Origin of the sequence: Streptomyces sp. Y20, assembly GCF_043195475.1 — a bacterium.
Taxonomy (GTDB): Bacteria; Actinomycetota; Actinomycetes; order Streptomycetales; family Streptomycetaceae; genus Streptomyces.
In genome coordinates this window covers 1-56454 of the sequence record NZ_JBIDDP010000016.1, presented here as the reverse complement: position 1 = coordinate 56454, position 56454 = coordinate 1, and the positions used below count along the sequence as shown (strand labels likewise).

General features: G+C 68.9%; 49 protein-coding genes and 7 pseudogenes. 30 read left to right on the top strand and 26 right to left on the bottom strand.

What is annotated here, in order from left to right:
• The first annotated feature begins 26 nt into the window (after positions 1–26).
• A complete protein-coding gene (locus tag ACGFT1_RS30760; protein WP_373912257.1) occupies positions 27–851 on the top strand; it encodes a hypothetical protein in 825 nt (274 codons plus the stop codon).
• 370 nt (positions 852–1221) lie between these two features.
• On the top strand, positions 1222–1779 hold the full coding sequence (locus tag ACGFT1_RS30755; protein WP_373912256.1) for a hypothetical protein: 558 nt from the start codon (positions 1222–1224) through the stop codon (positions 1777–1779).
• Positions 1780–2889: 1110 nt separating this feature from the next.
• On the opposite strand, the gene ACGFT1_RS30750 is transcribed toward ACGFT1_RS30755, so the two are convergent.
• Entirely contained in the window at positions 2890–3993 is a 1104-nt protein-coding gene (locus tag ACGFT1_RS30750; protein WP_373912255.1) for a hypothetical protein, read from the bottom strand.
• 257 nt (positions 3994–4250) lie between these two features.
• On the opposite strand from ACGFT1_RS30750, the gene ACGFT1_RS30745 reads away from it, so the two are divergent.
• Together ACGFT1_RS30745 and ACGFT1_RS30740 are read left to right on the top strand one after the other, a co-directional pair.
• On the top strand, positions 4251–4760 hold the full coding sequence (locus ACGFT1_RS30745) for a hypothetical protein (protein ID WP_373912254.1): 510 nt from the start codon (positions 4251–4253) through the stop codon (positions 4758–4760).
• Positions 4761–5531: 771 nt separating this feature from the next.
• Entirely contained in the window at positions 5532–6095 is a 564-nt protein-coding gene (locus tag ACGFT1_RS30740) for a cysteine hydrolase family protein (RefSeq protein WP_373912253.1), read from the top strand.
• 66 nt (positions 6096–6161) lie between these two features.
• Here ACGFT1_RS30740 and ACGFT1_RS30735 read toward each other — a convergent pair.
• Positions 6162–6602 (bottom strand): annotated as a pseudogene (locus ACGFT1_RS30735) (ATP-binding protein); the annotation flags it as partial.
• Positions 6603–6933: 331 nt separating this feature from the next.
• On the opposite strand from ACGFT1_RS30735, the pseudogene mobF reads away from it, so the two are divergent.
• Both mobF and ACGFT1_RS30725 read left to right on the top strand, forming a co-directional pair.
• Positions 6934–8454, top strand: a pseudogene (gene mobF, locus ACGFT1_RS30730) (MobF family relaxase); the annotation flags it as partial.
• Positions 8455–8852: 398 nt separating this feature from the next.
• Positions 8853–9035, top strand: a complete 183-nt coding sequence (locus ACGFT1_RS30725) for a hypothetical protein (RefSeq protein WP_373912382.1) — start codon at positions 8853–8855, stop codon at positions 9033–9035.
• Positions 9036–9640: 605 nt separating this feature from the next.
• Here ACGFT1_RS30725 and ACGFT1_RS30720 read toward each other — a convergent pair.
• The 6 genes from ACGFT1_RS30720 to ACGFT1_RS30695 form a co-directional block, all read right to left on the bottom strand.
• Entirely contained in the window at positions 9641–13828 is a 4188-nt protein-coding gene (locus tag ACGFT1_RS30720) for a tetratricopeptide repeat protein (protein WP_373912252.1), read from the bottom strand.
• 53 nt (positions 13829–13881) lie between these two features.
• Complete coding sequence (locus ACGFT1_RS30715) at positions 13882–14337, bottom strand: hypothetical protein (protein ID WP_373912251.1); 456 nt, start codon at positions 14335–14337, stop codon at positions 13882–13884.
• A 189-nt stretch (positions 14338–14526) separates the two neighbouring features.
• Complete coding sequence (locus ACGFT1_RS30710) at positions 14527–15087, bottom strand: SigE family RNA polymerase sigma factor (RefSeq protein WP_373912250.1); 561 nt, start codon at positions 15085–15087, stop codon at positions 14527–14529.
• Positions 15088–15348: 261 nt separating this feature from the next.
• Positions 15349–15798, bottom strand: coding sequence for a hypothetical protein (locus ACGFT1_RS30705; RefSeq protein ID WP_373912249.1), 450 nt, complete (start codon positions 15796–15798; stop codon positions 15349–15351).
• A 101-nt stretch (positions 15799–15899) separates the two neighbouring features.
• A complete protein-coding gene (locus tag ACGFT1_RS30700; protein ID WP_373912248.1) occupies positions 15900–16901 on the bottom strand; it encodes a peptidoglycan-binding protein in 1002 nt (333 codons plus the stop codon).
• Positions 16902–16909: 8 nt separating this feature from the next.
• Complete coding sequence (locus tag ACGFT1_RS30695) at positions 16910–17056, bottom strand: hypothetical protein (RefSeq protein ID WP_373912247.1); 147 nt, start codon at positions 17054–17056, stop codon at positions 16910–16912.
• A 323-nt stretch (positions 17057–17379) separates the two neighbouring features.
• Here ACGFT1_RS30695 and ACGFT1_RS30690 point away from each other — a divergent pair, with 323 nt between their 5' ends.
• From ACGFT1_RS30690 to casA, 3 genes are all read left to right on the top strand, one after another.
• Complete coding sequence (locus ACGFT1_RS30690) at positions 17380–19536, top strand: hypothetical protein (protein ID WP_373912246.1); 2157 nt, start codon at positions 17380–17382, stop codon at positions 19534–19536.
• A 117-nt stretch (positions 19537–19653) separates the two neighbouring features.
• On the top strand, positions 19654–19887 hold the full coding sequence (locus tag ACGFT1_RS30685) for a hypothetical protein (protein WP_393734362.1): 234 nt from the start codon (positions 19654–19656) through the stop codon (positions 19885–19887).
• Positions 19888–20415: 528 nt separating this feature from the next.
• Positions 20416–21540: a type I-E CRISPR-associated protein Cse1/CasA gene (casA, locus tag ACGFT1_RS30680; protein ID WP_373912244.1), complete on the top strand. Its 1125-nt coding sequence runs from the start codon at positions 20416–20418 to the stop codon at positions 21538–21540.
• 427 nt (positions 21541–21967) lie between these two features.
• Here the strand turns inward: casA and ACGFT1_RS30675 are convergent, their stop codons facing one another.
• From ACGFT1_RS30675 to ACGFT1_RS30650, 6 genes and pseudogenes are all read right to left on the bottom strand, one after another.
• Positions 21968–22996, bottom strand: a complete 1029-nt coding sequence (locus tag ACGFT1_RS30675) for a helix-turn-helix domain-containing protein (RefSeq protein WP_373912243.1) — start codon at positions 22994–22996, stop codon at positions 21968–21970.
• 177 nt (positions 22997–23173) lie between these two features.
• Positions 23174–23902 carry a hypothetical protein gene (locus ACGFT1_RS30670; protein WP_373912242.1) on the bottom strand — a complete coding sequence of 243 codons (729 nt, stop codon included), beginning with the start codon at positions 23900–23902 and terminating at the stop codon, positions 23174–23176.
• A gap of 93 nt (positions 23903–23995) precedes the next feature.
• Positions 23996–24157, bottom strand: coding sequence for a hypothetical protein (locus tag ACGFT1_RS30665; protein ID WP_373912241.1), 162 nt, complete (start codon positions 24155–24157; stop codon positions 23996–23998).
• A gap of 405 nt (positions 24158–24562) precedes the next feature.
• A complete protein-coding gene (locus ACGFT1_RS30660; RefSeq protein ID WP_373912240.1) occupies positions 24563–24874 on the bottom strand; it encodes a response regulator transcription factor in 312 nt (103 codons plus the stop codon).
• Positions 24875–25009: 135 nt separating this feature from the next.
• Positions 25010–25495: an SDR family NAD(P)-dependent oxidoreductase gene (locus ACGFT1_RS30655; RefSeq protein WP_373912239.1), complete on the bottom strand. Its 486-nt coding sequence runs from the start codon at positions 25493–25495 to the stop codon at positions 25010–25012.
• Between the two features lie 22 nt (positions 25496–25517).
• Positions 25518–26210 (bottom strand): annotated as a pseudogene (locus ACGFT1_RS30650) (TauD/TfdA dioxygenase family protein).
• A gap of 111 nt (positions 26211–26321) precedes the next feature.
• Here ACGFT1_RS30650 and ACGFT1_RS30645 point away from each other — a divergent pair.
• Positions 26322–26930, top strand: a pseudogene (locus ACGFT1_RS30645) (hypothetical protein); the annotation flags it as partial.
• A gap of 343 nt (positions 26931–27273) precedes the next feature.
• On the opposite strand, the gene ACGFT1_RS30640 reads toward ACGFT1_RS30645, so the two are convergent.
• The 3 genes and pseudogenes from ACGFT1_RS30640 to ACGFT1_RS30630 form a co-directional block, all read right to left on the bottom strand.
• Positions 27274–27648, bottom strand: coding sequence for a hypothetical protein (locus tag ACGFT1_RS30640; protein ID WP_373912238.1), 375 nt, complete (start codon positions 27646–27648; stop codon positions 27274–27276).
• A gap of 6 nt (positions 27649–27654) precedes the next feature.
• Complete coding sequence (locus ACGFT1_RS30635) at positions 27655–28140, bottom strand: hypothetical protein (protein WP_373912237.1); 486 nt, start codon at positions 28138–28140, stop codon at positions 27655–27657.
• Positions 28141–28589: 449 nt separating this feature from the next.
• A pseudogene (locus ACGFT1_RS30630) lies at positions 28590–28806 on the bottom strand (IS701 family transposase); the annotation flags it as partial.
• A gap of 81 nt (positions 28807–28887) precedes the next feature.
• On the opposite strand from ACGFT1_RS30630, the gene ACGFT1_RS30625 reads away from it, so the two are divergent.
• Positions 28888–29097 carry a hypothetical protein gene (locus ACGFT1_RS30625; protein ID WP_373912236.1) on the top strand — a complete coding sequence of 70 codons (210 nt, stop codon included), beginning with the start codon at positions 28888–28890 and terminating at the stop codon, positions 29095–29097.
• A gap of 627 nt (positions 29098–29724) precedes the next feature.
• Here ACGFT1_RS30625 and ACGFT1_RS30620 read toward each other — a convergent pair.
• Positions 29725–30474: an SDR family NAD(P)-dependent oxidoreductase gene (locus ACGFT1_RS30620; RefSeq protein WP_373912235.1), complete on the bottom strand. Its 750-nt coding sequence runs from the start codon at positions 30472–30474 to the stop codon at positions 29725–29727.
• A 123-nt stretch (positions 30475–30597) separates the two neighbouring features.
• Here ACGFT1_RS30620 and ACGFT1_RS30615 point away from each other — a divergent pair, with 123 nt between their 5' ends.
• Positions 30598–31032, top strand: a complete 435-nt coding sequence (locus ACGFT1_RS30615; protein WP_373912234.1) for an Rrf2 family transcriptional regulator — start codon at positions 30598–30600, stop codon at positions 31030–31032.
• Between the two features lie 185 nt (positions 31033–31217).
• Positions 31218–32027 (top strand): annotated as a pseudogene (locus ACGFT1_RS30610) (IS5 family transposase).
• Positions 32028–32124: 97 nt separating this feature from the next.
• Here the strand turns inward: ACGFT1_RS30610 and ACGFT1_RS30605 are convergent.
• Positions 32125–33078: an AraC family transcriptional regulator gene (locus ACGFT1_RS30605; protein WP_373912233.1), complete on the bottom strand. Its 954-nt coding sequence runs from the start codon at positions 33076–33078 to the stop codon at positions 32125–32127.
• A gap of 280 nt (positions 33079–33358) precedes the next feature.
• On the opposite strand from ACGFT1_RS30605, the gene ACGFT1_RS30600 reads away from it, so the two are divergent.
• From ACGFT1_RS30600 to ACGFT1_RS30580, 5 genes are all read left to right on the top strand, one after another.
• Positions 33359–34384 (top strand): ankyrin repeat domain-containing protein, encoded by a 1026-nt coding sequence (locus ACGFT1_RS30600; protein ID WP_373912232.1) that lies wholly within the window; start codon positions 33359–33361, stop codon positions 34382–34384.
• 98 nt (positions 34385–34482) lie between these two features.
• The gene (locus ACGFT1_RS30595) at positions 34483–35613 is read left to right on the top strand and encodes an epoxide hydrolase family protein (protein WP_373912231.1); all 1131 of its coding nucleotides are present in this window, start codon (positions 34483–34485) and stop codon (positions 35611–35613) included.
• Positions 35614–35821: 208 nt separating this feature from the next.
• On the top strand, positions 35822–36004 hold the full coding sequence (locus ACGFT1_RS30590) for a hypothetical protein (protein WP_373912230.1): 183 nt from the start codon (positions 35822–35824) through the stop codon (positions 36002–36004).
• Between the two features lie 112 nt (positions 36005–36116).
• Positions 36117–36743, top strand: coding sequence for an NAD(P)H-dependent oxidoreductase (locus ACGFT1_RS30585; RefSeq protein WP_373912229.1), 627 nt, complete (start codon positions 36117–36119; stop codon positions 36741–36743).
• A 381-nt stretch (positions 36744–37124) separates the two neighbouring features.
• The gene (locus ACGFT1_RS30580) at positions 37125–37325 is read left to right on the top strand and encodes a hypothetical protein (RefSeq protein ID WP_373912228.1); all 201 of its coding nucleotides are present in this window, start codon (positions 37125–37127) and stop codon (positions 37323–37325) included.
• An 82-nt stretch (positions 37326–37407) separates the two neighbouring features.
• Here ACGFT1_RS30580 and ACGFT1_RS30575 read toward each other — a convergent pair whose 3' ends face one another.
• From ACGFT1_RS30575 to ACGFT1_RS30565, 3 genes are all read right to left on the bottom strand, one after another.
• Positions 37408–37809, bottom strand: coding sequence for a hypothetical protein (locus ACGFT1_RS30575; protein ID WP_373912227.1), 402 nt, complete (start codon positions 37807–37809; stop codon positions 37408–37410).
• A 193-nt stretch (positions 37810–38002) separates the two neighbouring features.
• Complete coding sequence (locus tag ACGFT1_RS30570) at positions 38003–38266, bottom strand: hypothetical protein (RefSeq protein ID WP_373912226.1); 264 nt, start codon at positions 38264–38266, stop codon at positions 38003–38005.
• 317 nt (positions 38267–38583) lie between these two features.
• Positions 38584–39183: a CHAP domain-containing protein gene (locus tag ACGFT1_RS30565; protein ID WP_373912225.1), complete on the bottom strand. Its 600-nt coding sequence runs from the start codon at positions 39181–39183 to the stop codon at positions 38584–38586.
• Between the two features lie 279 nt (positions 39184–39462).
• Here ACGFT1_RS30565 and ACGFT1_RS30560 point away from each other — a divergent pair, with 279 nt between their 5' ends.
• Positions 39463–43287, top strand: coding sequence for a helix-turn-helix domain-containing protein (locus tag ACGFT1_RS30560; protein WP_373912378.1), 3825 nt, complete (start codon positions 39463–39465; stop codon positions 43285–43287).
• Positions 43288–43306: 19 nt separating this feature from the next.
• Here the strand turns inward: ACGFT1_RS30560 and ACGFT1_RS30555 are convergent, their stop codons facing one another.
• Positions 43307–43561 carry a hypothetical protein gene (locus ACGFT1_RS30555; RefSeq protein WP_373912224.1) on the bottom strand — a complete coding sequence of 85 codons (255 nt, stop codon included), beginning with the start codon at positions 43559–43561 and terminating at the stop codon, positions 43307–43309.
• Positions 43562–43884: 323 nt separating this feature from the next.
• Here ACGFT1_RS30555 and ACGFT1_RS30550 point away from each other — a divergent pair, with 323 nt between their 5' ends.
• The 4 genes from ACGFT1_RS30550 to ACGFT1_RS30535 all read left to right on the top strand — a co-directional run bounded on the left by ACGFT1_RS30550 (position 43885) and on the right by ACGFT1_RS30535 (position 46133).
• Positions 43885–44082, top strand: coding sequence for a toxin-antitoxin system HicB family antitoxin (locus ACGFT1_RS30550; protein ID WP_229900791.1), 198 nt, complete (start codon positions 43885–43887; stop codon positions 44080–44082).
• Positions 44079–44375, top strand: coding sequence for a hypothetical protein (locus ACGFT1_RS30545; protein WP_373912223.1), 297 nt, complete (start codon positions 44079–44081; stop codon positions 44373–44375). The genes ACGFT1_RS30550 and ACGFT1_RS30545 overlap by 4 nt, the downstream gene beginning before the upstream one ends.
• A gap of 540 nt (positions 44376–44915) precedes the next feature.
• Entirely contained in the window at positions 44916–45080 is a 165-nt protein-coding gene (locus ACGFT1_RS30540; protein WP_373912222.1) for a hypothetical protein, read from the top strand.
• A gap of 252 nt (positions 45081–45332) precedes the next feature.
• Positions 45333–46133, top strand: coding sequence for a GNAT family N-acetyltransferase (locus ACGFT1_RS30535; RefSeq protein ID WP_373912221.1), 801 nt, complete (start codon positions 45333–45335; stop codon positions 46131–46133).
• Between the two features lie 16 nt (positions 46134–46149).
• Here ACGFT1_RS30535 and ACGFT1_RS30530 read toward each other — a convergent pair whose 3' ends face one another.
• Positions 46150–46563 carry a hypothetical protein gene (locus ACGFT1_RS30530; protein ID WP_373912220.1) on the bottom strand — a complete coding sequence of 138 codons (414 nt, stop codon included), beginning with the start codon at positions 46561–46563 and terminating at the stop codon, positions 46150–46152.
• Positions 46564–46654: 91 nt separating this feature from the next.
• Here ACGFT1_RS30530 and ACGFT1_RS30525 point away from each other — a divergent pair, with 91 nt between their 5' ends.
• The 3 genes and pseudogenes from ACGFT1_RS30525 to ACGFT1_RS30515 form a co-directional block, all read left to right on the top strand.
• Positions 46655–47566, top strand: coding sequence for a DUF6192 family protein (locus ACGFT1_RS30525; RefSeq protein ID WP_373912219.1), 912 nt, complete (start codon positions 46655–46657; stop codon positions 47564–47566).
• A gap of 2 nt (positions 47567–47568) precedes the next feature.
• Entirely contained in the window at positions 47569–47979 is a 411-nt protein-coding gene (locus tag ACGFT1_RS30520) for a RacP protein (protein WP_373912218.1), read from the top strand.
• A gap of 74 nt (positions 47980–48053) precedes the next feature.
• A pseudogene (locus ACGFT1_RS30515) lies at positions 48054–48863 on the top strand (IS5 family transposase); the annotation flags it as partial.
• 367 nt (positions 48864–49230) lie between these two features.
• Here the strand turns inward: ACGFT1_RS30515 and ACGFT1_RS30510 are convergent.
• Positions 49231–49926, bottom strand: coding sequence for an alpha/beta fold hydrolase (locus ACGFT1_RS30510; protein ID WP_373912217.1), 696 nt, complete (start codon positions 49924–49926; stop codon positions 49231–49233).
• 354 nt (positions 49927–50280) lie between these two features.
• Positions 50281–51831: an MFS transporter gene (locus ACGFT1_RS30505; RefSeq protein WP_373912216.1), complete on the bottom strand. Its 1551-nt coding sequence runs from the start codon at positions 51829–51831 to the stop codon at positions 50281–50283.
• A 126-nt stretch (positions 51832–51957) separates the two neighbouring features.
• Here ACGFT1_RS30505 and ACGFT1_RS30500 point away from each other — a divergent pair, with 126 nt between their 5' ends.
• The 4 genes from ACGFT1_RS30500 (at position 51958) to ACGFT1_RS30485 (ending at position 56178) form a co-directional block, all read left to right on the top strand.
• A complete protein-coding gene (locus tag ACGFT1_RS30500) occupies positions 51958–52980 on the top strand; it encodes an Lrp/AsnC family transcriptional regulator (RefSeq protein ID WP_373912215.1) in 1023 nt (340 codons plus the stop codon).
• A 333-nt stretch (positions 52981–53313) separates the two neighbouring features.
• A complete protein-coding gene (locus ACGFT1_RS30495; protein ID WP_373912214.1) occupies positions 53314–54288 on the top strand; it encodes a tyrosine-type recombinase/integrase in 975 nt (324 codons plus the stop codon).
• 83 nt (positions 54289–54371) lie between these two features.
• Positions 54372–54674, top strand: a complete 303-nt coding sequence (locus ACGFT1_RS30490; protein WP_373912213.1) for a helix-turn-helix domain-containing protein — start codon at positions 54372–54374, stop codon at positions 54672–54674.
• 421 nt (positions 54675–55095) lie between these two features.
• Complete coding sequence (locus ACGFT1_RS30485; RefSeq protein WP_373912212.1) at positions 55096–56178, top strand: hypothetical protein; 1083 nt, start codon at positions 55096–55098, stop codon at positions 56176–56178.
• Positions 56179–56454 lie beyond the last annotated feature (276 nt).

Here is a 56454-nt window from a genome sequence, read left to right as displayed (position 1 = left end):
GCCCTTGCCTTCTACCGTGGACGGTCATGAGTACGCAGGCATTCCGGGGCGCCTACCTTCTGCCGCTGCTCCACGCGGTCGAGCAGGCCCGCGATGATGGCGCCTACCGGCAGCTTCCCGCACCCGACCCGGCCAGCAGCCTGGCCACCGACGACGCCCCGCTGGGCCCGTACGCGGCCGCGCATTTGATTCGCGCCTCCTACACCGCCGGCCTGGCCCATGCCGACGCGCTGCGCCGTTTGACGGCGGCCGGCGAAGTGGATCCGACCAGGCCCTGGACGCTGCTACGCGGCGCCCTGGAGAACTTCGCCACCGCCCTGTGGCTCCTCGACGGCCCAGGCCGGGCCGAACGCCGACGCCGCGCGCTGTCGCTGTGGGACGAGGACATGCGCAACCGCCAGCAGCACGAGACGGACACCGGCCACCAGCCCTCCGGCGGCGGTATGAGCGGCGCGCAGCGCCGCGCCGGGATACGGGGTATTGCCGATGGTCTCGGCCTGCCCCCGCTCACCCGGCCCGGGACCCACCAGATCGTGCTGGCTGCCGCGTCCACCGCCGGCCTGACCGCGGTCAAGGTGGGCGCCGCCTGGCGGGCGGCCCCCGGGTTCGCGCACGGCCGCTACTGGCCCAACCTGCGCGCTTCCCAGCCGCGTGCGGCCATACCGGGAGCCGACGGCGTCCACACCGTCGCCCTCGTCATCGACGAGGACCAGCACCGGGTCGGCTCACTGTGGACGACCACATGTTCACCGCCCCCGCCCTGCCGGGCACGTTCCGGTTGCAGCTGTTCACCGCTCCCGGAGCGCGCCCGGTCGCGGTGTCGACCCAGATCGCCGGCGCGGAGGGCATGAGCCTGATGAACGGGGTCGAGAGGTTCGCGGGCGCGGTGTGGGAGCGGCACTGCCCCGACCAAGACCTGCCGCCGGTGTGGGTGGAGCGTCAGCTCTGGCCGCAGGAGTCCGTGCGGGAGACCCCCTTTCGGCGCGTGGTGTTCGCCGGCGCCGACCGCTACCGGCCGCACGGCCCGCACTGGTCGGTGATCACCCACGAGGAGCTGCAGGACCTGGTCGGCGCGACCGCCGCCACCGACCGCGGCGACGGCTACGTGCCGCACCCGGCCGAGCCAGAACCGTGGCTGGTGTTCACCGAGTTCGCAGTGACCCGTCTCGCCCGGCCGCGTCCGTTCCGCGAGCCGGCGTGCATGCCGGCCGGGGTGCCCTGGTGGCGGCGCTGGACGCGGCAGGTGCTGCCGCATCCAGCGCCGCCCGTACCTGCTGCTGGTACCACGGCGGCGACTGGCATGCGGTCAACGCGATGGCACTGGAGGTCCTCGAGCGGGCCTGCGCGCAGTGCATGGAGCCCGACGACATGGAGGAGTTCGCCATCGCCCACGCGGCCGCGGCCACCCGGTGGCAGACCGAGGCGCTGGCCTCCCTGTTCAACATCGCCAACGCGATCCAGCCGGCCAGCCAGACCGGTTACATCAACGGCCAGCACCGGGCCCAGGCCATGCTGGAGGCAGGCGTCCGGGCGCACCGTCGTCCTGCACCACGTCGACGAGACGTAGCCCCCTGCGCCGCCCGGCGTCCACTCGCACCACCGCTCGTCGACGTCAACAGCCACGCCGGGCGCCAGCCAGCATCGGCGAGATCGTTGCGGCCCTGGGACCTTGCAGGCCCGGCCGGCACGCCTCGGCACGGGGCGGCGGCGACGGGGGCGGGGGCGGGGGCGCACACGGTCGACGTCGTGCGCCCTGCCCCGCCGGCCCGCCGGCCGTAGCGTCACGACCAGACCCCCGGCTGCTCGCCGGCTGCGCCCAGCGGAAGGGACCGGGTGTGGAGCGACGCAGTGTCCTGGCGGCGGGAGTTGCCTTGGGGGCCGGCATCCTCGCCGACCCGGTGGCAGCGTGGGCGGCTCCGATGCCGCGGTTGTCCGCCGGCGACGTCGCCGCGGGCCGCCGCTTGTTCACCGCCGGCGCCTACGCCCGGCTCGACGAGGTGCTGCCGCTGCTCCTGGCCGGCGCCGCGCACACCATCGAGCAGGGCCCGGCCGGCGCCGCCCGGGCCGCCGACGTGTGGGTGCTGGCCTCCCCGCGCGCGGTCAAGCAGGACCGCACCGAGACCGCCGGCGCCTACGCGAGCCGGGCCGGCGCCGCAGCCCGCCGCTCCGGCAACCCGGTGGTGCTCGCTGCCGCGGCCCGCGCGCGCCGCGACCCCGCTGCGCCGCACCGGCCGCACCGCCGCGGCTCTGCACCTGCTGACGGAGGCGCGCATCCACCTGACGGCCGGCTCCCGGCCCACCACGGCCGACCTGGAAGCAGCGGGCATGGCGGCGCCCACCGCCGCATACACCGCCGCCCAGGCCCACCAGTCCGCCGCGGCAGTCGACTTCGCAGCCCAGGCCGAACAGACCAGCCGCCCGCCTCACCCGCCACCCGTACACCGCCGGCCGCCCCCGGGAGCCGACCGCCGGGCAGTGCGCCCTGTACCGGATCGGGATCCACCGCCACCTCGGCGACCTCGACATCGCCCGCCGCCTGCGCCCCGCCCAGCTGGCCACCGCTGAACGACGCGCCCGCGCCGCCACCGACACCGCCCGCGCTCTCCTCGACGCCGGCGATGCGGCCGGCGCCTTCGCCCAGCTGCGCCTGGTCGAGCTCGCCGCACCTTTGGAGGCCCGCCGGCCCTCGGTCCGCACGCTGACCGCACGGGTCGTCGAGCTGCGGCCCGACCTGCCGGGCCTGAGCGACTACGCGCACCGCACCGCGGCGCCCCCCATCTCACCTGGAGGGCCTGACGGGAACCGCCCGGCCGCGCCGCAGCAGCGCGGCCGGAGGCCGTCACGATGCACTGGCCGCACCAGTTCCGCGCCACCGCGGCCCCCGCCCGCCTACCGCGGGAGGTACGCGGCGAGCTCGGCGTGAAGGTCCCGGCCGGCCCCGGCCGCGGACCGCGCCTGCTCGAGCTCCTTCAGCTCGTCGTCGGTGAGGCTGTCGACCCAGGCCGCCATCCGCCGGTGCTCGGCCTCCTCCTCGTCGTGCAACTGCCGGTCGAACTCGTCGGCTTCGTCCTCCTCCGGGATCCAGTAGCGCACAGCCGCGTCCCGCGCACGCCGCTCCTCGGCCTCATCGGCGATCTCCTCGACGATGCCGCACGGGTATCCCGCCCGCGCCTGCGACTCGAGCCCGGTCAGGATCCGCGCGCGGGCGGCGAGCAGCGCCAGCGTGGTCTCCTCGCCGGCGCCGCACGCCGCGGCGAACGCGGCCAGCAGCCCCTCGCCGGACAGCCGCAGGCCCTTGAGCATGTTGTGCAGGGCGCTGCGCGAGAGGAGGCCCGCGGCCGCGGGCGAGGCGGCCAGCTGACGCAGGCTCGGCCCGCCGGCAACCGCCCGGACCTTCTCCATGGCCCGGGCCAGTCCCGCCCGGGTGGTGATCTGGTACCCGGGTACGTACGCAGCCGGCTTCCCAACAGGCCTGGGGCGCACGGCGGCCTCGGCCGCCGCCCGCACCCGTCCAGCCTCCTCCTCGTCGGCGCCCGCGCCACGGGCGAACGCGCGGACGGTGCGCAGGGTGGGAAGCCGGCCGTCCAGGGTCCGGCGCAGGGTGCACACCGAGATCGGCATCCTCCGGGCGCCGGCCCGCCGGGCGAGGGACTCGAAGGTGCGCTGCCCCCTTGCCGCCCGCAGCCAGTCCCGCAGCCGCGCCAGCTCCACCAGCCCGGCCGACCGGCGGCTCACCCGCGGCTGCCGGCGGCCAGAGCAGATGGCGGCGAGGAGCCGGCCCGCGCGGGCGCCGACGAGCAGCAGGCCCGCGGCCGCCGTGAGCACGCTCAACACCGCGGGGATCGGGCGCTCGAGGACGGCGAGCACCGTCACCGCGGCGATCGCGGTGATGACGACGGCCGCCTCGCCCGCACCGAGCCTGCCGGAGGCAGGCGCGGCCACAACGGCCGGCTGGACGCCGGCAGGCTCGGCGGAGGTCGGGACAGCGGACATGACGGGACGGCCGGGAGCGAGCACGACCGGCGCGGTGAGCCGATGGTGGCAGCGCCCGCCCCGCTCCCGCGACCTCCACCAGAGCATGCCCGCACCCGACGTACCTTCCGCCTCCGCCACGACGCCACAAGCCACTCCCCAGAAGAGAGCAATACCTGTCCATAGCCCAGCGCTACCCCTGCGCCGCGAGCACGGTCGGCATCCCGGGACCGGCGGCGATACTGCGGTGAGGCGATCCGAGCAGCGCGGAGGAACAGGTGACCCAAGACGAGATCCGGCACCCGGCGCTGACCGGCGAACCCTGGCCGGTGATCGGCGTACGGGCACGCCGCGAGGACCGCAGCCCGACGGCGGCGTCCTGGCGGCCGGCCCCGCACGCCGCGCTCGAGGACGTCCTGCTGCCCTGCACATGGCCGGAGCTGGAGCGCCTCGCGCAGATCGCCACCGGCCTGACCCGGGCCCGCGTGTACGTAACCGACCTCGGCGCCGCCGAGCCGGACCGGCGCCTCGTGCTGTGCCTGCGAGGAGCCCCCGGCGCCGTACAGGTGGAAGGCCCCCTGACCCCCGTCGCCGAGGTACTGACCGCCCGGACCCGCGCCGCCACACTGCGCGTCGCCGCGCTACACCGCGAGGCTGGCCGACCGGAAGAGGCGCAGCTGTGGCGCGCCCGGGCTCGCCGGATCCTCAAGGACGGTCGCGCCGCGCGCCGCGGCCGGAGCGTGCGGGCCACCTCGGCCGGGCTGCCCACCCTCGGCAGGCGCCCCTGAGCCGTGGCCCGGAAACCGGCTGCGTAGCCGATGCTCGCCCGCCCCCACGAGGACACAGACCCCCACAACCCACACAACGAGCCGCGCCCCGAAAGGTCATGCCCCACCCCTACCTGCGCAGCCGGCCCCGTCCACCCGACACCCTCACACGCCCTGCTGCGCTCCTCGTCCGCAGCATCCGGCCCGGCCGCCCCGTCCGTGCCGGCCATCTGCGCGAGGACATACCAGAGGCGATCAGCGCTCCCGGGCGACCAGGGCGTACACAACCGCCCCGTGGCGGGGTCGAGTTCACCGCACCACTGCGCGTACCGAGAGGCGGCGTCGCCGGCCAGGGCCGGGTCGAGGTCCGCGGGATGCCCCAGCACCGCCAGCCGCGCCGTGACCTCCTCGAGCGGCCCCCACACCAGCCGCCGACGCCCCTGCAGCACCCGCTCGAGACGGGTCGTCCCCTCACCCGCCGAGACCGCGTCCGCCGGCGCCCCGCGGGTCCGCGGTCCGGCGAGACGGACCAGGACGTCCCGGCCCGCCTCGTCCGCCACCTGGACCCGCCCGGCCAGCGGCGGCCGCGCCCGCCCCGAACCCGCCGGCTCGGCCTCGGCCAGCGTTTGGACAGTACTTGGTGATCACAGGGCAAGAAAATGTCGATGAGAACCGACACCGGTCATGGGCGCACTGTGGCGCGACGCTGCTGAGGATCTCCGAAACCTCCACCGCGGCTCGGTTGATCCACCAGACTTGCTCTTGTTTCCCAACGGAGAAGGGACGGCAAGCATGGCAAGCAGCGCACTTCTGGTGATGGACGTCCAACGGGACGTCGTGGCCATCGCCGACGACGGTTCCGGATATCTGCCGCGCTTGCGCAGCGCGATCGACGGTGCCCGGGCTGCCGGCATTCCCGTGATCTACGTGGTGATGGGGTTACGGCCGGGCGATCCGGAAGTCAGCCCTCGCAACAGGGTGATGACAAACGCCGTGCGGGCTGGCCTGTTCACCGAGGGGGCCCCTGGCACCGAGATCCATGACGACGTCGCGCCCCAGCAGGGCGACGTGGTGGTTACCAAGAGGCGGGGGAGCGCGTTCTCGGGCAGCGACCTCGACTTGGTACTCAGGGCTCGCGATATCGACACTCTTGTTCTCACCGGCATCGCCACCAGCGCTGTAGTGCTGTCCACTCTGTGGCACGCCATCGACCTGGACTTCGGCCTCACCGTCCTGGCGGATGCCTGCCTCGACACCGACCCCGAGGTGCACACGATGCTCACCGAAAAGCTGTTCCCGCAGTGGGCAGATGTCGTCGCCGTCGAGGACTGGCTCAAAGCCATCGCGCCGCAATAACGGGAGGCCGTCCGGACCCTTGCGTGCGGGGCAAGACGGGCATGGCCTCCCGCCGGGCGGGTGAGGTCAGCCGGCGGCGTTCTGTGTTGCTGCCCGGGCCTGGGTGAGGGCCAGGCGGTAGCAGTCGGTGCCGGTCTGGATGAGGTTGCCGCCGAAGGTGAGCCGGTCGACGATCACGGCGCACAGACGCGGGTCAGTGGAGGTCTTGGTCCAGCCGCTGAAACTCTCGTTCGAGGCGATGGCGACACTGTTCCTCTCCTGACGCTCCGTCAGAACCTGGAACAGCAGTTCAGCGCCCCTGCGGTCGAGCTCCATGTAGCCCAGCTCATCGATGCACAAAAGATCGACTCGTCCGTAGCGGGCGATGGTCTTGGTCAGTACCTTCTCGTCCGCGGCCTCGACCAGTTCGTTGACGAGTTTGGTGGCGAGTGTGTAGCGGACCCTGTAGCCGGCCATCGCGGCTTCGGTTCCCAGTGCGATCAGCAGGTGTGACTTGCCGGTGTCAGAACTCACCGCAAAGCCAGGAAGTCGTGTATCGGCCGCGTGGCGCAGTATTCACACGGCGCGGTCAGCTCTCGTAGCGGGCGCGCATCATGTCCGCCCATTTCTGGGCCCGCGCCATGGCGGACTGTGCACGCGTCGGTGGCTTACCGTCTCGGGCTGACCGGGCGGCCCGCCTGGCGGGCCCGGCGGTAAAGACTTGGTGATGGCCTCCCGCCCGGCGGGAAGGACCCCGGATCGCGCTTTTCCGCAGGTCAACACCGGGGTTCCATGGGCCGGTGATCAGCAAAGCGGAGGTTCGCCCGGAGACGGGTGGCGCTATCTCTTCCGTGGCGTGATGGTCGGCGACGGCCGCCGCTCCGCGGGCAGGCCGCTGCGCGCTGCCCAGGACGAAGCCGGTGTCCCACCCGGTGTCTGGAAGGGCCGGGGCTTGGCAGCGGTCGGCCTCACGGCCGGGGACCGAGCGGCAGGCGGCACTGCTCCAGGGGGAAGGCCGGCACCCGGACGCCGACCGAATCGAGCGCGAGCGCCTGGAGGCGGGCGACGATCCGGCGACGGCGCGGCGGGCGACCGTGCTGGGCAGGCGCATCGAGCACAACCGCTCGCCGAAGACCGAGAAGGCCAAGGGGCGGACGCCCTGGCTGACCATGGACCTGGTGTTCCGGCCTCCGTCGACGGCACACATCGCGTGGTCGCTCGGAGATGACGAGACCCGGCTGGTGCTGGAGCTGTGCCAGGACATCGCCAGGGACAAGACGCTGGCGTGGTTTGAGGATTCGGTCGCGAAGATCCGTTGGAAGAGCGGCGGCCAGATCCGCAAGCCGATCAGGGAGGGGCTGATCATAGCGGTGTTCCGGCACTACGAGTCGAAGCTGCCTAGTCGAAGCCGCTGCTCCACGATCACGCGGTGGTGTCGATCCGTGCCCGGCGGCCGGACGACAAGGGGACGTGGGGCAACCTGTCGGCGGACTCGCTGATGGCCCACATCGATGCCGTTGACACCCTCTACACCTTGTACTTCATGGAGGAGGTGTCCGCCCGGCTCGGGTGGGCGTGGGAGCCACGCGAGGTGACGCCCGGCCGCCGACCTGTCATGGAGATCGCGGGCATCGACCAGCGGCTCATCGGCTGGCAGTCCACGCGCCGCCAGCAGATCGAGGACGCGCTGCCCGTCCTCACTGCCAAGTACGAGGAACGCCGACGGCACGCGCCGGGGGAGCGGGCCGCCTACGCACTGGCCTGCCGGGCCGCCGACCAGACCCGCCCGCCCAAGCGCACCGAGCTGCTGTCGTTGACCGAGCTGCGGACGCGATGGCGGGTCTCAGCGATCCGGGCGTTCGGCGCCTGCACCGTCTACCGGCTCGCCGAGCGGGCGCGGGCGGCGGCCGCAGCGGTGTGGGCGCGGGTGCGGCCGGTGGTCGACATAGCGCTGGCGGCCGTCGACGTCGTCGCCGTGGTGTACGTGATGCGCGGAGCGTTCAAGCGCCACCACCTGCTCGCCGAAGCCCGTCGACAGCTCTCCTACGTTCTGCGCGGCCGGCCTCACGAGCCGGGCCTGGACGACCAGATCGTGCAGGCGGTCGTCGACGACTACACCCGCCCCGTTGGGCGCGGCCGGAGGATGACCGCCGATCTGCGCGCCCTGTACCCGAGCGACACCGAGGACCAAGCCGTGCTGCGCCCGCTGACCCGCAAGCGGTCCGCGCCTCCGTACGAGCGGGCCCGCCTCGCTGCCGGTGCCCTGGCCGCCCGGGTCCGCGCCACACGGAGAGCGGAGCGCCTGGGATCCCGCCCGCGCCCGTACGCCGTCTCACGTCCCGCCGGCCTGGACGGGCGCGGACGCGTTCGTCGCGGAGATGCCCGGCTGGTTCCGCCTCGACCGCACCGAGGGCCAGGAGCACGCCCTGTACGTCGCGGCGGAGAAGGACACCCTGCGCCAGCAGCTCACGGGCTGGCTCGCCGACGCGGGTATCCCGGTCCTGGTGGTCCGCGGCTTCGGCTCGCAGTCGTACGCCGACGTCGTCCACGACCGGGTCACTGCCGATCCGCGCGGCGGGGTTCTGCTCGTGGTCGGCGATTTCGACTGCTCGGGCGAGGACATCGAGCGGGACTGGGTGGCGCGCACGGGCTGTTGGAGGCACACCGAGCGGGTGCTGCTGACCTACGAGCAGGTACGCGCCTACGAGCTGCCCGCGACGGAGGGCAAGCGCGGCGATCCGAGGTGGCTGGCCTTCGCCCGCCGCCCCCCGCCGCCCGGTGCAGTGGGAGGTGGAGGCGCTGGAGCCGGCCGAACTCCGGCGCTTGGTCCTCGCCGCCGTCGCCCCGTATATCGACCGCGACCTCCTCGCCCGGCAGATCGCCCGCGAGGAAGCGCAACGCCGCGCCATGGCCGCCTTCCTGGACGGCTGGGACGCGGCGGGCGGGGGAGCACCGGCGTAGCGCTGGACGTGCGCCCGCAAGCTCAGCCGGGTGTGGGCGCGGGTGCCGGGTGCCGGGTGCAGGGAAGCGAGCGGTGAGCGCCGGCCTTTCTCCACCGCGCGGACGTTAGGAACAGTTCGGGTGTCTCAAGGCATGGGTTGTCTCAACGGAAGGCTGTCGCCAGATCGCGCTATCAGCCGGGGTCTTGTTCGTAGCTGTCTCAGGAAGCGACGGCAATCGTTACCCACTTGAGACCTTTGAGGTGAGGTGGGCTGGTCCCGACCACTGGCAGCAGACGGTGGGGCAAGCTGATCGGATCGTGGCGGCGGGGCAGGAAGTTCACGGTCCGCGGCGCTTGGCCGCTGGTGCAGATAGTGCGGACGGGGCAGGGTTTGCATTGTGCGGGTTGAAGCGGACGACGGTGTAGCGGTCCATCGCCGGGAGTTCCAGCCAGTTGCCGCTGCTCTTCCCCCTCGGGCAGATGACGGTGCAGCGGTCGAAGTCGAAGGCGAAGTCCTCAAGGGTGAAGCTGGGGGCCTGTCTGCGCCAGGCGGGGCTGGGGCGGGAGCGGGCCGAGCGCGCGGATGCGGCGGGCGCGCGCGGCGGGTCCGCTGAGGACCGCCGTCTCACTTGCGCAACAGGTCCAGCACGTGCGCACGCGTATCGTGCGCAGAGCGCAGCGCGGCATCTGCCGGACGGGGCAGTCGCCGGTACATGGCGATGGCCGCGTCGACCGCGTCCAGCGCCTCGGGAAGTTCTCGCTGGGCTTTGGCTCTCACCTGGGCGAACAGCAAGAGGGCATCGGCGGTCCCGGCCGCGACGGCGGGGTCGCCGGACACCTGTCGGTAGACGGCGACGGCGGCCGTCGACGCGGACAGGGCTTCCGTCGCCCGGCCCAGCGCGGACAGGTAGTGGCCGAGGTCGGCGAGGGCATCGGCGTATCCGGGGATGAACTCGTGGCTGTGGTGGGCGAGTCCTGAGTACACGGACACCTGTTCCCGGAGGATCGCCATGCTCTCGTCCTGCCGTCCCACGTCCCACAGCCGGGCGGAGAGGTTGCCCAGGATCTGGACCAGACGGGGTGAATGAGCGGCCGGGTCCTGCCGGGCGAGCCGCCGGTAGACGTCGACCGCTTCCCTGATCCGGGTCAGTCCTTCCTCGTGCCGGCCGACCTCCAGCAGCCGGATGCCGAGATTGTTGAGTGTGCTGGCGAAGTCGCCCGCGAAGACGGCGGGGTCCTGGTCAGCCAGCTGTCGGTACATCGATACGGCGTCCTCAGTCGCGGCCAGCGCGTCGTGCGGCAAGCCGAGCTGAAGCAGTGCCTTGCGGAGGTTGTTCACCAGGGTGGCGAGAGGCTGGCGGAAGGCCGCCGGTTCTCCGACAGCCGCGCGTGCGCAGACCACCGTGGCCTCCCGGGCTGCGCTGACGGCTTCCGTGAACCGGCGCAGCGCGAAGAGGTCGACGGCCACGTTGTGCAGGGAGTGGGCGAGACCAGGTTCGTGCACGGCCGGATCGCGTTCGGCCAGCCGGCGGCGAATCGCCGTGGCCTCCAGAGTGACCAGGAGGCCGTCTTCTCTCTTCTCGGTCTCTCCGAGGCGGATTCCGAGGTCGTGCAGCGCCTGGGCAAGGGCGTGCTCATACCTGCCTGGATGGGCGTCAGCAAGACGGCGCCACAGTGCGACGGCGTCCCCGAGCGCTGCCACGGCCTCGGCGGATCTACCCATCTGTGCCAACTGGATGGCGAGTTCGTCGAGCGCTTCGGCGAGGTCTGCCTCGTGGTCTGCGCCGAGCATCTGCAGCATCATGCGGCGCACGTCGACCAGTGTCTGAAGAGGGGCCAGGGACTTCCCTACTTCTCCGGCCCTCCACAACTGCGTGTTCAACGCGCCCAGTGTTTTGGCAAGTTGGTCTCCATAGGCAGCCAGATCGATGTTGGCCAAATGCCCGTACACGGCGACCGCCTCCGCGTATGCGTCTGCGGCCTCGGCCGTGCGCCCCAGGTCAGCGAGAATCCTGCCGAGCCCGGCCAGCGACGAGGCGAGATCTGCGCTTCCACGGGGCGATTCCCGAAGCATCCGCTTGCGCATGGCCACGACCTCTCCCGCCGGATCGAGCGCCTCCCGCACTCGGCCTGTTTCGACCAATCGGGCAGTGAGGTTGTCCAGAGCCATGGCGAGGCTTTCCTCATACCGGGCCGGACTCACTGCGGTCAGGCGGCGGAAAAGCGTGACGGCCTCACGACATGCGTCCAGTGCTTCCACTCCATGCCCCGCCTCCGCCTGGGACACACTGAGGTTGACGAGTGACAGGGCGAGGTCGGGTTCGAAAGCAGCCGGATTGCCCATGGCCAGTCGGCGCCAGACCGCGACGGCTTCCGCCGCAGGTCCCAGGGCGGCCGAGGCCCGATCTGCGACGCTGAGGTGTCCCGCGAGATTGCTCAGGGCATTAGCGAGTTCCGGCTCGAAGGCTGCCGGGTTCGTCGCAGCCAGTCGCCGCAGGACGGCTGCGGCTTCCTCCGCACAGAGTAACCCGTCCTGGCTGTGGCGCAGGTTGAGATGGATGGCACCGAGGTTTGACAGCGCTTCGGCCAGTCTTGGTTCGAAGCGTGCCGGATTCTTCCCGGCCAGCCGCCGCACGAGAGCCCCGGCCTCCTCTGCGGGGGCTAGGGCCTTGTCCGGCCGGCCCAGCCCGACGGACCAAACGTGACTGAGGTTGGTCAGTGCCGTGGCCAGCCGGGGATCGAAGGCCGTCGGATTCGTCTCGGCCAGGCCCTGGCAGACCGCCACGGCCTCCTCGCTGACGGCGGGGGCCTCGGCGAGCCGGCCGGCTTCGCCCAGACACCAGGAAAGATTGGTAAGCGCAGTGACGAAGTCCGGCGCGTGTGCGGTTGGATCCTCTTTGACCAGATGCCGCCAGAGGGCGACAGCCTCCTGGGCGACGGTCACGGCTTCCTCGGGTCTTCCCATGTCCCGCAGTGCGCCGCCGAGGTTGGTGAGTGCCAGGGCAAGGTCTTGTGTATGTGCGGCCTGATTGTCATTGGCCAGGTTCCGCAACAGGGCAACAGCTTCCTCCGCGCGAGGCAGAGCTTCCTCTCTACGGCCCACCGCGCTCAGCCGCGCGCTCAGGTTGGAGCACGCGCCGGCGAAGCGGGCGGCGAATTCGGCAGGATCGGCCCGGGCGAGCTGCTCGTACATCGATGCTGCGGCCTCTGTCGCCTCCAGAGCCCCCTGATGCATGCCGGCGTTCGCCAGCCGGTTGCCCAGATAGTGGTGGACGGCTGCGTGCCAGGCTGGATCGTCGCTGAGCGCAAGCCGACTCTGTGTGAGGCGAGCGGTCAGCACGGCGATGCCCGCGTCGAGGTCGGGATCCGAACCGTCGGGGAAGTGGTCCTCGATGGCCTCCAGGAGCGCGGGCTCGATGTCGTTGTGGCGGGCCAGGCGGGCGAGAGCGGTGCTGCCCGCGGCGACGGCGAGTTCGGGGGCGGCGCGCAACAGCGGGTAGAGGTGCTGAGGGCCGAGGTGCGGCCAGCGGTCCGCCGCGGCGACGAGGAAGGTGATCGTGCGACCCGTCCACCACGGGGTGGGGTTCCCGCGGTCCTGCGGAAGCAATTGCGCGAGGGTGGGAGCGGCCCAGGCCTGGGCGGGATACTCGGCCTGATGGCCCGGGAGGGTGAGGGCGATGAAGTCCTCGGCGAGGCGGTCGGGGGTCAGCGGTTCCAGGACGGTGTCGCCGGTCGGCGGATAGCACACGGCGTGGTCGTCGAGCACTCGCTCAGCGGGCGTTCCCAGTTCGAGGGTATCCAGCGCGGCCGTGCCTGCAGGGCGGGCGAGGGAGCCGGTGAGGGCGGCAGTGAAGACAGCCTGGTTCATCGTCTCCGGAGGTGTCGCGTACGGCTGGCCACCGAAGTCGCGTTTGTGGTCGCCGTCGCCGAACAGGCGCCGCCAGTGAAGGTGTTCGCGGTCCAGGAGGTACATGGTCAGTCCGGCCATGTCGCGAGGGGGCCGACGACCGGCGACGTGAGCGTCGACGGCCACCAGCGCGGCGATGTGCACGGCCAGGATCAGTCCGAACTCCTGATCATCCAGCGGTCCTGGAGGGCTGATGTCCGCGGCGGACAGGGCGGATATGCCGTACCGGGTCGCGAAGCTGTCGCGGGCCACATCGAACATTTCCAGGCGCTCTTCGGGCTGGTCGTCGTCGTGCGGCAGCGGGGGCAGGAACTGCGAGGAGGTGCCGGCCTGGTGATTGGCCAGGGCGGCACGGATCGCGGGCCACGCGTCGTCGTTGCGCGCCAGCATCAGGATGCGGGTACGGACGGCGGACTGGTGGAAAAGAGCGTTACTGAAGAGCCAGGTCAGATGGGTCAGGGGCCAGCGGTCGGCATAATCGATGATCACCAACAGGCCGGCGGTGCCGTCGAGGCGCAGGTCCTGGCTCCCTGGTGGTGGCAGGACGGTGCCGGGACCGTGGGTGGCGGTGACGACCTTCCACCCGCCCGCGAGTGAGTCCTGGGCAAGCTGAGCGGCCAGACGCGTCTTTCCCTGGCCTCCCGGCCCGTGCAGCCAGCGTGCCGCCAGCCGGGGGCCGTCCTGGAGCCAGCTGCGCAGGCCGGCGAGTTCGTCCCGACGCCCGGTGAAGGTCACCACGGCGAAGCGGGCGTTGAGCATCCGGCTGGGTAACTCCCGCAGAAACTCCGGGTCCGGCTGTGCCACCGGCCGCCAGTTCTCCAGTACGTACAGCGGAACCCCGTCGCCGAACACATGTATGTCGGCGCCGATCGCCCCGTAGGCGAAGCCGTTCTCGGCCCGTATCACTTGCCGCATGGTGGAATCCCGTGGCGGCTGTCCGGCCTCCGAGGACGAGGAAGTCACCGGCTGCCGCCTGCAGCAGGGCCGGCGGGGGGTGTGGGCGGCAGTTCCCCGTCGCTGGTGTGGTAGTGGACGTTGACGCTGCTGCCGGGCCCCAGAGCACCGAAGGCCGAGCCGCCGTCTCGCGCCGTCACATGCTGTATCCACTGCTGCTGAACGGGTGGCAACTGCTGCTGGATGTCGTCGATCAGGGCTCGGAGTTCGCCTTCGCTCTCTGGACGATCGCTCAGGAGGTCGAACAGGTCGTCCTGCCACCTTGCGATCTGGCTGTCACGGACCGCGTCGGCCGAGTCGGCAGGCCCAGCGGCCCGGACGCGTACGGCGCTGCGGTCCAACCGGGCCCGGGTGTCACGTTCCGAGTCACCGCGCCGACCGAACAGCGCCACGGCCCTGTTACGGGCGGATTCCCAGGCGCTGGTGGCCATGGCGGCCACGAGGGTGGTGGCGCCAGTCATTGCCAGTGCTGTCACCGGATCCGACATTGAGCCTCCTGATTCGCGGGTGCAAGGTCTTGCCTACCGTAGGGGCTCTGTCGCCCGGAGAGGCGGCCGCGCGGTTGCAGTCGGCGGTACGGAGCACCTGCGGGGAGCGGACCCGCGGCGCATGGATCCACCGCGGTGCTTGTCGCCGAGGCCTCGGTGGGCTCACGCGGCGCTGGAATCGGTCGGCCGCTGCGCGCCCTGGGCCGACCGGACACGCTCGTGGTCATGGCGGTGCAGCTCCTGGCGGAGTTGGGCGAGTGTTCGGTGCAGTGTGCTCTTGACGGTTCCAGGTGCCATGCCGAGAGCGGTGGCCGTCTCGTCGGTGGACATCTGTTCCCAATGCCGCAGCACGACGACGCTGCGCTGCTGCGGCGTCAGCGTTTTCATGATGCCGATCAGCAGGTCGCGGTCGGCGTGCTGTTCGGTGGAGTCCTCGATGCCCATCTCCGGCAGTTGCTCGGTGGGCAGTTCCTGAAGCTTCCGGGCTCGCCACCACTCGGTGCGCATGTTGATCATGACGCGGCGCAGATAGGCGTCTGCAAGCTGCTTGTCCGCTATGCCCTCCCAGTGGTGGTACGTACGCATGAAGGCGGTCTGCAGAAGGTCCTGGGCGTCGAGCGGATCGGGGACCAGGCGCCTGGCGGTGCGCAGCAACGCGTCGTGCCGCACGCGCACGTACTCTTCGAATTCCAGCACCTCGCCAACGGGCTTACGAGCGTTCATGATCTACTCCTGTTCTGTGGCATGAGCATCCGGGACGTGCCGCGGGGCCGGCGTGGGAAGTCACCGGGCGGGCCGAGAGGCGCCCGCCTGGCGCCCAATGCGGCTCGCCGTCGCCCGGGCGCGAACAGCGGTCGTCTTTGATCACGATGGGCCGATGGCCGGGGCGCTGCGGCAGTTACCCCATAGCAGCGCGGCACTCTGCCGTAGTACCCGAGGCGCCCCATGCCTGCCATGGGGCACCTCGGGGGGTGCGGCGGGCGACTACCAGATGGTGGCCCACCCGGGCGCGCACTTGTCGAAGACCAGGCGGCCCGCGCCGGTCTTGTGGCCCTGGCATTCCTGGACCTGGATGTCGCGGACCGATGAGGCGAAGTTGTAGCCGTCGGAGCCGAGTGCCTTGGAGCTACCGGTCACATCGCGTTCGTAGTGGTGGCCTCCGTCGGCGTATGTGGCCCAGATCTGGAGGATGGCCAGCTTGTGGTCGGACTTGGTGTCCCACAGCTTGCCGGTCAGCTGCACGCGGCCGTCCCCGCGCTTGGAGATGCTCCCGGATGCGTGGGCTCCGCTGACATCCCCCCTCGTGTGCTGGGCGGTCCAGGCCGACTGGATGGAAACGTCGGCCGGCTGGGCATGGGCGGTGGCGGTGCCTGACAGCAGTCCGCTGATCAGGAGGGCCATCGCGGCAAGAGCGGTTTTGGGGATGAGGCGCATGAGCGTTCTCCTCTCGTCTTGGGCCTGTTGCGGCAGGCCGTGAAGGTGACTCAGGTGTGTGGATGTCGATGACGGCTTCACCGTCAGATCGCCCGGCAGGTTCAGAGGCTGTTTGCGTTGAGAGCCTTCTGGAGCTGGGTGGTGGTGGCGGTGTCCCAGGTGTCCTGGGGGGTGAGGCCGAGGCGCTTGTTGAGGGCGGTGACGGTGTCGGGTCCGGTGACGCCGTCGGCGGTGACCTGCAGGTAGGTCTGCAGGGCCGTGACGGTCAGCGGACCGAAGGCGCCGTCGACGTCCAGCCCGGCCGCCGTCCTGCTGTTGAGGGCGCGTTGCAGGGCGGCGCAGGTGGCGGCCCCGAACTGGCCGTCCACGGCGAGCGGTGCGGGGGCCGCGACGAGGGCCTTGGGCTTGATGACACCGCTGCGGCCGGCGAGGGCGGCCTTCATCACGGCGGCGGTGTGGGGCCCGTACTCTCCGTCCACGGTCAGCTTGTGCTTCGACTGGAAGGTGCGGAGGGCCTTGTCGGTGGCGGCGCCGAACTGGCCGTCTACGGTGAGGCCGGCCTTCTGCACGGTGTTCAGGTTCTTCTGCAGGGTCTTGACCGCCTGGCCGGTGGAGCCCTTGCGCAGGATGCCGTCGTGGCTCGGCATGGGGGCCGCGCCGTCGTAGGCGGGGCGGCCGTAGCCGACCACGCAGGCCCGGCCGCGGACCCGGCGGCGGAAGGCGTCGGAGGTGTTGCCCTCCAGGGTGGTGATGGTGCCGTTGGAGTGGACAGCCTCGACCAGGCCGACGTGGTCGATGCCGCTGATGGAGCGGCCGCCGGAGAAGTCGAAGAAGACGACGTCGCCGGGGCGGATGCCGCCCAGACCGTAGTGCCAGCGGCCGTGGCTCTGGAAGGCGCGGGCGTGGGCGGTGGTGAGGGCGAACTTGCCCATGACGGCCTTGAGGTTGTCGGAGTGGGCGGCCTCGTAGCTGATGGACATGTCGCACCACGGGCCGGAGAAGCCGTACCACGAGGTGATGAGGTTGTGGTTGGAGCCGGGCGGGTGCTCGGTGGTGCCGAGCAGCTTGCGGGCGGCGGCGATCATTCCGTTTGCGGTTCCCATGGCAGGTGTCAGAGCTCCATGTCGTCGGGGAGTGCGTCGAGGTCGGAGGTGACCTCGGTGGCGGGGTCCTGGCTGACGCCGGTCTGGTCGGGGTCGATGTCGAAGACCCCAGCGCCGCCCTGCGGGTACGGCGGCGTCTGTTCGCTCTCGCTCATGAACGCTGGCTCCTTCATTGCTTCATTCGGGTGGTGGGCCGCCTGGCCACGTGTGTGTGCCGGAGGTCCGTTGAGCCGTCCGACAACTGACCGCTGGGCCTGGGCGACCGCCCTGCATCACCGAGTTCAGCGGGTCGGGAATTGAATGGGCAGCCGGTTTCGCCGCCCTGAACAATGGCCGCGCTGCAGGTCACGGGCACGGCGTTGGCGCGGTGGCCAAAGGAGGCGCCTTCGGATTGCGCTCCTGCCACGAGGTTGCGTACCTTGTCCGGCCTCGCGCCGCGTCCACGGGGGAAGCGGGCGGCCAGAGGGGTGAGCTGTCGATGGCGGGACGTCCGGAGAGCCCACTCGATCCCAGCACCGGGCCGGTGGCGCGGTTCGCGGCCGAGTTACGCAAACTCCGGGCGGAGGCCGGAAGCCCGACCTACCGGGTGATGGCGCAGCGCGCGGGTCAGGGGACCAGCACCCTGTCGCAGGCCGCCAGCGGCGAGCGGTTGCCGACCCTGCCCGTCGTGCTGGCCTATGTGAGGGCGTGCGGCGGTCATCCGGAGGAGTGGGAGGAGCGCTGGCGACAGGCGGCCGCTGAAGTAGCGGCGGAACCCCGAACCGAGGATGAGGATGCCGAGCCTCCGTACCGGGGTCTCGCCCGCTTCGAGCCGGGCGACGCTGGCCTGTTCTTCGGCCGGGACCAGCTCACCGACCGCCTGCTCGAACTGACCCGCTCCCGCCGGTTCACCGCCTTGTTCGGCCCGTCGGGCAGCGGCAAGTCCTCCCTGCTGCGGGCCGGCCTCATCCCCCGCCTGCGCACCGCCAACCAGTCCGGTCCGCAGCCGGCCGCATTACGCGTCCTCACCCCCGGCGAACACCCGCTGCGAACCCACGAGCAGCGGCTGACCCCGAAAGACGTCGACGGCGACACGTGGCTGATCGTGGACCAGTTCGAAGAGCTCTATACCCTCTGCCACGACCCGGCCGAGCGCCCCGAGTTCATCGACCGCCTCCTGACCGCCACCGATCCAGGGAGCAGACTGCGCGTCGTCATAGCCGTACGCGCCGACTTCCTGGGCCGCTGCGCCGAACACTCCCAACTGACCGCGGCTCTGCAGGATGGCACCGTGCTCGCCGGGCCGATGAGCCGCGACGAACTGCGCGAGGCCATCGTCAGACCAGCACAGGCCGCCGGGCTGATCGTGGAACGCGGACTGACGACGCGCATTCTCAACGAGGTCGAAGGGGAACCCGGGGCCCTGCCGCTGATGTCCCACGTCCTGCGCGAGACCTGGCGGCGCCGCCGCGGCCGGGCGCTGACCGAGGAGGCGTACGAGGCCGCGGGCGGCGTCCACGGTGCCATCGCCCAGACCGCCGAGGACGTCTACGCCGGGCTCTCCGCCGAGCTCGCCCAGCTCGCCCGCCTCGTCCTGCTGCGGCTGATAGCCCCCGGCGAGGGAGCACAGGACACCCGCCGCCCCGTCGACCGCTCCGAGCTCGACTTCGTACCCGGTCCGACGAGCGCCGCGCACGCCCCTGTGGCGGCGGCGGACGTGTCCTTGGTCCTGGACCGGCTGGCCCGCGCTCGTCTGATCACCCTCGACCAGGACACCGTCGACCTCGCCCACGAGGCGCTGATCACCGCCTGGCCGCGGCTGTCGGGCTGGATCGACGAAAAACGCGAACAGCTGCGGGTGCACCGGCGGCTGACCGAGGCGGCCCGCACCTGGGACGAACTCGGCCGCGACCCGGGAGCCCTGTACCGCGGCACCCGGCTCGCGGCGGCCCGGGAGCAGCTCTCCGGGGCCTCGCTCACCCCGTTGGAACGGGCGTTCCTCAACGCGAGCAGCGCCGCGCGCCAGGGTGAGCGCCGCCGCAGGCGCGGACTCGTCGGCGCCTTCGCGGTGCTGGTCGTGCTCGCGCTCGTCGCCGGGGCCGTGGCCTGGCAGCAGAACCGCACCAGCGACCGCCGCCGCGTGGAGGCAGAGGCCCGCCGCACAGCCGCGGTCGCCGACAGCATGCGGTTCTCCGACCCGGTCACCGCGATGCGTCTCAGCGTGGCCGCATGGCGGCTGGCCGACGCGACGGAGACACGGTCGGCGCTGATCGGAGCGGTGGCACAACGGGAGTTGGACGTGTTCGCGGTGCCGGGGGCCGACGCTGGCTTCGACGGCTCCGACAACGCGACGCGCCGGCTGACGGCGGACGGCAGATCGGTGGTATCCGTCACGGCGGACCGCGTCCGGATCTGGGACCTGCGCACACGACGGCTCACGCTCTCCGCGCCCGGCCCCGGAAAGCTGATGGCCGACGGAACTTCGGCCGTGGTCGGCCCCGACGGCCGCACCCTCGCGCTGCCGACGATGGAGGACGGCATCAAGCTGTGGGACGTACGGTCCGCACGGGTGACGAGGACCCTCGCCAACGTCGAGGCGATGGACCCCGACCACACAGGCCTGCCGCCGGCCGGATCGTCCCACACGGCGTCCTGACGCGGCGCGAGGTGCCCCGTGGCCCGCCGGTAGAAGCGCAGCGCGGCGAGCTTGTTCTCCCACGCCTCCTCACCCGGCTCCCACACCATCCCGGCCTCCGGCGCGTCCAGCAGCGTCTTGCGCCGCTGTGACGGAGCAGTCCGCACGATCCTCAAGCACACCCTGCCCGTTCCCGCCGCTTGGGTCGCCGACCGGCGCCGCGAACACCACGCCCCTGCTGCCTGGCACAAGCACGCCCTGCTCGCCGACCTCGTCCTGCTCCCGTCCGCTGACCCGGCCGCGGCCACGCAATTCGGCCGCCACAGCCTGCGTCTGGACCCCTCACTCGGTCTGGTCCACCAGGCCGACTGAGCCGGCCCGCTGCACAGCCCACCGGTGGCAGCAGGGCGCCGCACCCGTTCTCGCCCCTCGAGAGGCGCATAGACCCAAAGCAAGTCAGCCGAAGGCTGAACGAGTTGAGAATCCTCAATTTTGAATTGAACAGGTCAAAAAAGGTGAACCACCAGTAAGTAAACGATAGATCGGTGGTGTGGGCGGGTGTTCGCATCGGTCTAATATGTAAATGCGAAGGCGCGGTCAGTCCGTCGCTGTTTCGCCCTCCTGCGCTGCTGCGCTGTCGAGCACTACACCCCAGGTGCCCGCGCACGGCCGCTGACGGCCCCGTCGGCGTGGCTTGACTAGGCCCAACGCCCCTACCTGGCTCGCTCCTTGAAGCTTGTTGCCCGTACGCGTCCCACCTTCACGCCTCCGCGATCTGATACCAGGCAGACCAGCCGAGCGCTCCCTATTTTCGCTAAATGCTTCTCTCAGCTGCCCTGGTCCAGCATGCATTTGGAGTTTCCTCGTGACCGCGCCGTCCTACCTCACTGACAAAGAGGGATGGATTCCCATCCTTTCCACGGCGGGTGCCAGGAAAGCCTGGGCTTGCGCGAGGTGATGCTGCGCGCTCACGACATCGAAGACCTCGCCCTGCCATTACCCCCGGCGGCCTCCGCCGCGCTTCGCGTGCTCACCGCGATCACTGCCCGAGTGACAAAGCTCGATGATCCGCAGATGAGCGCGGGGGAGTGGTCCGCCCGCCGCCGAAATCTACTGAAAGAGCCCACCGGCTTCGACACCGCTGCCGTCCACACCTACTTCAACCAGTACACCTGGGACGTGTTCCATCCCGTCCGGCCCTTCCTGCAAGACCCCAGGCTGGCCGTGCAGTGCGAGGAGCGGGCCGGAGTCAACCAGCTGGTCTACGGCCGCCCGGAGGGCAACAACCTGGCCTGGCTCAGCCCCCACAGTGACACCGACCCGCAGCCGGTACCCACCAAGCACGCCCTGTGGCACCTGCTCATCCACCACATCTACGGCGCCGCCGGCAAATTGCCCGTGCGCACCGTCAACGGACAGCGCATCAGCAAGGCCAAGGCCGGGCCCTTACGCTCCACCCTCTCCTTCCACCCGCTGGGCCGCACCCTGTACGAAACCCTTCTGGCCGGCCTGCCCAAGCCGACCGAGGACTGGCGCGGCGCCGGGGACTACTGCCCCTGGGAGGAACCGCACCTGCCCGACCCGCTGGCCACCCTGCCGCCCGTGACCTGGCCCGGACGGCTGCTGACCGGCCGCTCCCGCCACGCCGTCCTCCTCATCCCCGCCCCCGACGGCCGTCACGTCACCGATGCCTATCTCAGCTGGTCAACCCAGGAGAGACTGCCGGCCGCCGATCCGTTCCTGATCCACCACATCGACACCAGCAAGCCCATCACCGAACGGCACACGCCCCGTCGCGCGGACGCCGACCGCGCCCTGTGGCGCGACCTGGACGCCTTGCTGCTCGCCGGTGACCAAGAGCCCAGCGTCCAACGCCCCGAGGCATTCACCACCCTCAACGACCTGCCGCCCGAGCTGCGTGCCCAACTCCGCGTCCGGGTCCACGGCTTCGACCAGGATGGCGAAACCGAAAACCGCACCTGGTACACGGCCCTGACCCCGCTGATCTGGCCCTGGACGCAGTAGCACGACCCGCGCACGGCCGAGTGGATCGCCGAATGCCGCAAGGAGCACAGGAGACGACGGCGGAGTCCATGACACCGGGGAGCGCGATCATGGCGGCGGCCGTCACGGCCGGACTGCCGTCCACGTCGGCGATCACACTCGTATAGCTGGCGGCGTGCAGCGAGTTGTCGTGCGGGCCCGCCTGCCACCGGGCCGCGGGAAGATGGCCGCCGCGCCGCTGGGACAGCATCGTGACCGCACCGGCCAGCGCACTGAACGGCAGCTGCTGCTCAAGATCCCGGCGCCGTGCGGTGGTGATCTCCAAGGCGGAGGCGTCGGCCCACGGAAGCGTCACCAGGGCGCGCAGGCGCAGCTGCGGCGGTGGCACCTGGCTCGTCCACCGACGCGCGCGCCGGGTCTGCTCGAGACCGAAGCGCACGGCGGGCTTTCACCGCCATCCACCCGTCTGCGAACGCACCAGACGGCCAGCACCCCACCTGCCGCCCTCCAGGTCCACCCGCACGGCGTCGGCGGCCACCACCCACGCCCGCCCGTCCTCGCCCGCTCCCGCCGGTATGGGGTAGCCGACCGCCGCCAGCGGATCCCCGCCGACATCGTTCCGGCCAGCGGTGACCACTGCCTTCCACACGGGCGCGGCGACCACGACCGGCGGGTGCGGAGGAGCCACACACAGCACCCATCCCGGCTCCCCATCTCGGGCGTGGCCCAGATCCTGCACCGCAGCCACCCCGTGACGGTACGCCTCACCCACCGGAGCTCCCAGGCCCGCGCCGGCAAGTTCCTCGTACGCCTCGCGCATCTCCCGTTCCCACTCGGGCAGGCCCTGCCCCACGCGCACGGCGGCCGGACCCGGTGAGTGGGCGACGGCGTCGCGCAGGAGCTTCGACAGCGTCTCGGCGGTGGGCATACCGGAGGCGGCGACACCCGCGGAGAGCAGACGCTGGATCTCGGAGCGCGCGAGCCAGTGGGTCCCGTCAGCCTCACGCATGGGCACCGCGACCGTGTCGGTGCGCGGCGCACCCGGCTTGCCGACCGGCGCCGCGACGACGAACAGGGTGCCCGCCTGCTGCGCCGGGATGTCGATGTAGAGCACGCAGGCGCCCTGCTGGTCGTCGGACCACTCCACGCTGACCCCGCGCGGAGCAGGGGTGACGTGCGCGCGGATCAACTTGCGGATCCGGTCGCGGTCGACCGAGGCGCGGTCGACCGGGATGATCCGGTCGAGGATCTCCACGTCGTCCACCACGCGTGTGCCGATGCCCAGCACGAGGACACCACCACCCCCGTTGGCGAAGGCGCAAACGTCCTTGGCGAGTTCCTCCACCGCGCGCGGGTCGCGCGGGTCGTACGGCACGGACTTGGCGTCCAGCCACTGACCCTCCGGCTGCTCCAGCAGCAGATCGGGCTTCTGCGCGCGCAGCGCAGCACGGACGGCTTCGAGATCCATCGTCGACATCCCGGAAGTATCCTGGTCAGAACCTGCCCACCCGACCGATTCTCCAACTCCGCACGGCCGAGAGCACCAGGCCCCCGGCCCCGGCCGCTGCGTCCGGTGCTTCTCCTGCGCCCGGCGTAACGAGGACCGATGTCCGCCTGTACGCCCGGCACGCCGTGGCTAATCGTCCCTCGATCGTCAATCTTCTTCCTCCTCCTCGTCGGCGCCGTCGACGGAAACAGGATGAAGCGACACCCCGACCGCTATGCGCGCCTGCCGGAACTCCTCGTCCACTGCGCCCTGCAGCCTGTACATGTTGCGGAGCAGCGGAACCGGCCAGCCGGCTTCACGCAAAACCGCATCCTCAATCACCCCGGCCGTAGCTGCCCAGGCTCGAAGACCGCGCAGCGCGGCCTCCGCCGCTGCGGCGGTCATATTCGCCGTATACACCAGCCACCCATCCCCGGCGAGTTCCTCGCTGAGGGAACACTCGGGGCTTCCCATGGATGCCCCGAGTGGCTTGTCCGTCCCAACGACCAGGAAACGGCCGCCATCCATGCGGGCAAGAACCAGCACAACCCGGGACTCGTCCGCCTGAGCTTGCACTTCGCCGGCCGCCGCAATCACCCGGCCCCACAGGTCCGCTGCCGACACCTCGTCGAGGTTCACCGTCTCGCTCTGGCCGCCCTGTGGCATACGGTCTGCGGGCATGCGCGCGTTCACCCCGTCGACCTTGAGCTGCCGAAGGACGGACCGCTCCACCTGCCGCGCGGCCTCCCGGGAGGGCAGCAGCACAGCGCGGTACAGGTGCCAGCCCTGGCTCCGGTGCTGATCGATCCGCGCGGCATCCAAGCCAGCGATCCCCACCTTCCCGACCCCGGTGGCGCTATGCGTGACCACGTAAACGTGCGTGGGTGTCTCGATCATGCGGTCATCTCCGTCCGGACCGACCCACACAGCCCGGCATGGTCGGCCAGGTGGATGTCCAACGTGCCAGAACTACCCAGGGGCGCACCCCTCTCAGCGGTCGTCCACCAGTTCGTGGGCGGCTACCTGGCCCGGACCACGCCGCTGACGGTCACCGGAGAGCGCCACGATCCGGTGTACCGGCAGCGCGACGGCCGGGTGGCCGCCGGTGGGGGAGAAGCCCACCCGGCCGGTATCGGCCTCGAAGTACGTCACGTGCCGTACAGGCGGTGCAGCCCCGTGTCCGGCCGCCTCCCGCACTCGACGTCCACCCACAGCGTCCAGTCCCGCAACCAGTGGATAGGCAGCTCCGCCAGTTCCGCCGCCGCGGCGCCAGGATGCCCGTCGTCCGGGACCCAGGCGTACGCGCCGCGGCCGCCAACTGCCGCCCCTGTCGCCGTACCTTCCCGTCAGCGGCCACCGCATCGCAAGCCCCGCTAACCGACGTCGCCTCGCCGGCAGCAGGGGCCGCCGCACGCCAGCCGGCCAGTGCCGCCTCCGACCGCGCCAGCATCCCCGCCCAGGCCTGCCGCAGCTGCCGGGCACCCGCATCGAGCACGATAAAATGGAATCGCCGAAAGCGGACCCGTTGGGCACGTCAGTGCAGTACTTCGACGTCTCTTACGAACCATTGCCTAACACGATACGATGATGATGTGCGTAGGCAAATAGGGCCGCTTCCGTCCGTGAGTTGACTCTTATTTTGGCCATGATCTTGGTGAGGTGGGCCTTGGTCGTGCGCTCGGCAATGCCCAGTTCGGTCCCGATCTCGCGGTTGGAAGCCCCGTGGGACAGCACCAAAAGGACTTCACGCTCACGAGGTGTGAGATCACGGATGGCTGATGGGTTCCCTGGCGCCGGCGGCTGGAACTGCAACGCCGTGTCCAGTTGTACGTGATCTTCCCTTGCTTCTGTTGAAAACTCCTCAAGCACAGCTACCCGGCCCCTCTCTGTGCCTATGTAGGTGTCCCGATCAGGACCCAGCCCTGGGGACCTTGCGTGCGTCCGCGCGTTCAACGTGAGTTGATGGCGCCATGAGCAATCTGGCCAGATCGGCAGCGGCTGGATTCAGATGTCGCGTGCACCACCTTCTGACTGGTTTACATGAAACCGGTAAATGATTGATGAACGGCTTCGTTGCGACTTCACCCATTGGTCGAAGGGGCACCGCAAGAAAGTCCCAGACCGACAATCCTGGCGTGTTCCTTGCCGTCCGCGGATCCACAATTCGAGGGCGTCGGCGAGGTCCGCCACCGTGCCGAACCACCCGAGCGGAGCTGGCCCAGGACGTGCCGGCATGGCTCCGGCTCGTACAGCCGGTACCGCTAGACGACCTCGCGGTGCGCCGTGTGCGGCGAGGATGCGCTCGCAGCCCGCCCGGATCTCGGCCGGACGGGTCAGGCCGATCCGTACGGCTTCGATGCCGTCCCCGCCCTGTCCGGCGGCCGCGCAGGCCGCCCGTTCATCGCCCCGGTATAGGGCGACGACGTGGTAACCGAGGGCGCTGAGCCGCCTGGACAGCTCCAGTCCGATGCCGCGGGTGCCGCCGCTCACCACGGCCGTACGGACGTCCGTCTCAGAACGGCCGGTCACCGGCGATGGCCGCACGGTCCACGACACAGCGGTGGGGGCAGCAATCGGACTCGGTGTAGTGCTGCACTGCGCGGTTGTCCCAGAACACCACGTCTCCCGGCCGCCAGCGGAAACGAACCTGGTACTCGGGGTATTGGATCTGCCGGAACAGGTAGCGCAGCAGTTCCTCGCTCTCCGCGGGCTCCAGCCCCTCGATGTGTGTGGTGAAAATGGAAGTGACGAAGAGGCTCTTGCGTCCTGTCCGGGGGTGGGTTCGTACCACCGGATGGGCGACCGGTGGGAACAACTCCTGAAAGTGACCGCGCTGTTCGTCCGTCAGCAGGTCGCGTTAGTTCGCCGACGGTGTGAAGTCGTGCACCGCCCGCAGGCCCTCCAGACGGCTCTTCACCTCCTCGGGCAGGTTGTCGTAGGCGGTGTCGGTGTCGGCGAAGAGCGTGTCGCCCCCGGCCACGGGCATCTCCACCATCCGCAGGACCGCACCGAGCGGCGGGTGGGGGATCCAGTGGAAGTCGTGATGCCAGACGTTCTCGAAGCCGGGGTTGGCAGCCCCCTTCTCCAGACGGACGACGTCCTGGGAGGCACCCTTGGGCAGGAACGGATGCTGGTCGATCTCGCCCCAGTTGACGGCGGAGGCCCGCTGCTGGTCGTGGGTGAGTTCCTGCCGGCGGAAGAACAGGACCTATTCCACTCCAGCAGGGCGCGGTCCAGTTCCTCGAAGAGCTCTGGGGTCAGCCGTCCGGACAGGTCCAGCCCCTCGATCTCCGCACCCAGCAGTGGGCCGTAGGGGCGCGACGGCATCCAGGAGACCGTGCCAGCACGCCGCCGCCCTGCTCAACTCCGAGATAGCAGCCTGGGCGACGCCGCAGAAGTACATCCCTGAATCCAGCCCGCGCAGTTCGTCACCTCCACCGACACAACCTTCGTGTCTAGCAATGACGGAGGCGGCGGCACCATCGCGCTGATCGCGATGTGCGTGGACTCGGAGATGCGCGCCGCGTCCGCCCAGGCCGCGCGCGCCGACGGATGGCTCGACCCGCCCATTCCGGCGATCCTCAATGAGACTGCCAATTTGTACAAGATCAGCGACCTGCAATTCGACCGTCAGGGCCAGAGGGTCTGACGTGGCGCAGGCATGGACGCCATGTGGTCCGCCTCGACCGTCAAGGTCATCGGCAGCGGTGTCGACGTCCCCGACTTCGCCGACAAACTCAGCCGTCTGATCGGCGACCACGACGCCACGGGGGTATGCACGCCGCCCTCCTCGACCTGCGCCCCTGGTACCAGGAACCCGGCGCCAGAACGGTCCCCGGTTTTCGGCCGCGCGTCGAAGGTAATCACCGCCCGTGCTATCGCGAAGCGCGCCCCGATGCAGTCCGAATTCGGACCGGCGGCATGAGCCCGTCCCGCCTGTGCCTGGTGCCCCTCCGCTCCCGCGACGCTAGGTAATTCTCCGCCCCGGCATCGGCATCACCCACCGCCCGCCGGACAGGCGCACAGCGGATACGACATCGCCTCCGGCGCCTGCTCCCAGGGGTTGCCGTATTGCTCCCTCTCGCGGCTGTGCCAGGAAACCGCGCCGCCCACTGCCGACTGTGGACGCCGCCCCGGCTGCTTGTTGAAGGCGGCATCCATGGCAGTGATCTGTTGAGGTGTGCCCCCAGCAGTCGGACGAGGCCGTCCATGCCGGTCAGCCGGCGGCTTGTGGGAGGTTGCGTGCGTGTCGCCGGAGGCCAAGGTGTTCAGCCCAGTTTGTCCGCCGACCGACCGCCACCGGGTGGGTGGGTGTCCCACCAAAGCTTGAGTTGGAGCGTCAGCCCGTTGCCCGCGGCTCGGACATCCTCCCAGGCAGGCGGGTCCTGGAAGAAGCCGTGCGACAGGTGATCCTTGCACTCCAGGCGCACCTTCCAGTGCTCACCGCGTGGGCCGATGTCCGTGATACCACGAGTGCGGCCGTGCCCGTACAGTTCCACTTCCAAGACGTACGAGCCCTTGTAGGGGGTTGCCTCAAGGCCGGTGACCTCGACCCAGTCATGCTCGCCGAAAACTTCAGACCCGAAGTCGTGCAGTCCCATGAGGAAGGGAGTGAGAAGGTCGATGATGTGAGTGGTCTTCATGACTTATCAGCACTTCTTTGATGCCACGCCGATCTTGCCGGGGTTAATGTATGCAGTGACGATACCCTGCGGGTTGATGTGGGGGTTCCTGCCCATCTTGCCGGGGTTTGTAACGACCTTGAACCGGCTCTTCGGAGGGCACTGCTTGAGGATGTCGTCGTAGATCCTTGCTCCTGGCATGTCGACGGTGATCGACCCGGACTGGATGGTGTTCGCTATCTTACGGTCAAACGCTTTGGACCAGCGGCCCTTCTTCGTCAGGTGCCGGTAACCCCACGTGGAAGAGCCGCAGCGTAGGACGACGACGGCCTTCGGGCCGATTTTGGGCCCCCGGGTGTAGGTGCGGACAACCTTCGACTGGGCCGCGTGGGCGCACGGGTCCTTCTTGAGCTGTGCCGCGGTTGACAGTCCGGCATGGCCGATGTCGCGGGCCGACCCGGGGGCGGCGGCGCTGGTAACCCCGATGACGGCAAGGGCAGTTGCGGTGAGCATGTGTCGCGCTGTAGCAAGCATGTCTTTCTCTCACTTTAGGGAAACGTGCGAAACCAGGAGGGTTTCGACGAGCTTATGCACCACAACACTTCGACCGCTATTGCCCTTTCGGGCACCACTCGCTGATTTGAGCCACTCCGCTACGGCGATTGCCAACGGCTAGTGCTCCAGCAGGATTTCGCTGTCTGAGCTGGTCTTTTCGGGGGTGGCGGGAGTGTAGCGGGGCTTCGGTCGTGCGGGGGCGGTCTCACGGGGACCGCCCCTCGATCGTGAGACAACGCCGCAGGTAGTGACAGCGGCGGGCGACTGCTTGGCGTTGGCGGCGCCAGTTCGACCAGCTCAGCGCGCGGTGTCGTCCGCGGTGTCCGCTCAGGTGCGGGGGCCGTGCACGACAAGCTGCCAGGAGTCGCCGAACCTCCGCCACTGTGAGACCGACGGCCCCGGGTGTCTCACCTGTTCCGCCCCCTTTTCCCAGGGTTGGTGTGCCGTAGCGGCCAGGAAAGCGTGAGCGAGCATGGCCAAAGTGATGTGCTGATACCAGCCCACGTAGCGGCGGACCTCGTACTGATCCAGGCCGCACTCGTTCTTCGCGGCCTGGAAACACTTCTCGATCGCCCAGCGCGCCCCGGCGACCCGCACCGACTCCTGGAGGGTGTGCTGAAGGGGTGCTAGAGGTTGTCCCGTAACTGCTGGTGAGGGGTGAGATAATCTTGCCGTGGCTGGTGTGATCACGGCGTCGGAGCCCTCGTGGATAGGTGGCGTACCGAACTCCTGCACCACCACTTCTCACCCGACCTGCTGTGCGGCGACCGCTCCACCGCCCCCGTCCTCAGCCCACCCGGCATGGACCCCATCCACTCCCACATCGTCCACCAGCAGCATCTCGAGATCGGCACCGTCCCCCTGCCCACCTTCTCCCTGGTCGGCCAGCTACGGCAGCTCACCTCACTGCTGTGACCAGCACGCGCGTGTGGTGTCACTCGCCATCCGGCTCGTGGCCGACACTTGGGAAACGCCGCAAGAATGCTTCAGCCGGGGCGGGCCGGCCACCCGCCCCGCCTGGCATGACTGCTTGCGCCTCGGCACCCGCGAACTCCACCAGGTTGCACTCTTGTGTCGGCGAGGAGGACGACATGTCCGTGCAGCCGGGCGACCACGGAGCACCCCCGCGTCGGCGGGGAGGACATGCCCGACCCGTACATGGAGTCGGCGACCGTCGGAACACCCACGCGTCGGCGGGCAGGACAGGAACAGCGCTGTGAGGAGGAAGGACGTCGCCGGAACACCCCCGCGTCGGCCAGCCGGGTCCGCGTGACCAGCCCGGCAGGAACGTCGCTCCAGCGCTCGTACCGCCGGACCTCAGCCGTACCGATCCCGTCCGCAGCAGCGGCACCTTCCGCCGCCCGCTCCTCACCCGTCACGCGCGTACCGTCGACTACAGCAACTACTGAATTCGTGGCGCTCAGAGTTCGTAACACGATCACGATCCGGGCTTCTTGAGGCGTGTCCACGCACATGCGGGTCGTTGGCGGTGCGCGCTCCGAAGGCGCGATGTCCTTGGGAGCGCGCGGCAGGGGTTCGGGTTCAGGCGTTGTAGCCGCCGTGGGCGTCCAGCACTGCGCCCGTGATGTACGACGCGGCGGGGCTCGCCAGGAAGGCGATCGCCGCGGCGATTTCGTCGGGGTGCCCCATGCGTTGCAGGGACAGCGAGCTGACCAGGGCCTTGAGGGTCTCGGGGTCCGGCGGTTGCATGCCGCCCTCCATCAGTCCGGCCTCCACGACGTTGGCCGTGATGTTCCGGGGCCCGAGGTCGCGTGCGACGCCCATGGTGTACCTCTCGATCCCGGACTTGGTCGCCGAGTAGTCGGCAAGGCCGCGGGCGCCGACCCGGGAGCCCAGTCCGGAACTCACTGTGATGATGCGGCCGCCCGCGCGCAGCACTCGGGAGGCGGCCCGGATGACGGCGATCACGCCGAGGTAGTTGGTGGCGTGCATCCGGTCCAGTGCGGCGGTGTCGGCATCCGGGTCGTCCACCGCGCCAGCCACGGAGATCGCCGCGTTGTTGACGAGGATGTCCAGGCCGCCGAAGTGCGCGACCACGTCGTCGATCAGCGCCGGCGCCCGGCTCGTTTCCGCCTGGTCGGACTGGAAGGCCACGGCCTTGGCTCCCTTGCCGTGCACCTCGTCGACGACGGCCTGCGCCTGTTTCTCGGAGCTGACGTAGGTGAAGGCGACGTCGGCGCCCTGCTCGGCCAGCAGTCGTACGGTCGCGGCTCCCAGTCCGCGCGACCCCCCGGTGACCAGGGCGATCTTGCCCGTGAGTGGCTTGCTCATTCTTCTCACCTCGTTGATTGACCCTTCCCGGCAGTCGCAACATTAATTGTTACGACAGACTGTTGCAACCTTCACTGTTACGACTGCCGTAACATGAAGCGTTGTGGCCGAGAGGAGGAGTTCATGAGCGCCAACAGCAGGCTGACCATCGCCGCCCACGCGCTGGCCTGGATCGGCCTCTACCAGCGCCAGGGCCATGAGGTCGCCACCTCCGAGCAGATCGCGACCAGCGCGAACACCAACCCAGTGGTGATCAGACGGCTGCTCGGCGAGCTACGCAGGGCCGGGCTCGTGGAGTCCCGGCGGGGCGTGGGCGCGGGCTGGTCGCTGGCACGCGAGCTGGAGTCGATGACCCTGCTCCACGTGTACGAGGCAGTGGAACCCGGCCCGCTGTTCGCAATGCACCGCACCACTCCGGACCAGGGATGCGTGGTGGGTCACGGCATCCAGCCGGCGATGCAAAGCATCTACGAGGGCATCGAGAAGACCCTGAGACACGAGCTGGCCCGCGTCACGCTCGCGAACGTACTCCGGGACGTACTCGCGGCACCTCGCTAGCCTCCCCGTTACGCCCTGACATCACCAAGACCCCCATCCATGCCCAGGCCGGCGAACAGCCTGGCAACCAGTCACGCCGAAGACCGTTGCGGTATCAGACCGTGTCCTACGAGCTCGTAACTTGATCTTGTTGTAGTGCCCTTGTCCGGCGTGACCGATGTGACGATTCCGCCGTTCGGGAGGATGTGAGCACCCGGCCATGGATCGTGGACGACGACTTGTGGGCGCTGATCGAGCCGCTGTTGCCGCCCTGGCCAGAGAAGTCGCCGGGCCCACGGCCGGTACCGGACCAGCTGTGTCTGCAGGGCATCCTGTACGTCCTCTACAACGACATAGCCTGGCAACTCCTGCCGCTGGAGCTGGGATTCGGCTCGGGACAGACCTGCTGGCGGCGCCTGGACCGCTGGCAGCAGGCCGGAGTCTTCGACCAACTGCACCGCATCCTGCTCGCCGAGCTGAACGCGGCCGGCGAACTCGCCTGGTCCCGCGCGTGCGTGGACGGCTCCCACATCCGCGCGAAAAAGGGGGCGCCGACACCGGTCCGTCGCCGGTCGACCGCCGCAAGACGGGCAGCAAACACCACCTGATCTGCGACGGACGCGGCACCCCGCTCAAGGTCATCACCACCGCGGCCAACGTCAACGGCGTCACCCAGACCCTCGCCCTGGTCGATGGCATCCCGCCCGTGGCCGGACGGCCCGGGCGGCCACGCCGCCGCCCCGACTCGCTCCTCGGTGACAAGGGCTACGACTCCAACCCCGCCCGCCGAAAGATGCGCAAGCGGCGGATCCTGCCGGTCATCTCCCGCAAGGGCGCCCCGAACATCAAGGGCCTGGGCAAACTCCGTTACGTCGTGGAGCAGACCCTCGCCCTGCTCCACCAGTTCAAACGCCTTGCCGTCCGTTGGGAACGCCGAACCGAACTCCACGACGCCTTCGTCTCGTTGGCCTGGCAGCCTCATCTGCTGGAGACGCCTCAAGAAGGCTCACCCATGATCGTGTTACGAGCTCTATGCCGGATGCCGCGGTTGTACAGCCCGCCAGTGCCCCGACCACCTTCACACTGCACCGCTGTCCGTTCGACGTACCAAGGTCAAGTGCGTGCTGCGGACAGGGCACGGTGCTGGCTGGGACGGAGATTGTACCTGCGGGTAAAGGCCGCGCTTAGTGCAAAGGCGCTGGAGTAGCCGACCTGCCGGGCAATGGAGTCGAGGGTGTCGTCGGTGCGCTGCAACAGGTCGGAAGCCAGGCACAAGCGCCATTCGGTGAGGTAGGAGATGGGTGGCTCGCCCAGCATGTCGCAGAACCTACGGGCAAACGTGGCCCTCGACACTCGCCCTTCGGAGGCAAGGGTCTCGACGGTCCAGGGCCGGGCCGGTTCGTCGTGAATCGCTCTGAGAGCGGGTCCTACGATCAGATCTTGTGTGGCGTGGTACCACCGGGGGGCGGAAGCCTCTGGAAGAGAGAACCATTCGCGCAGAGTCTGGATCAGGACCAGGTCGAGAAGCCGGTCGAGCATGGCCTGCTGACCAGGTTCGTCGCGGACTATCTCGGACTCCAGAAGCTCCAGGGCTGCCTGTCGTTGTTGCCTGTGAGGGACCACTACGAGGCGCGGCAGGGAGCTCAGCAGGCGGTCGGCTATGCGACCTTTCATATTGAAGGAGCCGGTGAGCAGCGCGTGCTCGGCATTCAAGTGCGTGCCGCAGGTCCGGACCCCCAAGGCGATGCTCTCCTCGGCGAGGACGTTGCCCGCCTCGTCAGTGCAGGTACCTGCTTCGGTTACCACATACATGGGCGGGGTCTGCTGGTCGGGGGCGCTGGTGACGCTGAAGGGTTGTGGACCGGTGAGGATCGCGACGTCGAGTTTTCGCAAGTGAACAGGCTGGGCTCCATCCGGAACGACCCAGGCGTCGCCGCGCAGCAGTGTCACGAGCGTCATCGACGCACCCTCGTCGAACCTGATTGACCAGGGTGGGGACATCAGGTTCTGCCCGATCAGCGCTCCAGCGGAGCGGATGTGCTCAAGTATGTCGGTCAGGGCATCCATGCCCCAAGATTAGACGCTGAAGCATGTAAGGCGAGACCTTGAATCATTCCTCGTCTCACGCTCTGCGGGTTTGATGAACATGTGCACGAACCCGAGTCAGTGCGCACCGACGTCCGACAGGGCGTGGTGTTGCGGACGAGAGGCTCGTCCGCAGCTGATACCTACAGCAGGCAAGAGGCGGGATCGGACCTGTTCGCCGATCCATTCACCTCACTCGATACATGCTCACGCGCCCTTGGACCTGTGGCGTGCGAGCGGCTTCAGTACTGGAGAAAGTGTGATGCTCGACAATGCGCTCGCGTTCGAAGCTTCGATCCGGGCAGGCGATCTCGCGGAGGCCATCGGCCTTCTTCGCTCCGGTACGGATGTGAACGGGCGCGGCCCCGAAGGCCTGACACCGCTGATGATCGCTTCCGGTCTCGGCCAGCCGCAGATGGTGGATCTTCTGCTGAGTGCCGGAGCGGACGTGCACGCGGCCGAACCGCGCATGGGGGCGATGGCGATCCACAAGGCGGCCCAGTCGGGCAACGCCGATGTGGTCGGACTGCTGCTTGACCACGGATCGTTCATCGATCAGCAGTCTCCCGTTCTTGGGAACACCCCGCTCATCGATGCGGTGCTGCACAAACATGAGGGTGTAGTCCGACTGCTCCTTGAGCGTGGCGCCAGGACACCGATCAGAAACCACTGGCAGCAGACGGCACTTGAGATTGCCCGGGACGAGAGGCTTGAGGCGATCGCACGGCTGATCGAGGAGCGAAACGACAGAGATGCCGCTCATGCCGGCAATTCGACGTTGATCGCCGCGATCAAAGCGAACGATCTTGGACAGGTGAAGCAGCTCATCTCATCCGGAGTCCCCGCCAATGAGCGGCTGCCCACCATCGGGAGCGTCGACGACGACTACACTCCGCTCGGCATCGCTGTCCGCGAAGGACACACCGATATCGTGCGCGAGCTGCTCGACGCGGGCGCGGACCCGCGCCGGGTGATCGGCTTGATGAAGGGCACGCCGGTGCATGAGGCGGCCTACTTCGGGCATGCCGACGTCCTGCGGGCGCTGACGGAGACGAGCGGGCGCGTCGGTGCGCCGGAGGCAGAACTGGACGCGCAGGGGTCCTACAACGGCCTGACCGCTCTGCACGATGCGGTCTGGCACGGGCATCTGGAAGCAGCGCAGGTATTGGTCGGCGCGGGCGCCCGCCTGGACCTGAAGACACATGCAGGTATGACGCCCCGTGGGCTGGCACACCTCTACGGCTACGACGATCTTGCCGCGTTCCTCGCCGAAGCCGAGACGAACTGATCCGATCAGGACCGTCACGGATCACCGGACACGAAGCACGCCCCAACTGGTCGCGCGTCCGCAGGCTTTGGATTCGCCCTTGATCGAAGGAGCTTGTCATGACCGATGCCATCACACCGCACCCCTTCGCCTTCCCTGACTCCGCGCTCGACGACTTGCGCGAGCGGCTGTCCCGCACCCGCTGGCCCGACCGGGAGACGGTGAACGACTGGAGCCAGGGTGCGCCGCTGGCCAGGATGCAAGGACTGATCGACTATTGGCGCGACAGCTACGACTGGCGCGCTGCCGAGGCCCGGTTGAACGCACTGAATCCGTCCATGACGCGGATCGACGGACTCGACATCCACTTCCTTCACGTTCGCTCACCGGAGCCCGACGCGGTGCCGTTGGTGCTGACCCACGGCTGGCCCGGTTCGGTCTTCGAGTTCCTCAGGGCCGCGCCGCTTCTCGCCGATCCACGAGCACACGGTGGCGATCCGGGCGACGCCTTTCACGTCGTCATCACCTCGTTGCCCGGCTTCGGCCTGACCGAGAAGCCGACAGAGCCGGGTTGGACGCCGGCCCGGACTGCGCGTGCCTGGGTCGAACTGATGCGGCGGCTCGGCTACGACCGTTTCTTCGCACAGGGCGGTGACTGGGGCTATGCGATAGCGAACGAACTGGGCGGGATCGGTGCGCCTGCGGTGCAGGCGGTCCACTTCAACATGTTCCCCATCTTCGAAACGATGGAGGCCGTCGACACTCAGGAAAGGCGCGCCCTCAAGAGGCTGCGGGACTTCAAGCAGAACGAGTCGGGCTACCAGATCGAGCAGATCCAAAGCCCGCAGACGATCGGATACGCCCTCAACGACTCCCCGGTCGGGCAAGCGGCGTGGCTGTACGAAAAGTATGAGCAGTGGACCGATCACGGAGGTGATCCGGAAAGCCTGCTCAGCCGCGACGAAATGCTGGACAACATCACGCTGTACTGGCTGACGGCGACGGCGACGTCCTCTGCGCGCATCTACTGGCAGAGCATGACGAACTGGAAGGAATGTGAGATCGACGTGCCGGTCGGCTTCACCCAGTTCCCGCGCGATATTCATGAGACCAGCCAGCGCTGGGTAGAGGAACGGTATCCCACACTGGTCCACTACAACGAGTCCCCCAAGGGCGGGCATTTCGCCGCGTGGGAGCAGCCGGAGCTGTTCACCGAAGAGGTCCGCGCAAGCTTCCGCCATACGCGATGACAGCGCCACTCGGCTCGGCCGCTCCAGGCCGAGCCGAGTCGCCGGTGTCACCGCGGCACGCTGAGAGTCGGCACTGGCTGGTGGAGAAGGACACGTACACGGCCATACCGTCAAAGGCGTCCCGGTGTTTCGGTTGATGATCGAAACCCCAGCATTTGGCCGCGGGGAAGCCCAATTGTTTCCGTAACGGACCTCGCTCGATGCCACAATGGTCGAGCAAGGTCTGGGCACGCACGAGGCCGATCAACTCGCCGACATGTTCGTGCTGATGGAAAGCGGCCTGATCGCCGAAACGACCCAGGACCTCGCCGCTGTGCTGGGACGGCCACCACGGACCTTTGCGGAGTACGCCGCCCACGCGGCAGCAGCGGGAGCATGGCATGCGCAGTGATCGCCCGGCGTCCGGAGCCATCCTGCTCGGTGCGCACGCCGAACCCAGATCGCCTAATCGACGCCTCGTTCAACGCTCTCAACACCACTTCCCACCTGACGAAAGCACTTAGATGACCACCGACGACAAATCGCTGACCTTGCTGGTCACCGCGAACCCCGACCCCCGGTCCCTCACACATCACGTGATCGAGAGGCTCGAAGCGGCCCTCTCTCCCCAAGCAGTCGAGGTCGCCGATCTCCACCAGGAGCAGTTCGATCCCAGTTTCACCCTGGCAGATCGCCGCGCCTACCATCAAGGCGGTGATTATCCGCCGGACGTCATCCGTGAGCACCGCCGTCTCGAACGCGCTACCGACCTTGTGTTGATCTTCCCGGTCTACTGGTGGTCGATGCCGGCCCTGCTGAAGGGATGGATCGACCGAGTCTTTGTCAATGGCTGGGCCTTCGAGTACTCACCCACTTCAGCTCTCCGTCCCAAGCTCCAGCAGCTCAGGACACACCTCTTGCCCGTCGCCGGCAGCGATGCCGGCATGTATGAGCGGCATGGATACGAAAGGGCCCTGAAGACACAGATCGAGCATGGCATCGTCGACTACTGCGGAAGTCGCCGTGGTGCCACCGCCTTCGTCTACGAATCGGAACAGGTCCTCGCCGAAGCCACCAAGGAAAACGTGGACCGCGCGGTGCGGACCATCACCGAAGCCATCCGGGGTGGATCGACCCACTCCCGACACTGAGTGCGGTCCAGGGGCGATGACGGCCGACAGCCGAGGACATCAGGGCACTCCATACGTGCCGCACCGCCCGACGGTCTACGCCCCAGACGCGTACGGCGGCATACAACGACCGCACACAGGGCGATGACCTGCGTGGCCGGGCCCTGGGGAAACAGCTCGGTGGCAGCCTCCGGTGCCGGTCACGTCGCGTTCGACGGTAATGCCGTGTGCCGGCAGAAGGCGGCCGGTGTCGCACGCACCTAGCAAGCGGGCCGTGTACCGACTGGTGTTCGCCACCCGTAACCCGTATGGCTTGTGGGTATTCGGCGACACCGTTGCCTGGGCCCGGGCAACGTGGTGGGAGACGCTGGAGGAGCGCGAAAGGGACGACGGCTGTTTTCCATGGCCTCGGTGACGCGCCCAGATCCGAAGGAGGTCGAGGCCAAGGCGGTGCCGGAAATTGCCAATCCTCCGGCGAAGCTGCTGGCACGGACCCGGCGACCGGTCAAGCTAGTCGAACACACGCTGGAGATCTCCGGGTCCTTCTACGGGCAAGTCACCGAGCCGGTGGTACGCAAAGCGGTGCAATTCCTGCACGACTAGTGCTGTGACCGCATAGGTTCGCCGGGTTGCCGGGCGTCGGTCGCTGGTCGTCATGCACCGGACTGAATGGGAGGTCCGGATGTCAGTCGGCGAGCGCGGCGTTGACGATCGCCTTGATGTACGGGAGGTCGTTGCCGGTCCCCGTCGGGTTCAGGGAGTACACCACGCGGTGTCGGAGGTCGCGGGTGGCGAAGATCTCGTTGTCCCAGCCGGGGCGGGAACCGGTCTTGCCCCACGCGTACTCGCCACTTGGGAGCTGGTACCGCAGGAGTCCGCCAATGCTGTAACGGGATGCCTGGCCGACGCAGTTCGTGTTGTCGGCGGCGCTCTTCACGTTCGGTACGTCGAATACCAGCTTCTGCTGGGCGGGTGGGAGCAGGCTGCCCCGGAACAGTGCGGCGATGAAGCGGTCCAGGTCGGCGGCGCCGAGAGTGCCGAGGAAACAGCCGCCGACCAGAGCGGCTGCGGCATGGACTCGCCACATGGCAAGTGGTTTTCGAATGAGTTGTTCCGTGGGGACTCCGGTCCGGTGAGGGAGACGAGGAATGAGCCGTGACTTAGCCGCCTCGGCTCGAGAGTGATTCGGCTGTGGTCCGCCGGGCGCCGACGCCCGGCGGACCACAAGGCGGCACGTCACGCCGTCTGGCGATGCTGTCGGCAGATGCCGGATGGTGCTGTCAGCACCTCGGCAGTCCGGCTGGCGGGTCGTGCGGCGTGTTGACGTTGCCGCCCCAGGAGTACACGCCGTAGTAGGCGTGCTCGGGGTGGTCGTGCGTGTCGATGACGACGCCGCGGTACCAGACGTTCGTGTGGTGCTTGCCGTCGTTGTAGTAGTCGCCTCGCTTGTAGCAGTCGACGGCGAAGCTGCTCTTGCCCTTGGTCGTGCCGAGCACGTGGCTGTTCAGGTGAGGGCCACTGCGCAGATGGCTGCCACCGTCCACGGTCGTCCCGATCCCGCTTGCGGCGGCCGGGGTGGCTGTGGCCGCGTCGGCCGGTACTGCCGGGTTGAGTGGTCCGGCGGCGATACCAATGGCAACCGCTGCGGTAGACAGTGCCGCACGCACAGATGCGCGCATAGTGATGCTCCAATCTGGTGTTCTGATAGCTCGTGACCCGGCACACACGCAGTGGGGACACCGGTGGTGCCGGGGTGCGGGAGGCAGCGGCCGTCCGCCTGGCTTGTGGGACGACGACACCGCGGTCGAAGCAGGGTGGGGGGTGCGGGCGTCCACCCCCGTGGGACGCCCGCACCGGCAGGTCAGTAGTCCCAGGCGGGGTGGCCGTAGCCCCAGATGAGGTGGCTGGTGCGGGGGTACTTCAGCCGCTTGACCTGGTCGGAGCGGTTGCCCTCGACGGTGTAGACGTAGGTGTCGTCGTAGGACGTCACGATCCCGATGTGGTCCTCGCCGTCATGACCGTTGAGGTCGAAGAAGATCACGCAGCCTTCGCGCGGGCCGCCGCCGGTGGCCCCGCGGCGGTAGAACCGGTGGTGGTTCCTGAACCACTTGAGGTGGTCGGGGACGGAGGCGTGCTTGCCGCCGATGGCCGCCAGCTGGCCGACCTCGTGGAAGACCCAGCTGACGAAGATGTCGCACCACTCCTGTCCGTCGGCCCCGTACCACCGGCCGTACTTGGTGTGGTTGGTTCCGCTTTCCCGGTATCCCACCTCCCTCTTGGCGATCCGGGCGACCTTCACCGGCGGCACGTTCGGATCCATCGGCGCGACGGCGTCGAGCACGGCCAGCTCGGCCGGCGACAGCTCCTGGCTGGGATCGACGGGCTTGGTTACCGCAGCGAGTCCCGGCACCTGCCCGCCGGAGACGAGCGGCCTTTCCTGCGGGGCGAGCGGTTCGGACATGATCACTCCTTCGTGCTGTCTACGCGGGACAGCGATCGACTGACAGGTGACGGGCCGGACGAGATGAGCGAGTCCGTGCCGTCTGACCTTGACTTTTCCGGCCGAGGAATTGAATGGGCAGCCGGTTTCGCCGCTCTGATCAATGACTGCACGGCAGGTCAGGGGCGTGGCGTGCGGGGCTGACCAAAGAAGTCGCCTGTGGTTGCCGTTGCCACATCGGTGCGCGTAGCTTCACGGACCACAGTGCTGCGTCCACGGGGGGAAGCGGCGCAGGGGGTGATGTTGATGGCGGGACGTCCGGAGAGTCCGCTCGATCCGAACGCGGGTCCGGTGCAACGGTTGGCGGCCGAGTTACGCAAACTCCGTGCAGAAGCCGGGAGTCCGACCTACCGGGTAATGGCGCAGCGCGCGGGGTTAGGGGCGAGCACACTGTCGCAGGCGGCCGCGGGGGAGCGGCTGCCGACCCTGCCGGTCGTACTCGCATACGTGCGTGCGTGCGGCGGCGATCCGGAGGAGTGGGAGGAGCGCTGGCGTCAGGCGGCGACGGAAGCAGCGGCCGCACCCCGGACCGAGGGCGAGGACACAGAGCCTCCTTATCGAGGTCTGGCCCGTTTTGAGCCCACGGATGCAGATCTGTTCTTCGGCCGCGATGAACTCACCGAGCGCCTGTTCCAACAGGCCTGCTCCCGCCGCTTCACCGCCGTCTTCGGCCCCTCGGGCAGCGGAAAGTCCTCCCTGCTCCGGGCCGGTCTCATCCCCCGTCTGCGCGCTCCCGATCAGGCCGGGCCGCGGCCGGCCGCCCTGCGCGTGCTCACCCCGGGCGAGCACCCGATGCGCACCCACGCCGAGCGCCTTGCACCGACCGACGGGGACGGGGACACGTGGCTGATCGTGGACCAGTTCGAAGAGCTCTACACCCTGTGCACGGACCCCGGTGAACGCGAACAGTTCCTCGACCATCTCCTGGCCGCCACTGACCCGGCCAGTCGGCTGCGTGTGGTCATCGCGGTACGCGCCGACTTCCTCGGCCGCTGCGCCGCACATCCCCGGCTGACCACCGCGCTGCAGGATGCCACCGTGCTGGCTGGCCCGATGAGCCGGGACGAACTACGCGAGGCCATCATCAAGCCCGCGCAGAGCGTCGGTCTCATCGTCGAGCGCGCGCTGTCGGCCCGTATCCTCGAGGAAGTCGAGGGCCAACCTGGTGCGCTTCCGATGATGTCACACGCTCTGTTGGAGACGTGGCGGCGCCGCAGAGGCCGTGCCCTCACGCTCGAGGCGTATGAGGCGGCGGGCGGCTTGCACGGTGCGATCGCCCGCACAGCAGAAGACGCCCATGCCCGCCTCACGCCGGCCCAGGCCGATCTGGCCCGCAGGATCGTGCTGCGGCTGATCACCCCCGGTGAGGGGACCCCCGACACCCGACGGCCAGTTCCTCGCACGGAGCTCGCCTTCGACAGCCCCACCGACACGGCCGTCGTCCTCGACCGCCTTGCCCGTGCCCGCCTGCTCACGCTCGACGAGGACATGGTCAACATTGCCCATGAAGCCCTCCTCACCGCCTGGCCCAGGTTGCGCGGCTGGCTTGAGGCCGAACGCGGGCGTTTGCGCGTCCACCGGCAACTCACCGAAGCAGCGAACACGTGGCGAAGCCTGCACGAGGACGCCGGCGTGCTGTACAGGGGAAGCCGCTTGACTACCGCGGAAGAGGCCTTCCCAGAGCCTGACCGCCCCAGTTTCCTGACTGAGACGGAGGCGTCTTTCCTAGCTGCGAGCATCAGCGTTCGCTACAAAGAGCAGCTCGCGGCCAGACGCACCGTTCAGCGCATGCGCGTGCTCCTGGCCGCGCTGGCCGTCCTCGTTCTACTCGCGGGTAGTGCCGCAGGTGTCGCTTTTCAACAGCGTGGCGCCGCACAGAGGGAACGGGACCAGGCTCTCGCCCGGCAGATGGTCGCCGAGGCTGATCGTCTCAGCGGGCGGGGTGGGGCACTGCAGTCGCAGGACGCGTCCCTTGCCGCCCAGCTCGAACTCGCCGCGTACCGGACGCATCATGCACCTCAGACGTACACGGACCTAGTGAGTCTGACAACGGCCACGCTGTTCTCGGAAACGCCCAATGACGAACCAACACCCGACAAGAGTGGCAACTCCGTGCCGTACAACGAGGGCGTCTCCTCCGATGCCGCCCACGGCCTCATGGCTGTCGTTGGAGATGACGGCCGAGTCCGACTCTGGGACACCCACGACTTCGCTCACCCACGACGAGTGGGCCGCCCGATCGTCGGCACCACTGTGGCATTTTCTCCACGCGGAAAAATGCTTGCCATAGCCGACGACACGACAAATATTCGCCTCTTGGACACTTCTGATGCGACATCTCCCCGACTGCTTACCACCTTTAGCGCGCCAGGACCTCTGGGCGCTTCCACAATGACTTTCAGCCCCGACGGAAGGGTTCTCGCCGGAGGCACCGGTGACATCTTCCAGCGATCGCACAGCGGCACATTCCTCTGGGATCTAAGCAATACTGCGCACCCGCGTCTGCTCGACCACCACCCACTGGCCGGCTGGGTGGCAGCCTTCCAGGCGCACAGCCCAGTCCTGGCCGTCGCGAACGGGACCAACGGAAGCGTCGATCTCTGGAGGGTATCCGGAAAAGGGGCACCTCGGTATTTGGGAGGCTTTCGCACAGGCGCACTTCAGGTGAGTCACCTGACATTCACTCCGGACGGCAGGTATGTCGCCGCAGACGGCAGCGGAAGAAGCCAGGTCTGGCTGTGGGATGTCCAGGACCCTAGGCATCCAACCCGATTCAAGCAGCCCTTAAGTACCCCGGACGGGTCGCAGGTCAACTCTGCCGCGTTCAGCCCCGATGGAAGGGTACTCGCCCTCTCGGGGGAAAATGGAGTCCAACTGTGGAATGTCACCTCCCCAGATGACCCGAGCAGACTCGGGGAACCTCTCGGGTTGCAGGGGCGCGGGCTCCTGGGCCTTGTCTTCAGTGCCGACGGCCACGCATTGACGACCATTGGACAGACCCTTCGTATGTGGACCTTGCCACCCAATGTTCTCGTCGGATGCGTCGGCTATTCGCCGCCGACCGTCAGTCCCGACGGTCATACCCTGGCCGCCGTGTGCGATCGTCACGGTGATCAGGTCGTGCTGTGGGACATCACATCACCGTTCTCACCGACCAGGATGAGGCATCCTTTGCCTGCCTCTCTCGCAGTGTTCGCGCCTCGTGGACACTTGCTTGCCACAGCTGACCAGGAAGGCGCGATCGCTCTCTGGAACACTGCCGCGGGGCAGACTCCGACGCGGTACGCCCAGCGGCGCATGAGTCCTGACAATGCGGTGGATCTCATGGCCATCAGCCCGGACGGGCGCACTCTCGCTACGGGAGTCGGTGGGGACCTGAACGTGCAGCTCTGGGATATCTCCGATCCCAGCCGCCTGCGGTGCCGTGGAGTGATCACCCCATCGGAGGACGGAAACTATGGACTGCAGGGTTTTTCTTTCAGTCGCACTGGGCACACGCTCTCCATCACGCTGACCAACGACATGAGCCAAGACGCGGCAGGAGAGATCACCTTCTGGAACACCGCGAATCTGGCTCACGCTGTCCGTCTCGGAAAACCATGGCCCGGTGAGCAGATGGCCTTTTCGCGGCTAGGCGTCGCCGCCCTCGTTCAGGCAGACGGAGCTGTCCGTCTATGGCAGGTCAATCACTCGGGAGCGAAGAGGCCCGGCGCTCTCATCGCCACCGGCAGTGCACCTGTCACCTCCATTGGGTTCAGTTCTGACGGACAGCGGCTCGCAATGGGAAAAGAAGACGGCACCCTCCGACTTTTCGACGTGAGTGACCTTGCCCACCCGAGGGCCGTGGGTAATCCGGTGACCGGGCACACAGCAGCGGTCCGGTACGTCGCGTTCCCTGAGACTGACGTCATCGTCACGGGAAGCGATGACGACACGGTACGGTTCTGGGACCTGAATGCAGCGCGAGCCACCCGGCGTATCTGTGCAGTCACAGATCATTCTCTAGGCCGTCGGCAGTGGCAAGAATACGTCGCTACTTCGCCCTACCGGCCACCGTGCCTTTGATCGCTGCAGGAACTCGGCGTCAGTACACCACCGGCCTGCTGTCGACCTCGGCGGTCGGCCCGCTCTGCACACCATGCAGCTGCAGCAGCTGCTCCTCGGCGCTGTCGACAGCGCTGGTGATCAGCCTGCGCTGCTCGGCGGGTACCGCAGCCCGCCACGCCGCCGATGCAGCCCAGCTGGACCTGCTGGAGGAAAGCTGCAACGGCGCCTTCGTCTGGGACGCGTTGTGGGACCAGTGGACGCCGCAGGACAAGATCAGGCCCTGGCTGCGCACTCTGACAGGGGACGTCGCCGGATCGGTCGCAGGAGCACTGCGCGATCATCCCGATTGCGCACGCCACTTCTCCTCCCTGGCGAACGAACTCCGAGTCGATCACCGGATCCGCTCGGCAGTCTCACCACCTTCGCCGGGTTCGGCCGGAACCGCCGGATCAACATAAAGGCGACTACGCCTGGTATTCGTCCTCTGCGCTGCGACCGGTGTCGGTTACGACCTTGGAGGCCTGGAGGCTGGGTGTGCTGTCACTGTGAAGCTGGTTGCACTCTGGCTGTGGTTTCCTCTGTCGGTAGCGATCTGTGGTGGCTAGACTTGCCACCATGTCTGTCACCACGATGACCTTGCGGATCCCGGATGATCTTGCGCCGTCGATCAAGGCGGCTGCTTCGGAGGCCGGCTTGAGTGTGAACGCGTATGTGGTGCGTGCTGCGCGTCGTGCGGCGACTTTGGATGCCGGGCGGCAGCTGGCTGCTCTCGGCCTCGGTGATGACCTGGCGGGCGAAGGCGACACTCTGTGAGGCGCGGTGAGGTCTGGACGCTGCCGGATGGCCGCGATGTCCTGATCGTCAGTCTGACCGGCCTGGAGGAGTCCTACGGGGCGGTGCTGGTGATCGTGTTGCATGAGAGCGGCCGGTTCCCGGACACGGCCATGTCGGTGGTGATCGACTCCCCGGTCCCGTGCACCGCCGTCGCGGTCAACATCGTGCAGCTGCGCACGAGCCGTTTCGACGGTGCCAAGCTCCTCGGACCGGTCGACACTGCCGTCATGGCCCGCGTCGACCAGGCCCTGCGCGCCGTCCTGGACCTTTGAAGCACCCCTTACCCAGCCCAGCCCGTGTCCCTGCCTCTGAGGGGAGGGTCCCAACAGCCGGTGGCAGGGCGACGCGGACTGGCCCTGCTCCCCGTGATGGTCCCGACCACCCCCGGTACCTGGTCGAGCCCACGTTTCCTCGCCGGCGCGGGGGTGTGCCGAACTGCGCCAGGTTCTCGCGCTGCGCGGCCCCGTCTTCCCCGCCGACGCGGGGGTGTTCCGATCCACGCCGTCCTGTCCCAGCGGAAGGCACTTCCTCCCCGCGGACGCGGGGGGTGTTCCGGCGACCGTGCTGTCCGGGGAGCTGACCCACGAGTCCTTCCCGCCGATGGGGGGTGTGCCGCTCCGTACTCGGCCCGGACCGGACCCGGATACGGCGGTGACCGGTCGAGCCTGGTGGACGGCTGGGCGGGCCCTGTGCAGCCGGCCATCTACTACGGACGCCCTGAAACAGCTTCGTGCGCGCGATATGTACGTCATACGTACGCTGTTCGTGCGGTCAAGCCGCAGATCTGGGCCATGGTGAAGGAGCGCGTGGTGATGACGGGAGTCGTCGTCGACACCCGTGGCCGGATCGGCTGCACCGCGCCGATCGGGTCGACGGGCGAGGACTGGCTGCGGCACCTGACCGTCGCACTGTCGACCCGCTACGCCGCTCGCTTCTTCGAGGCCCAGGAGCAGGGTGCCGGTGAGCAGCGCCTTTAGAAGCTGTTTCTGAGCCGTTCATGCCATATCAAATTGGGCCTGGACGGCACTGGCCCGGGAATCGCAGGCCTGCTGGTGAGCGAGGTAATCAGGTCGACATGGAAGAACGGATGGCGCAGGGTTCACCCCATGCCTGTTCCTTCCTCGATGCTGTTGCCGATCGGGTACCGCAGTCGATCGGCTACCACTGCTGACGCCCACGCAGTTCACCGCTTGGTCACCGCGTGCGAGTACGAGCTGTACGGCCGTGCCGTGACCGGCTCCGATCGCATCGCCGCTGATCTCAGCTTGCCTGGCTTGAAGCTCAAGTCCGACACGGTGCTCGTGCCCGACTCTGAGGGAGAACTGGCCGGCTGGGGGTGGGTGAAGGGCCGGCGGGCTACGGTCCACGTGCACCCCGATCACCGGGGGCGGGGTCTTGGAAGTTCGCTGCTCGCCTGGGCTGAGGCGCGGGCCCGGCAGCTGGGAAGCAATTCGCTTGCCCAGACTGTCTCCGACAGCGATCACGCGGCGGGTGCGCTCCTGCGGTCCAGTGGGTACGTCCGGCTTGTCACTGAGTGGCTGCTGGAGATCGCGATGCCTGTCGAACCAGAGGTGCCTGAACCGCAGTGCGGTATCACGGTCCGGTTATTTCGGGACGGCGACGAGCAAGCGGCATACCAGGTCACCGAGGACGCGTTCGACGAGTGGCAGCAGCGGCGAAAGACCTACGCGGAATGGGCCCGGCATACAGTCGAGCGAGCAACGTTCGCCCCTGCGGCATCACCGGTCGCGTTTGCTGGCGGTCAGATGGTTGGCGCGGTGCTGTCGCTGGACGTCCCGGGCAACGACGAAGGGTACGTCGAGCGCGTCGCGGTACGACGCGACCACCGCAACCGAGGGCTCGCTCGCATGCTGCTGCAGGCAGCGTTCCGCGCCTTCTACCGGCAAGGGAAGCAGACCTGCACGCTGTGGACGCACTCGGACACCGGTGCGCTGTCGCTGTACGAGCGGATTGGCATGACGGTCCAGCGCAGTTCCACGGTCTATAGCAAGGCGCTCACCACCGGGTAGCCGAAGACGGCTGGTCTTATGGTGGCGTCATGGAGGAGCGGGTGCCCCGGCTGAGGCTGGTCGTAGTCGCAGCCGACGACTCCGGGCCGCGACTGTGTCGCGGATGCGGTGGTCCGCTGATGCCGGCGGCGAAGGCGATGGCGGTGTTCTGCTCGTCCGCGTGCGGTTCGAGGCACTGGCGGCGGATGCGTCGGGCCCAGGCGAGGACCCGGGCGGTGCAGGCCGACGTAACGGTCGCCTGCCCCCAGTGCGGGGCGTCGTGGACGGCCGGGGTCGACCGTCCCGTCTCGGCGGTGTACTGCTCTCCCGCCTGCCGCAAACGGGCCTGGCACACGCGGCGCACGCAGCCCGGCGGGTCGTGAGCCTGCGCGCCCGACACCGTCAGGGCCGCTTCGGGTGCCGGGCCGGTACGCCCTTCCGTCTGGGGCAAGGCGGCCGGATCGTGCGAAGTGAGTGGTGTCCAGGGCGAGTTGACGGCACGCGAGGGTGTTGTCCCTAGGGCTCGTGAGGGTGGTGTCCGGATGACCGGGATGGTCGGCAGTGTGACCCGGCAGCGCTACGACGAACTGGTCCAGCTGGGGCGGGACTGGGTATCGGCGATGAGCAGCGTCCAGTGGCAGCTCGGGGACGCGGCCATGGAGATCGAACCGATGCGTTCCTATGGGGGCACGAACCCGTCGGGGAGCGAGGAGTTGTTCACGGTCAGCGAGGCGATCCGGATGTTCGCCGAGGACGTCGGCCTGGCCTATTCGACCGTCCGGGACTACCGGTGGGTGGCCTCGCGCTGGCCGAAGGAACACCGGCGGGCCGACGTGTCCCACACCATCCACAAGATCCTCGCCTCCATCCCCGAGGAGCAGGAACGGTTCGAGGCGGTCAACAACCCCCCGCCCAGTGCGCGCGGCGGACCCGCGCGCTGGACGCATGACAGCGCGAAGCGGATCGTCGGCTGGAAGGTCGACACTCCCGAGAGCGTCCAGGAGAAGGTGGATGCGATCCACGACCTGGCCGCCGATGACCAGGTGGCCGCGCGGGTGGCCACCGACTTCCTGCGTCGTCCGGCGGTCGCCTCGAAGGCGATGGCCGACGACACTGCCAGGCATGCAGTGAATGAGGCGCAGTTCGACCAGTTCCGCCAGCAGGTCCAGTACGGGCAGGAAGAAGCGGCCCCGCAGCTGGACCAGCTGCGGCGCATGGAGCACAACACCCAGTTCATGGACCTGGTCGCGGTCTGCACGCAGTTCACCGTCACGGCCGGAAGGATCGTGCCGAACCTGCGCGGCGAGCCCTACGACGACGCCGAACGCGAGACGATCCTGCGGGGCCTTGCACGGGTGCGGGCGTCGGCGGACTGGATCGAGAACGCGGTCACCCGCGGCGAGGTCGACCTGGACGAGCAGCTTCAGAAGCTGCTGAAGGGCTCGGGCGAGTAGCGATGGGGCGGGGCGTTCCCGCTCACGTCCACGCCGAAGCCATCCTTTCCGCCCTGCTGGAGGCCCGTCCGGCCGGCCTGACCATCGTCCAGCTGATGGCGGCCACCGAGCGCACCCGCGCTCAGGTCCACACCGGGCTCGCGCACCTGCGCCAGGTCGCTGCGGCGAAGGGGCTTCCGCCGGTGACCTGGGACAAGACGTGGGGCTACCGGATGCTGGAGGACGCTCCGGAGGTCTGGATCGGCTACGAGCGTGCGTTCTTCGAGTCGGTGCACCACCGGGTGGAGAACTTTATCGCCGGGATCCTCCTGCCGCACCAGAAGAAGAAGCCCGACGATCTCTACATCCGCACGGTCATGGCGCAGATGGGCGCGATCGAGTCCACCCTGCACCTCCTCGCCAACCTGGAGTGACCCCCTGGAAAGGCGACGGGCCGCGACCGCCCGCAGTTGGCTTCTTCTTCAGGTCGCGGCCCGGCACCCCCGTCATGCCGCTGCCCCGCTACCGCTACCCCTCCGACACCAGCGACCTCGAATGGGCTCTCCTTGAACGGCTCCTGCCCGTTCCTGCCTGCCAGACCCCGAAGGGCGGGGCCCCGGAGAAGTGGTCCCGCCGCCGGGTGGTCGACGCCATCCGCTACATCACGGACAACGGGGCGAAGTGGCGGGCGCTGCCCGCCGACTTCGGCATTCCGTGGCGCACGGTGTTCGGGTATTTCGCCCGCTGGGCGAAGGCCGGCGTCCTGCGGCACATCCTCGACCAGCTCCGCCGACGGTTGAGGCTGAACCGTCGACGGTGTCCCTGGCCGGTCCGGGTGATCGTGGACTCGCAGTCCGTCAAGGGCGCGGAGACCGTGTCGAAGGCGACGCGCGGCTATGACGCGAACAAGCACATAAATGGGCGGAAGCGGCATCTCCTGGTTGATCAGGACGGCCTGCTCGTCGACCTTCTCGTCACGCCGGCCGACGTCCAGGACCGGGACGCGGCCCGCGTCCTGCTGACCCGCCTTCACGCCGAGCACCCCGAGATCGTCCTGGTCTGGGCGGACAACGGCTACGGCGGAGACGAGTTCAGCACCTGGGCACAGACCGCCCTCGGCATCACCGTCAAGGTCGTCTCCCGGCCCAAAGACGCCAAGGGCTTCGTCTTGTTGCCCAAGCGCTGGGTGGTTGAACGGTCGAATTCGTGGACGATGCGGGCCCGCCGCAACGCGCGGGACTACGAACGCCTCATGTCCCACGCCGAAGCCCACGTCCAGTGGGCCTTCATCACTCTCATGACCCGCCGCCTCACCCGACGAAACCGCCGGACCGAACCGGTCTCAACTCCCTTCGCCGCAGCTGCCTGACGATCCCATCGGCTGCCGTTCGGTTCGGCGTCCATCGACGCTCAACCGAACGGCAAACCCGATCACCACCCAGCTTCAGGGCCTCCTGACCTGCGGCGACAGGATGTGACACAGGCACTAAGGACTGTCCGGGGGCGTCCAGTTGATCCAGGGCGGTGACGTAGGGCCAGGCGGGGCACGGCTGCCGGCGGATCTCGCCGATGCCGCCGGTCTGAGCGCGGCGTACCCCGCCTCGCTCAGACCGCTTCGGGCGCGCGGGACCGGACATGACCCGAGTTGGCACGCTGGGAATTGACGGGCAGGGCCGCAGCTCGGATCAGCTTGCGGAAACCCCTTCGGGCCGAAGCATCGCCGAGATTGCCGCGGCCACTCCCTCGGGATGCGACAGTGGCGAGAGGTGGCTGCTGGGGAGCTCGGTGACGACGGCTCCGGCACGTGTGGCGAACCATCGCTGCAGTTGCGGATCGAGGATCCGGTCGTGGGCGCTGAGCACGTAGCCGCAGGGGAGGTCTTGCCAGGCGCCCGCAGAGGCCGGGGCCGCCAGACAGGCTCCATGGGTCGGCTTCTGCATGGCGGCCAGGCTCCGGGCAAGGCGGGGCGGCAGATCGTGGGCGAGTGCGTCACCGAACAGTTCCGGGTCCACGTCCGACCAGCCGTCCGCAGCGAACCGCAAGGCCACGCGGCCTGGCATCTCGGCACCCTTGTCGCTCAGCATGCCGATGGTCTCCCCCTCGCCAGCGACGTAGCCGGCCACGAAGACCAAGGAGTTGACCATGGGATGCTCAAGTCCCGCGCCGGAGATGACGATGCCGCCGTAGGAGTGTCCGACGAGGGTGACCGGTCCTTCCAGCGCGTCGATGTGCCGACGGGTCCAGGCGATGTCGTCCGCGAGTGAGGTCATCGGCAACTGGACGGCCAGTGCTTGATGGCCCTGTTCGTGCAGGTGGCCTATGACCTCCTGCCAGATCGAGCCGTCACTCCAAGCACCGTGGACCAGCACTACGTTTCCCATTTCGCACTTCCTTTTGCCATGACTGCCGTGAGTGATTCCCGCCGGCCCGGCGGAGGTTTGAGTTCCTCCGACATGAGACCGGGACACGGCGCGATCACGCACGAGACGGTGGTGTTCTTGCAATTTCTCGACGTTGAACGGGTGAGGTGACGAAGACCGACTCACGGCGCAACGTGTGAGTACGCCAGACAACTTCGCGCAGCGCATCCGTGGCCCTTTCGCCGTGGCGTCAGCCCGTCGCCGGAGCCCGGCAGCTCGGGGGTGGCGACCGCGCCCTCGCCCTCGCCGTCCTGTCCCCCACCCGTTCCGGAGCCGTGGGCTGCGCCCTCGTTCCCGCCGCTCCCATCGTTGGCGTCACGTCCGCGCAGGCGTGGATACCTTGCCTGCGGCCTCGGAGGGACGGCCGGAGCCGGGTGCCGTACGGACCAAGAGCAGTACGGCCACGGCGCCGACGGCCGCGGCCAGGGCCGAGAGGAGGAAGACGCGGTCAAGACCAGCGGCGAAAGCCTGGTGGGCGAGGTCCGCCGCCGCCTCGCGGTGCCCGGCCGGTGCGGAGGCGATCACCTCGTTCGCCTGGCCCGAGGCCAGGGCGTCGGCGGCGTCGGCGGCGTGCGGCATTTCGCCGTCTGTCAGCGTGTTGGTGGCATTGCTCGCGAAGACGGCGCCGAGGACCGCGATGGCCAGGGTCATGCCCAGTTGGCGCGCCGTGTTGATGGCTCCGCCCGCCATGCCGGCGCGCTGCCGCGGCACGGCGGAGGTGGCGGCGGAGACAAGGACGGGCGTGGCCAGGCCCACCCCGAGACCGGTGACGACCAGCCCCCAGGTGAGCGATGTCGCGCTCGCGCCCTGCGACATGCCGGCGCGCAGCAGGAGCATGCCTGCCGCCGCCAGCAGCAGACCCAGCCCGATGGGCAGGCGCGGGGAGAGCCGCTGGATGTGCCGGCCGGTCACGGCCGAGACGAGGAACGACGCGGCCGCGAGCGGGGTCAGAGCGAGTCCCGCCTCGATGGGAGCGAGTCCGGCCAGGGACTGCAGCCACAGCGACACGAGCGCTAGGCAGCCGAAGGCGCTGGCCTGCAGGAGAAGCGCGCCGGTCAACAGCCCGGCGAAGGAGGCGTTGCGCAGCAGCGCCAGGTCCAGCATCGGGGTTTCGCCGCGGTGGGCCGTGCGGTGTTCCACCACCACGAAGGCCACGAGGGCGAGCGCGGCGACAGCGTAGGAGACAAGGGTGCCAGGCGAGCCCCAGCCGTCGTCGGACCCGCGGATGAGTCCGTAAACGAGGGCGCCGGCGGCCACGCTGAAGGTCGCGGCCCCGGGGAGGTCGATGCGGTTCTTCCGGCCGACCGCGACCGGCCGGTCGGCAGCCATGAAGCGCCGGGACAGAACGATGGCTACGACCGCGACGGGCAGGTTGATCCAGAAGATCACGGGCCAGCTGATGCGCTGCGTCAGGACGCCGCCCAGCAGCGGACCCGCCGCCGCTGCGGCCCCGTTGGTCGCACCCCACAGCCCGAAGGCCGTACCGCGGTCCCGCCCCTGGTAGGAGGCGAGCAGCAGAGCGGGAGCGGTGGCGAACATGGCGGCTCCGCCGATGCCCTGCACAGCCCGGGCTGCGATGAGCACGCCGGCATCGGGAGCGAAGCCGCACACGAGCGAGGCCACGGCGAACAGTGCGAGCCCGCCCACATAGGCTCGCCGGTGCCCATAGCGGTCGGCGAAAGCGCCGGCAGCGAGCAGCAGCGCCGCCAGAGCCAGCGCGTAGGCGTCGATGACCCACTGCAGCGACGCGAAGGACGCGCCGAGGTCACGGGCCATGCTGGGCAGCGCCACGTTCACGATGGTGACGTCCACCAGCAGGATGCACGCGCCGAGACAGACCGCTATGAGCGGTCCCCACTTACGCATGTCGTCATCTCCATTCAGGGATCGGGGAACGGACCGAAGCCCCGGTCCTCGACAACTGTTGACCGCGTGTGCGCGATCAGATAACTCGCACGGCCAAATTTGCACGCATTCCCTAGAATCGATGCCGTGAAGACGTATCTCGACAGTCCCGACCGTGTGGGGCACTACCTCACCGATGAAGACCTGGCCCTGGCACACGCCCTCCAGCTCAACGGCCGCGCCTCCTTCACCGAGATCGCGGCCGTGCTCGGCGTCTCCGACCAGACCGCGGCTCGCCGCTATACCCGCCTGCGCACCACCGGGAAACTGCGCGTGCTGGGTCTGACCGACCCGTTCCGGCTGGGGGACCAGTCATGGTTCGTGCGCGTGCGGTGCACTCCGGACGCATCCGCCTCCATCGGCTCGGCACTGGCCCGACGCACGGACACCACCTGGGTCAACCTCACCTCGGGGGGAACGGAGACGATGGCCGCGGTTCGCACCCGCGGCCCCGGCCTGGAGGAGCCCTTCCTGGTGCAGAAGCTGCCCCGCACCCCCCGGGTGGTCGACGTCTCCGCGCACTGCGTCCTGCATGTGTTCTTCGGCCAGGACCTCGGCTTCATCAACAAGAGCGGACCGCTGACCGACGCGCAGGTCGCCGCGCTGACCCCGCGGCCAACGGACGGCGGGTGGACAGCCGGCTCGGAACCCGTCGTGCTGGACGACCGCGACCGACTGCTGCTCGACCTGCTGGCCCGCGACGGAAGGGCCCCGGTGGGTGAACTGGCCGCGGCCACCAAGCTGTCCGAGTCCACAGTGCGCCGCCGCATCAACGATCTACACGCCGAAGGCGTGCTGTACTTCGACGTGGACTACCACCCCGACGTCCTGCACCGAAAGCTCAGGATCGCGCTCTGGCTGGAGATCGACCCCGCGCGGCTGGCCGAGGCAGGCGAGGCCCTGGCGGCGCATCCCGAGGTGTCCTTCGCCGCGGCGGTGACCGGCGCGACGAACCTGTACGCGAGCATCCAGGTGGAGTCGGCGCAACTCTTGTACCGCTACCTGACCCAGACTGTGTCCGGACTGCCCGGACTGCGGCACACAGTGACCACGCCCATCCACCGAACCCTCAAGGGCCCGGGCCCATATCCACTGCCACCGGAACTATGACTGAGCGTGTTGTGATGCTCTGGCCTCGAACGCTGCCACGCACGTGATCACTCGTTCGGGACCCGCACGTATGTGATGTCGCCGCACCACTTCTCATTCAACTCCGCGGCACGGAAGTCGTGTGGGGTGCGGGGTTGTTCGTGAGGTGGGAGTTGCCTTTCTCCAGTTGTCTCGTTGATGACATCGGTGGCACGCGCAGGATTCAGGTGCTGCCATAGCCGGAGGTCATCGATGTGATGGTGGTGGAGTGTGGGGGAGAGGCCTTTTCTCCGGCTGGTGGAGGGCGGGCTTGATGACTGGGACCCCGATGCCGGACGGGCACGGGATGTGTGGGTGTTCCAGGCCGGCTGTGTCCGGGCGTTCGCCGCGACGTGGGTGGTGCGGGGGTTCGCCCCGACGACGATCGGTGCCTACACCTCCTTGCTTCCCCGGGTGCTGGCCCACTTCGACTGCCCGGTGTGGCAGATCGAGCCCGTCCATGTGGACGCGATGCTCCAGGCCCTGCTGCGCGCGGGCCGGACCGCGGGAACCAGACGCCGCTACCTGGACATGCTGCGCGCCTTCCACACGTTCGTACGCCTGCGCTACGCGAGTGAGATCCGCGCCCTGTACGGGGCCACCGTTGGTGATCCGCTGGACCGCTTCAACAGGCTGCGCCACGTCCAGGACGAGCCAGCGCAACGGCTGCCGCCCACCGCCGAACGCCTCACGGCCTTCTTCGCCCATGCTCGCGCCCGCCTGGCCACCGTGTCCGACTACCCGGCCGCGGCACGGGACTACGCGCTGTGGCGCACTCTGTATCACTCCGCGCCGCGGCTGAGTGAAGCCCTCCGCCTGGAACTGTGCGACGTCCACCCCGAACTCGGCCCGTCCGGCAAGCTCCACGTGCGGTTCGGCAAGGCGGCCAACGCCTCGGGACCACGCCCGAGATGGGCCCCGATGCTGGACGGCCTGGACCGGATCCTTGCCTGGTACCAGAGCGACATCCGCCCCCTGTTTCCCCATACCGCCGCATTGTTTTGCGACGCCCACGGCGAGGCGCTGAAACCGGAAACCGTACGCGACCGCCTGGCCCGCCTTCTGGACACCGAAGGCCGCATCGGAGGTGACCAGTTCACCCCGCACGACCTGCGCCGCGCCTGTGCCACCCACCACTACGAACAGGGCATGGACCTGATCACCGTGCAGCAACTGCTCGGCCACGAGCACATCGCCTCCACCATGGCCTACGTCCGGCCATGCCTCACCTTCATCGAGGACGCCTGGCGCCGCGCCACGTCCCGAGCCCTGACCGGCCTGGCCGGCTGACCCCGGGACTCCCTGTGACAACACCTCCTCCGCGTGCCGTGCAGACCCCCGCCCCGCCACCGGCGGTGGAGTGGAAACTGCGCATGACCGCGGCACAGCGCGGCATCTGGACCGGCACCGAACTGCGCCGTCTCCTGGCCGATCGCGCCGGTCTCGAACTGTCCGCGGCGTCGGTGTCCGCCCTCTTCACCAAACAGCCTTCCCAGGTGAAGCTGTCCACCCTGGCCGCACTGTGCGCCGGCCTCGACTGCACTCCCGGCGATCTGCTGACCCTGCCCGGATCCACCGCACCCTCCATGCCTGCACCGCGCACCGACCCGGCCCCCGACCGGCAGCCTCCGCAGCAGCAGCCCGCGTCCCGCCACCGATCACTGCCACCGCTGTGACCGCACCCGAGCCCGCCGCGAACCCACCCGCGCCTTCTGCCGCTGCCGTATCCCGGACGGCCGCGGACACCTGCCCGGCCTGCCACCGCCTGCGCCGGCTGCGCCCCGACACCGGCCGCTGCGCCTGGTGCTCACGGACCTGTGCCCTGTGCGGCGATCCGCCCAGGACCTCTGCGCGGCCTGCCAGCACCGCTCGGAGGGTCGACGGGCACGGGGCCCGTGCCGGCACTGCGGGCGCCGGCGCACCCTCGACGCGGCGACCCGGCGCTGCCGGGCCTGCACCGATCCGGCCACCGCACCGTCCCCGGCATACTGTGAACACTGTGGCACCAGCGGCCAGTGGGCCAAGGGCCTGTGTAAATGCTGCTACGAGAACTCACCGCACACCGTCATCACCCGTGTGGTCGGCTGGGCCGAGCGCATGCCTGCCGTACCACCTTGGTGGAGCGACTTTGCCGCACACCTCGCAGATCACCGCCACCCCATCTACGCGGCCGACGTCGTCGCCGCCACCGCACGTCTGATCACCGCGGTCGCGACCGGCGACCCCGGAGAACTGCTTGCGCACGCCCGCAGCAGTGCACACGAACTCGTGGGAGCGCTCACCGATTTCTTCCGCACCCACGGCCGCCTCGCCCCGCCACCGGACCTCACCGACCGGCGCGCAGCAGCCCGCCGCACCCGTCGCATCGGGGCCGTCCCCGGCCCGCTGCGCCCCCAGGCCGCCGCCTTCGCAGATTTCCTGCTGCTCCAGCGCGAGCGAGCCCAGCAGCTCGGGCTGCGCCCGAACCGGCTGGAGACCGTTGAGATCCGTCTGGACACCATCCGCGACCTGGCCCTCCACCTTGAGGGACACAGGGCCTGGGCGAGCGTCACCACCGCAGACCTGGAGTCCTTCCTTGCCCAGGCCCCGGCCCGCCGCGCCTCCCACCTCGCGGGCATGCGTCAGTTCTTCGCCCATGCCCACCACTCCAGGGCCATCCTCCACAACCCCACGGAGCCGATCACCGCCGTCCAGCAGAGGGGGTTTCACGGACCCACCCTCACCCCGGCCAGACAGCGCACCCTGTACGAACGGTGGGCCACCAAGCACCACATCCACCCGCACGAGGCCTTCACCGGCCTCGCCGCTCTCCTCCACGCAGCAACCATCACCGAACTGCGCCGGTTCACCGACGCCGACATCGACCCCGACCGCCACAGCGTCCGCTTTCCCGGCAGATCAGTGCATCTCCCACTGGACAGCGCGACGTGGAAGGCGCTGCAGCGCTGCCAGGAGCACCGGCGCCGACTCGGCACGGGCAATCGCCACCTGCTCGTCACCAGGCTCACCCGAACACACCACGGACCTGCCGGCGCCGCCCATATCCGCGACAGCCTCGCGCCCGCCGGCCTGCTGCCCCGAGTTCTGCGCTCCACACGTGCGATGTGCCGGTTTGGTGTCAGTGGGTGGATGTCAGTGACGGTATGTCAGGCCGGTGTGTTATCGCTGATCGGGTGTTGAGCGGGGGCGTGGTCACTGACACGGGGCGGTACCTGGGGCGGGCGTGGCTGTCATGGGGCGGTACACCCCACTCCGCTCCACTGTCTTGAGAACGGCACTTCTGATCCTTCGGGGGCCGGGCGGCGGCACGGTGGTCGGTGTCGGGTTTTGCTGTGGCGTAGCTGTGGCGTCTGCTTATTGATCTTGGTTGTGGCGTGCTGTTGCTCAGTTGTTTTGAGCGGTGTGTTCGTTTCGTGGGGGAGGTTTACGCGAAGCCAAGTGTTCGGTGCTGGACGA

What these genes read in the sequence shown, in the direction of transcription:
- ACGFT1_RS30560 (WP_373912378.1), top strand. Translation starts at nt 39,463, where the DNA reads ATGTTGATGGCGGGACGTCCGGAGAGTCCGCTCGATCCGAACGCGGGT.
- ACGFT1_RS30690 (WP_373912246.1), top strand. Translation starts at nt 17,380, where the DNA reads ATGGCGGGACGTCCGGAGAGCCCACTCGATCCCAGCACCGGGCCGGTG.
- ACGFT1_RS30490 (WP_373912213.1), top strand. Translation starts at nt 54,372, where the DNA reads ATGACCGCGGCACAGCGCGGCATCTGGACCGGCACCGAACTGCGCCGT.
- ACGFT1_RS30740 (WP_373912253.1), top strand. Translation starts at nt 5,532, where the DNA reads ATGGCAAGCAGCGCACTTCTGGTGATGGACGTCCAACGGGACGTCGTG.
- ACGFT1_RS30620 (WP_373912235.1), bottom strand. Translation starts at nt 30,474, where the DNA reads ATGAGCAAGCCACTCACGGGCAAGATCGCCCTGGTCACCGGGGGGTCG.
- ACGFT1_RS30510 (WP_373912217.1), bottom strand. Translation starts at nt 49,926, where the DNA reads ATGGGAAACGTAGTGCTGGTCCACGGTGCTTGGAGTGACGGCTCGATC.
- ACGFT1_RS30760 (WP_373912257.1), top strand. Translation starts at nt 27, where the DNA reads ATGAGTACGCAGGCATTCCGGGGCGCCTACCTTCTGCCGCTGCTCCAC.
- ACGFT1_RS30695 (WP_373912247.1), bottom strand. Translation starts at nt 17,056, where the DNA reads ATGAGCGAGAGCGAACAGACGCCGCCGTACCCGCAGGGCGGCGCTGGG.
- ACGFT1_RS30540 (WP_373912222.1), top strand. Translation starts at nt 44,916, where the DNA reads ATGACGGGAGTCGTCGTCGACACCCGTGGCCGGATCGGCTGCACCGCG.
- ACGFT1_RS30585 (WP_373912229.1), top strand. Translation starts at nt 36,117, where the DNA reads ATGACCACCGACGACAAATCGCTGACCTTGCTGGTCACCGCGAACCCC.
- ACGFT1_RS30635 (WP_373912237.1), bottom strand. Translation starts at nt 28,140, where the DNA reads ATGCTCACCGCAACTGCCCTTGCCGTCATCGGGGTTACCAGCGCCGCC.
- ACGFT1_RS30615 (WP_373912234.1), top strand. Translation starts at nt 30,598, where the DNA reads ATGAGCGCCAACAGCAGGCTGACCATCGCCGCCCACGCGCTGGCCTGG.
- ACGFT1_RS30675 (WP_373912243.1), bottom strand. Translation starts at nt 22,996, where the DNA reads ATGTCGACGATGGATCTCGAAGCCGTCCGTGCTGCGCTGCGCGCGCAG.
- ACGFT1_RS30595 (WP_373912231.1), top strand. Translation starts at nt 34,483, where the DNA reads ATGACCGATGCCATCACACCGCACCCCTTCGCCTTCCCTGACTCCGCG.
- ACGFT1_RS30640 (WP_373912238.1), bottom strand. Translation starts at nt 27,648, where the DNA reads ATGAAGACCACTCACATCATCGACCTTCTCACTCCCTTCCTCATGGGA.
- casA (WP_373912244.1), top strand. Translation starts at nt 20,416, where the DNA reads ATGGATTCCCATCCTTTCCACGGCGGGTGCCAGGAAAGCCTGGGCTTG.
- ACGFT1_RS30710 (WP_373912250.1), bottom strand. Translation starts at nt 15,087, where the DNA reads ATGAACGCTCGTAAGCCCGTTGGCGAGGTGCTGGAATTCGAAGAGTAC.
- ACGFT1_RS30505 (WP_373912216.1), bottom strand. Translation starts at nt 51,831, where the DNA reads ATGCGTAAGTGGGGACCGCTCATAGCGGTCTGTCTCGGCGCGTGCATC.
- ACGFT1_RS30575 (WP_373912227.1), bottom strand. Translation starts at nt 37,809, where the DNA reads ATGTGGCGAGTCCATGCCGCAGCCGCTCTGGTCGGCGGCTGTTTCCTC.
- ACGFT1_RS30705 (WP_373912249.1), bottom strand. Translation starts at nt 15,798, where the DNA reads ATGCGCCTCATCCCCAAAACCGCTCTTGCCGCGATGGCCCTCCTGATC.
- ACGFT1_RS30485 (WP_373912212.1), top strand. Translation starts at nt 55,096, where the DNA reads ATGCCTGCCGTACCACCTTGGTGGAGCGACTTTGCCGCACACCTCGCA.
- ACGFT1_RS30605 (WP_373912233.1), bottom strand. Translation starts at nt 33,078, where the DNA reads ATGGATGCCCTGACCGACATACTTGAGCACATCCGCTCCGCTGGAGCG.
- ACGFT1_RS30550 (WP_229900791.1), top strand. Translation starts at nt 43,885, where the DNA reads ATGTCTGTCACCACGATGACCTTGCGGATCCCGGATGATCTTGCGCCG.
- ACGFT1_RS30600 (WP_373912232.1), top strand. Translation starts at nt 33,359, where the DNA reads ATGCTCGACAATGCGCTCGCGTTCGAAGCTTCGATCCGGGCAGGCGAT.
- ACGFT1_RS30580 (WP_373912228.1), top strand. Translation starts at nt 37,125, where the DNA reads ATGGCCTCGGTGACGCGCCCAGATCCGAAGGAGGTCGAGGCCAAGGCG.
- ACGFT1_RS30520 (WP_373912218.1), top strand. Translation starts at nt 47,569, where the DNA reads ATGGGGCGGGGCGTTCCCGCTCACGTCCACGCCGAAGCCATCCTTTCC.
- ACGFT1_RS30525 (WP_373912219.1), top strand. Translation starts at nt 46,655, where the DNA reads ATGACCGGGATGGTCGGCAGTGTGACCCGGCAGCGCTACGACGAACTG.
- ACGFT1_RS30715 (WP_373912251.1), bottom strand. Translation starts at nt 14,337, where the DNA reads ATGACTGGCGCCACCACCCTCGTGGCCGCCATGGCCACCAGCGCCTGG.
- ACGFT1_RS30700 (WP_373912248.1), bottom strand. Translation starts at nt 16,901, where the DNA reads ATGGGAACCGCAAACGGAATGATCGCCGCCGCCCGCAAGCTGCTCGGC.
- ACGFT1_RS30670 (WP_373912242.1), bottom strand. Translation starts at nt 23,902, where the DNA reads ATGATCGAGACACCCACGCACGTTTACGTGGTCACGCATAGCGCCACC.
- ACGFT1_RS30590 (WP_373912230.1), top strand. Translation starts at nt 35,822, where the DNA reads ATGGTCGAGCAAGGTCTGGGCACGCACGAGGCCGATCAACTCGCCGAC.
- ACGFT1_RS30750 (WP_373912255.1), bottom strand. Translation starts at nt 3,993, where the DNA reads ATGTCCGCTGTCCCGACCTCCGCCGAGCCTGCCGGCGTCCAGCCGGCC.
- ACGFT1_RS30565 (WP_373912225.1), bottom strand. Translation starts at nt 39,183, where the DNA reads ATGTCCGAACCGCTCGCCCCGCAGGAAAGGCCGCTCGTCTCCGGCGGG.